This window comes from Collinsella sp. SGI.184, assembly GCF_050313415.1.
Classification (GTDB): Bacteria; Actinomycetota; Coriobacteriia; order Coriobacteriales; family Coriobacteriaceae; genus Collinsella.
Window position 1 is genome coordinate 1 of the sequence record NZ_JBNPLJ010000010.1, and the last position, 55,499, is coordinate 55,499.

Annotated in this window: 61 protein-coding genes and 1 riboswitch (1 of these 62 running past the window's edge); of the genes, 13 read left to right on the plus strand and 48 right to left on the minus strand. The window is 58.8% G+C overall.

Features of this window, described 5'->3' with window-relative positions; all coding sequences use genetic code 11:
* Together ACQRAJ_RS04650 and ACQRAJ_RS04655 are read left to right on the plus strand one after the other, a co-directional pair.
* A partial coding sequence (locus ACQRAJ_RS04650) for an ISL3 family transposase (protein WP_427747846.1) occupies positions 1 to 419 on the plus strand: 419 nt, incomplete at its 5' end.
* A 9-nt stretch (positions 420 to 428) separates the two neighbouring features.
* On the plus strand, positions 429 to 1,292 hold the full coding sequence (locus tag ACQRAJ_RS04655; protein WP_427747847.1) for a Cof-type HAD-IIB family hydrolase: 864 nt from the start codon (positions 429 to 431) through the stop codon (positions 1,290 to 1,292).
* A 118-nt stretch (positions 1,293 to 1,410) separates the two neighbouring features.
* Here ACQRAJ_RS04655 and ACQRAJ_RS04660 read toward each other — a convergent pair whose 3' ends face one another.
* From ACQRAJ_RS04660 to ACQRAJ_RS04675, 4 genes are all read right to left on the minus strand, one after another.
* Positions 1,411 to 2,205: a Cof-type HAD-IIB family hydrolase gene (locus tag ACQRAJ_RS04660; protein ID WP_427727183.1), complete on the minus strand. Its 795-nt coding sequence runs from the start codon at positions 2,203 to 2,205 to the stop codon at positions 1,411 to 1,413.
* Positions 2,206 to 2,411: 206 nt separating this feature from the next.
* Entirely contained in the window at positions 2,412 to 4,232 is a 1,821-nt protein-coding gene (locus ACQRAJ_RS04665; protein ID WP_427727180.1) for an adenine deaminase, read from the minus strand.
* Between the two features lie 402 nt (positions 4,233 to 4,634).
* Positions 4,635 to 5,846 carry a tyrosine--tRNA ligase gene (gene tyrS / locus ACQRAJ_RS04670; RefSeq protein WP_427717719.1) on the minus strand — a complete coding sequence of 404 codons (1,212 nt, stop codon included), beginning with the start codon at positions 5,844 to 5,846 and terminating at the stop codon, positions 4,635 to 4,637.
* A 96-nt stretch (positions 5,847 to 5,942) separates the two neighbouring features.
* Positions 5,943 to 7,901, minus strand: a complete 1,959-nt coding sequence (locus ACQRAJ_RS04675) for a U32 family peptidase (RefSeq protein WP_427727175.1) — start codon at positions 7,899 to 7,901, stop codon at positions 5,943 to 5,945.
* Positions 7,902 to 8,061: 160 nt separating this feature from the next.
* Between ACQRAJ_RS04675 and ACQRAJ_RS04680 the strand changes: the two genes are divergently transcribed.
* The gene (locus ACQRAJ_RS04680) at positions 8,062 to 10,254 is read left to right on the plus strand and encodes a transglycosylase domain-containing protein (RefSeq protein ID WP_427727173.1); all 2,193 of its coding nucleotides are present in this window, start codon (positions 8,062 to 8,064) and stop codon (positions 10,252 to 10,254) included.
* 172 nt (positions 10,255 to 10,426) lie between these two features.
* On the opposite strand, the gene ACQRAJ_RS04685 is transcribed toward ACQRAJ_RS04680, so the two are convergent.
* From ACQRAJ_RS04685 to yqeB, 23 genes are all read right to left on the minus strand, one after another.
* The gene (locus ACQRAJ_RS04685; RefSeq protein ID WP_154516043.1) at positions 10,427 to 10,864 is read right to left on the minus strand and encodes an arginine repressor; all 438 of its coding nucleotides are present in this window, start codon (positions 10,862 to 10,864) and stop codon (positions 10,427 to 10,429) included.
* 132 nt (positions 10,865 to 10,996) lie between these two features.
* The gene (locus ACQRAJ_RS04690) at positions 10,997 to 12,157 is read right to left on the minus strand and encodes a glycosyltransferase (protein WP_427727171.1); all 1,161 of its coding nucleotides are present in this window, start codon (positions 12,155 to 12,157) and stop codon (positions 10,997 to 10,999) included.
* A gap of 35 nt (positions 12,158 to 12,192) precedes the next feature.
* The gene (truA, locus tag ACQRAJ_RS04695; RefSeq protein ID WP_427747848.1) at positions 12,193 to 13,017 is read right to left on the minus strand and encodes a tRNA pseudouridine(38-40) synthase TruA; all 825 of its coding nucleotides are present in this window, start codon (positions 13,015 to 13,017) and stop codon (positions 12,193 to 12,195) included.
* A gap of 92 nt (positions 13,018 to 13,109) precedes the next feature.
* Entirely contained in the window at positions 13,110 to 13,592 is a 483-nt protein-coding gene (gene rplQ, locus ACQRAJ_RS04700; protein ID WP_427727167.1) for a 50S ribosomal protein L17, read from the minus strand.
* A gap of 30 nt (positions 13,593 to 13,622) precedes the next feature.
* Entirely contained in the window at positions 13,623 to 14,564 is a 942-nt protein-coding gene (locus ACQRAJ_RS04705; protein WP_154516055.1) for a DNA-directed RNA polymerase subunit alpha, read from the minus strand.
* Positions 14,565 to 14,596: 32 nt separating this feature from the next.
* Positions 14,597 to 15,193 (minus strand): 30S ribosomal protein S4, encoded by a 597-nt coding sequence (gene rpsD, locus ACQRAJ_RS04710; protein WP_006235275.1) that lies wholly within the window; start codon positions 15,191 to 15,193, stop codon positions 14,597 to 14,599.
* A 19-nt stretch (positions 15,194 to 15,212) separates the two neighbouring features.
* Entirely contained in the window at positions 15,213 to 15,617 is a 405-nt protein-coding gene (gene rpsK, locus ACQRAJ_RS04715) for a 30S ribosomal protein S11 (RefSeq protein WP_006235274.1), read from the minus strand.
* A gap of 14 nt (positions 15,618 to 15,631) precedes the next feature.
* Entirely contained in the window at positions 15,632 to 16,006 is a 375-nt protein-coding gene (rpsM, locus tag ACQRAJ_RS04720) for a 30S ribosomal protein S13 (RefSeq protein ID WP_154516058.1), read from the minus strand.
* 14 nt (positions 16,007 to 16,020) lie between these two features.
* Positions 16,021 to 16,134, minus strand: a complete 114-nt coding sequence (gene rpmJ / locus ACQRAJ_RS04725) for a 50S ribosomal protein L36 (RefSeq protein ID WP_006363204.1) — start codon at positions 16,132 to 16,134, stop codon at positions 16,021 to 16,023.
* Positions 16,135 to 16,284: 150 nt separating this feature from the next.
* Positions 16,285 to 16,503: a translation initiation factor IF-1 gene (gene infA, locus ACQRAJ_RS04730; protein WP_035137443.1), complete on the minus strand. Its 219-nt coding sequence runs from the start codon at positions 16,501 to 16,503 to the stop codon at positions 16,285 to 16,287.
* Between the two features lie 232 nt (positions 16,504 to 16,735).
* Positions 16,736 to 17,524: a type I methionyl aminopeptidase gene (gene map / locus ACQRAJ_RS04735; protein ID WP_329738298.1), complete on the minus strand. Its 789-nt coding sequence runs from the start codon at positions 17,522 to 17,524 to the stop codon at positions 16,736 to 16,738.
* Entirely contained in the window at positions 17,521 to 18,147 is a 627-nt protein-coding gene (locus ACQRAJ_RS04740) for an adenylate kinase (RefSeq protein WP_347486596.1), read from the minus strand. Before ACQRAJ_RS04740 ends, map begins: the two co-directional genes overlap by 4 nt.
* 18 nt (positions 18,148 to 18,165) lie before the next feature.
* Positions 18,166 to 19,452 carry a preprotein translocase subunit SecY gene (secY, locus tag ACQRAJ_RS04745; RefSeq protein WP_370450586.1) on the minus strand — a complete coding sequence of 429 codons (1,287 nt, stop codon included), beginning with the start codon at positions 19,450 to 19,452 and terminating at the stop codon, positions 18,166 to 18,168.
* Positions 19,446 to 19,895: a 50S ribosomal protein L15 gene (gene rplO / locus ACQRAJ_RS04750; RefSeq protein WP_006235267.1), complete on the minus strand. Its 450-nt coding sequence runs from the start codon at positions 19,893 to 19,895 to the stop codon at positions 19,446 to 19,448. The genes secY and rplO overlap by 7 nt, the downstream gene beginning before the upstream one ends.
* 3 nt (positions 19,896 to 19,898) lie before the next feature.
* A complete protein-coding gene (rpmD, locus tag ACQRAJ_RS04755; protein WP_154516067.1) occupies positions 19,899 to 20,081 on the minus strand; it encodes a 50S ribosomal protein L30 in 183 nt (60 codons plus the stop codon).
* 2 nt (positions 20,082 to 20,083) lie between these two features.
* Positions 20,084 to 20,608: a 30S ribosomal protein S5 gene (rpsE, locus tag ACQRAJ_RS04760; RefSeq protein WP_154516070.1), complete on the minus strand. Its 525-nt coding sequence runs from the start codon at positions 20,606 to 20,608 to the stop codon at positions 20,084 to 20,086.
* Positions 20,609 to 20,622: 14 nt separating this feature from the next.
* On the minus strand, positions 20,623 to 20,991 hold the full coding sequence (gene rplR / locus ACQRAJ_RS04765; protein ID WP_118270231.1) for a 50S ribosomal protein L18: 369 nt from the start codon (positions 20,989 to 20,991) through the stop codon (positions 20,623 to 20,625).
* Between the two features lie 75 nt (positions 20,992 to 21,066).
* On the minus strand, positions 21,067 to 21,603 hold the full coding sequence (gene rplF, locus ACQRAJ_RS04770; RefSeq protein ID WP_370450587.1) for a 50S ribosomal protein L6: 537 nt from the start codon (positions 21,601 to 21,603) through the stop codon (positions 21,067 to 21,069).
* Positions 21,604 to 21,636: 33 nt separating this feature from the next.
* Positions 21,637 to 22,035: a 30S ribosomal protein S8 gene (rpsH, locus tag ACQRAJ_RS04775; protein ID WP_006235262.1), complete on the minus strand. Its 399-nt coding sequence runs from the start codon at positions 22,033 to 22,035 to the stop codon at positions 21,637 to 21,639.
* Between the two features lie 119 nt (positions 22,036 to 22,154).
* Positions 22,155 to 22,340: a type Z 30S ribosomal protein S14 gene (locus ACQRAJ_RS04780; protein ID WP_022094280.1), complete on the minus strand. Its 186-nt coding sequence runs from the start codon at positions 22,338 to 22,340 to the stop codon at positions 22,155 to 22,157.
* A gap of 79 nt (positions 22,341 to 22,419) precedes the next feature.
* A complete protein-coding gene (gene rplE / locus ACQRAJ_RS04785) occupies positions 22,420 to 22,977 on the minus strand; it encodes a 50S ribosomal protein L5 (RefSeq protein ID WP_154516073.1) in 558 nt (185 codons plus the stop codon).
* A gap of 586 nt (positions 22,978 to 23,563) precedes the next feature.
* The gene (locus ACQRAJ_RS04790) at positions 23,564 to 24,607 is read right to left on the minus strand and encodes an XdhC family protein (RefSeq protein ID WP_427747849.1); all 1,044 of its coding nucleotides are present in this window, start codon (positions 24,605 to 24,607) and stop codon (positions 23,564 to 23,566) included.
* A 9-nt stretch (positions 24,608 to 24,616) separates the two neighbouring features.
* The gene (gene yqeB / locus ACQRAJ_RS04795; protein ID WP_427747850.1) at positions 24,617 to 25,411 is read right to left on the minus strand and encodes a selenium-dependent molybdenum cofactor biosynthesis protein YqeB; all 795 of its coding nucleotides are present in this window, start codon (positions 25,409 to 25,411) and stop codon (positions 24,617 to 24,619) included.
* A 102-nt stretch (positions 25,412 to 25,513) separates the two neighbouring features.
* Here yqeB and yqeC point away from each other — a divergent pair, with 102 nt between their 5' ends.
* Positions 25,514 to 26,251: a selenium cofactor biosynthesis protein YqeC gene (gene yqeC / locus ACQRAJ_RS04800; RefSeq protein ID WP_427747851.1), complete on the plus strand. Its 738-nt coding sequence runs from the start codon at positions 25,514 to 25,516 to the stop codon at positions 26,249 to 26,251.
* A gap of 112 nt (positions 26,252 to 26,363) precedes the next feature.
* Here the strand turns inward: yqeC and ACQRAJ_RS04805 are convergent, their stop codons facing one another.
* Positions 26,364 to 26,954: a nucleotidyltransferase family protein gene (locus ACQRAJ_RS04805; protein ID WP_427747852.1), complete on the minus strand. Its 591-nt coding sequence runs from the start codon at positions 26,952 to 26,954 to the stop codon at positions 26,364 to 26,366.
* A gap of 240 nt (positions 26,955 to 27,194) precedes the next feature.
* On the opposite strand from ACQRAJ_RS04805, the gene ACQRAJ_RS04810 reads away from it, so the two are divergent.
* From ACQRAJ_RS04810 to ACQRAJ_RS04820, 3 genes are all read left to right on the plus strand, one after another.
* Positions 27,195 to 27,848, plus strand: a complete 654-nt coding sequence (locus ACQRAJ_RS04810; RefSeq protein ID WP_427747853.1) for a helix-turn-helix transcriptional regulator — start codon at positions 27,195 to 27,197, stop codon at positions 27,846 to 27,848.
* Between the two features lie 123 nt (positions 27,849 to 27,971).
* Positions 27,972 to 28,661, plus strand: coding sequence for a hypothetical protein (locus tag ACQRAJ_RS04815; protein ID WP_427747854.1), 690 nt, complete (start codon positions 27,972 to 27,974; stop codon positions 28,659 to 28,661).
* Positions 28,662 to 28,959: 298 nt separating this feature from the next.
* Positions 28,960 to 29,050, plus strand: a riboswitch (SAM riboswitch).
* A gap of 8 nt (positions 29,051 to 29,058) precedes the next feature.
* Complete coding sequence (locus ACQRAJ_RS04820) at positions 29,059 to 29,481, plus strand: hypothetical protein (protein WP_427747855.1); 423 nt, start codon at positions 29,059 to 29,061, stop codon at positions 29,479 to 29,481.
* A gap of 67 nt (positions 29,482 to 29,548) precedes the next feature.
* Here the strand turns inward: ACQRAJ_RS04820 and ACQRAJ_RS04825 are convergent, their stop codons facing one another.
* Positions 29,549 to 31,672 (minus strand): DUF262 domain-containing protein, encoded by a 2,124-nt coding sequence (locus ACQRAJ_RS04825; protein WP_427747856.1) that lies wholly within the window; start codon positions 31,670 to 31,672, stop codon positions 29,549 to 29,551.
* A 100-nt stretch (positions 31,673 to 31,772) separates the two neighbouring features.
* Here ACQRAJ_RS04825 and ACQRAJ_RS04830 point away from each other — a divergent pair, with 100 nt between their 5' ends.
* A complete protein-coding gene (locus ACQRAJ_RS04830; protein WP_427747875.1) occupies positions 31,773 to 33,218 on the plus strand; it encodes a restriction endonuclease subunit S in 1,446 nt (481 codons plus the stop codon).
* Here ACQRAJ_RS04830 and ACQRAJ_RS04835 read toward each other — a convergent pair.
* Genes ACQRAJ_RS04835 through hsdR form a run of 4 tightly spaced genes read right to left on the minus strand, consistent with a single transcriptional unit; the run spans position 33,208 to position 39,433 of the window.
* Positions 33,208 to 34,002 carry a tyrosine-type recombinase/integrase gene (locus ACQRAJ_RS04835; RefSeq protein WP_427747857.1) on the minus strand — a complete coding sequence of 265 codons (795 nt, stop codon included), beginning with the start codon at positions 34,000 to 34,002 and terminating at the stop codon, positions 33,208 to 33,210. The two genes, ACQRAJ_RS04830 and ACQRAJ_RS04835, sit on opposite strands and share 11 nt — an antisense overlap.
* Positions 34,003 to 34,035: 33 nt before the next feature.
* Entirely contained in the window at positions 34,036 to 35,604 is a 1,569-nt protein-coding gene (locus tag ACQRAJ_RS04840; RefSeq protein WP_427747858.1) for a restriction endonuclease subunit S, read from the minus strand.
* On the minus strand, positions 35,605 to 37,083 hold the full coding sequence (locus tag ACQRAJ_RS04845) for an N-6 DNA methylase (protein WP_427747859.1): 1,479 nt from the start codon (positions 37,081 to 37,083) through the stop codon (positions 35,605 to 35,607).
* Between the two features lie 19 nt (positions 37,084 to 37,102).
* Entirely contained in the window at positions 37,103 to 39,433 is a 2,331-nt protein-coding gene (gene hsdR, locus ACQRAJ_RS04850) for an EcoAI/FtnUII family type I restriction enzme subunit R (RefSeq protein ID WP_427747860.1), read from the minus strand.
* A 369-nt stretch (positions 39,434 to 39,802) separates the two neighbouring features.
* Here hsdR and ACQRAJ_RS04855 point away from each other — a divergent pair, with 369 nt between their 5' ends.
* Complete coding sequence (locus tag ACQRAJ_RS04855; protein ID WP_427747861.1) at positions 39,803 to 41,038, plus strand: hypothetical protein; 1,236 nt, start codon at positions 39,803 to 39,805, stop codon at positions 41,036 to 41,038.
* Between the two features lie 41 nt (positions 41,039 to 41,079).
* Here ACQRAJ_RS04855 and ACQRAJ_RS04860 read toward each other — a convergent pair whose 3' ends face one another.
* Positions 41,080 to 41,814, minus strand: coding sequence for an exonuclease domain-containing protein (locus tag ACQRAJ_RS04860; protein WP_427747862.1), 735 nt, complete (start codon positions 41,812 to 41,814; stop codon positions 41,080 to 41,082).
* Positions 41,815 to 42,072: 258 nt separating this feature from the next.
* On the opposite strand from ACQRAJ_RS04860, the gene ACQRAJ_RS04865 reads away from it, so the two are divergent.
* Positions 42,073 to 42,198, plus strand: coding sequence for a hypothetical protein (locus tag ACQRAJ_RS04865; RefSeq protein WP_427747863.1), 126 nt, complete (start codon positions 42,073 to 42,075; stop codon positions 42,196 to 42,198).
* A gap of 646 nt (positions 42,199 to 42,844) precedes the next feature.
* Here ACQRAJ_RS04865 and ACQRAJ_RS04870 read toward each other — a convergent pair.
* Positions 42,845 to 43,438, minus strand: a complete 594-nt coding sequence (locus tag ACQRAJ_RS04870) for a solute carrier family 23 protein (protein WP_229770606.1) — start codon at positions 43,436 to 43,438, stop codon at positions 42,845 to 42,847.
* Between the two features lie 241 nt (positions 43,439 to 43,679).
* Between ACQRAJ_RS04870 and ACQRAJ_RS04875 the strand changes: the two genes are divergently transcribed.
* Positions 43,680 to 44,336 (plus strand): helix-turn-helix transcriptional regulator, encoded by a 657-nt coding sequence (locus ACQRAJ_RS04875; protein WP_427747864.1) that lies wholly within the window; start codon positions 43,680 to 43,682, stop codon positions 44,334 to 44,336.
* Positions 44,337 to 44,581: 245 nt separating this feature from the next.
* Here the strand turns inward: ACQRAJ_RS04875 and ACQRAJ_RS04880 are convergent, their stop codons facing one another.
* Positions 44,582 to 44,959 (minus strand): RidA family protein, encoded by a 378-nt coding sequence (locus ACQRAJ_RS04880; RefSeq protein WP_154514683.1) that lies wholly within the window; start codon positions 44,957 to 44,959, stop codon positions 44,582 to 44,584.
* A 299-nt stretch (positions 44,960 to 45,258) separates the two neighbouring features.
* Between ACQRAJ_RS04880 and ACQRAJ_RS04885 the strand changes: the two genes are divergently transcribed.
* Both ACQRAJ_RS04885 and ACQRAJ_RS04890 read left to right on the plus strand, forming a co-directional pair.
* Positions 45,259 to 47,754, plus strand: a complete 2,496-nt coding sequence (locus ACQRAJ_RS04885) for a DUF3656 domain-containing U32 family peptidase (protein WP_427747865.1) — start codon at positions 45,259 to 45,261, stop codon at positions 47,752 to 47,754.
* A gap of 15 nt (positions 47,755 to 47,769) precedes the next feature.
* Positions 47,770 to 48,429 (plus strand): RluA family pseudouridine synthase, encoded by a 660-nt coding sequence (locus ACQRAJ_RS04890; protein WP_427747866.1) that lies wholly within the window; start codon positions 47,770 to 47,772, stop codon positions 48,427 to 48,429.
* Positions 48,430 to 48,873: 444 nt separating this feature from the next.
* On the opposite strand, the gene ACQRAJ_RS04895 is transcribed toward ACQRAJ_RS04890, so the two are convergent.
* From ACQRAJ_RS04895 to rplW, 12 genes are all read right to left on the minus strand, one after another.
* Positions 48,874 to 49,620: a DeoR/GlpR family DNA-binding transcription regulator gene (locus tag ACQRAJ_RS04895; protein ID WP_427717633.1), complete on the minus strand. Its 747-nt coding sequence runs from the start codon at positions 49,618 to 49,620 to the stop codon at positions 48,874 to 48,876.
* 3 nt (positions 49,621 to 49,623) lie between these two features.
* A complete protein-coding gene (locus tag ACQRAJ_RS04900) occupies positions 49,624 to 50,703 on the minus strand; it encodes a Gfo/Idh/MocA family protein (RefSeq protein WP_427747868.1) in 1,080 nt (359 codons plus the stop codon).
* Between the two features lie 585 nt (positions 50,704 to 51,288).
* Complete coding sequence (gene rplX / locus ACQRAJ_RS04905) at positions 51,289 to 51,594, minus strand: 50S ribosomal protein L24 (RefSeq protein ID WP_006235043.1); 306 nt, start codon at positions 51,592 to 51,594, stop codon at positions 51,289 to 51,291.
* A gap of 13 nt (positions 51,595 to 51,607) precedes the next feature.
* A complete protein-coding gene (rplN, locus tag ACQRAJ_RS04910; protein ID WP_117734331.1) occupies positions 51,608 to 51,976 on the minus strand; it encodes a 50S ribosomal protein L14 in 369 nt (122 codons plus the stop codon).
* Positions 51,977 to 52,094: 118 nt separating this feature from the next.
* Positions 52,095 to 52,355: a 30S ribosomal protein S17 gene (rpsQ, locus tag ACQRAJ_RS04915; protein WP_006235040.1), complete on the minus strand. Its 261-nt coding sequence runs from the start codon at positions 52,353 to 52,355 to the stop codon at positions 52,095 to 52,097.
* Between the two features lie 16 nt (positions 52,356 to 52,371).
* Positions 52,372 to 52,587, minus strand: a complete 216-nt coding sequence (gene rpmC / locus ACQRAJ_RS04920; RefSeq protein ID WP_006235039.1) for a 50S ribosomal protein L29 — start codon at positions 52,585 to 52,587, stop codon at positions 52,372 to 52,374.
* Entirely contained in the window at positions 52,587 to 53,024 is a 438-nt protein-coding gene (gene rplP, locus ACQRAJ_RS04925) for a 50S ribosomal protein L16 (RefSeq protein WP_427727118.1), read from the minus strand. Before rplP ends, rpmC begins: the two co-directional genes overlap by 1 nt.
* On the minus strand, positions 53,024 to 53,734 hold the full coding sequence (rpsC, locus tag ACQRAJ_RS04930; RefSeq protein ID WP_154514689.1) for a 30S ribosomal protein S3: 711 nt from the start codon (positions 53,732 to 53,734) through the stop codon (positions 53,024 to 53,026). The genes rplP and rpsC overlap by 1 nt, the downstream gene beginning before the upstream one ends.
* A gap of 6 nt (positions 53,735 to 53,740) precedes the next feature.
* Positions 53,741 to 54,112, minus strand: coding sequence for a 50S ribosomal protein L22 (gene rplV, locus ACQRAJ_RS04935; protein WP_006235036.1), 372 nt, complete (start codon positions 54,110 to 54,112; stop codon positions 53,741 to 53,743).
* A gap of 14 nt (positions 54,113 to 54,126) precedes the next feature.
* Positions 54,127 to 54,387: a 30S ribosomal protein S19 gene (gene rpsS / locus ACQRAJ_RS04940; protein WP_006235035.1), complete on the minus strand. Its 261-nt coding sequence runs from the start codon at positions 54,385 to 54,387 to the stop codon at positions 54,127 to 54,129.
* Between the two features lie 32 nt (positions 54,388 to 54,419).
* Positions 54,420 to 55,250, minus strand: a complete 831-nt coding sequence (rplB, locus tag ACQRAJ_RS04945; protein WP_117583062.1) for a 50S ribosomal protein L2 — start codon at positions 55,248 to 55,250, stop codon at positions 54,420 to 54,422.
* 179 nt (positions 55,251 to 55,429) lie between these two features.
* A protein-coding gene (gene rplW, locus ACQRAJ_RS04950; RefSeq protein ID WP_006235033.1) for a 50S ribosomal protein L23 crosses the window boundary here: on the minus strand, positions 55,430 to 55,499 show its 3' portion. Its footprint extends 218 nt past the window's final position; 70 of the gene's 288 nt are visible here — the last part of the coding sequence; its start codon lies beyond the right edge, outside the window — the gene reads right to left on this strand; its stop codon occupies positions 55,430 to 55,432.

A 55,499-nucleotide genomic window follows, 5' to 3' on the forward strand; every position in this document is an offset into this window, starting at 1 on the left:
GGCTCGAGGCGCTCAAGAAGAGGGCCGGCTCGCGGCTGGTCAGGGCCTGGGAGCTCAAGGAGGACCTGCGGGCCGTCTTCCGGGCAGCCGACGGCTCCGAGGCCGCCGAGCTGCTCGACGACTGGATGCACAGGGCCGCCTACTGCAAGATCGCCAAGGTCTTCGCCGTGGAGAAGAAGGTGCGCCGCCGGCGCGACGACATCATCGCCGCAGTCGAGCTCGGCATCAGCAACGGGCGCGTAGAGGCCATCAACAACAAGATCAAGGTGACGGTGAGGATGGGCTACGGCTTCCGCAACACCGACAACCTCGTGGCCCTGCTCATGCTCAGGTGCGGCGACTGCCAGCCCCAGCTCCCGGGTCGCCCGGTGAAGGCGAGGAAGAAGGGCGTGAAGGGAGCGAAGAGCGTTGCTGCCTAGGCTAGCCCCTTGTCACACAAACTACCGAAGCCTCTTGTTTTTTCCGATATGGATGGAACACTGTTGACGAGTGACAAGCAGATGAGCGACGCCACCTGGACGATGCTCGACGAGCTCGCACGTCGCGGCATTGAGTTTGTACCGTGCACGGGGCGTCCGCTGTCGGGCGTCTTTGAGGCCATCCTCGCCCATCCTGCCGTGCACTACGCAGTCTGCGCCAATGGCGCTAGCGTCTGGCAGCTCGACGAGGATGTGCCCACCGATGCCTCACGCGCCACGCGCATATTGAGCCGACCGCTCGACCGCGCCATCGCCCACCGCGTCCATAGCATTGCCGCCGGCCACGATGTGACCTTCGATATCTTCGCGGACGGGCGGTGCTTCCTCCCCCGCTCGCTCTACACGCGCCTGGACGAATTCTGCGGCGGAGATCCTCACATCGCGGCTTCGCTCAAGCGCACGCGAACGCCGATCGACATGGATATCGACAGCAAAATCGACGAGGCCGAGGTGCTCGAACGCATCGCCATGTACTGGCACGACTCAGCCGACCGCGATGCTATCGTGGCGGCGCTCGACACGCTCGAAGGCATTGAGGTCACGCGTTCGTACGCCATGAATATCGAGGTCATGGCCGGGGGCGCCACCAAGGGAACGGCATTGGCTTGGCTATGTGGGCATCTGGGCGAGCCTCTCGCCGACGCCTGGGCGTTCGGCGACAACATCAACGACATCCCCATGCTGCAGGTAGCGGGCCACGGTACGGCGATGATCAATGCCGAGCCCGAGGACCGCGAAGCCGCCGGCGCCATCACCGAATACGACAACGACCACGACGGCGTCGCCCGCGCCATCATGGCCGCCCTCGCCTAGCAGCAGCAACCCGGCAGGGTAGCTAATTTGGGACGGGGCTTTTTTAGCTACCCTGGTCACAGTAGTCGTTGGGGGCACTCTTCGCGGGGCGCTGCAAGGACTGTCCCCATCTGCCGAATTAGGCGAGACTCTCCAGCACGCGACGGAGCTCCTGCTGAACGGCGTGGTCGCTGTTGCAGCCTACGACGCGATCAGCAACCGCCTTGAGCGCGGGGCGCGCGTTTTCCATCGCGCAGCCCGTGCCGACAAAGCGAATGATCTCGTAGTCGTTCATCGAATCGCCAAATGCCATGATCTCATCGCGCCCAATGCCGTAATGCTCCGCGAGCTGCGCGATGCCAGAGGCCTTCGACACGCCGGGCTGCACGGCATCGATCCACGCGTTGCCCGAAGGCGCAAAGGTAAAGAACTGGCCGAGCTCGCGCTGCAGTACGTAAGCGCTGTCCATAACGGCACCATCATCGCAAAAGATACTCGCCTTGATGATATTTACGCTGGGATCGGGCAGCTCCCAAATGCGCTCGGCATTGGGAAGGTCCTTATCCACCTCGCGCACGAACTTACTCTCGTCATCGAGCAAGAAGGACTTGGTTCGGTCAAAGAGTGCAAGATGCAGATTGGGAAACGTCGCGACGGCCTGGGCTAGCTTTCGAATCGCCAGGTGCGAATACACCTCACGGCCTACCATTTTGCCGTCGGCGTAGACCTGGGCACCGTTAGCTGCGACAAAGTCCATTTTGTCGCGAACGGGCGCAAAGAACTCGCACAGGCGATCGTAGCGGCGGCCTGACGACGCGGCAAAATGCACGCCATGCTCGCGTAGTGCCAGGATCAGTTCGTAGGTCTCGGGCGGTACCTGGCTATTCTCATCAAGCAACGTGCCGTCCATATCGGATGCAATCAGCTTAAACATAGAAAAGCTCCCCTCGGGCTTGCTGGAATCGAACGTGTATCCGATTCCAACGTACCCAAAGGGAGCTCAAATAAGACCCCGCAGTCATAAACGTTACATAGACCTGGCAAATAGCTCACGCGCGCCAGAGAGCCCACGGTCGCGGCGTCAGGCGACACGCCAAAGAGTGTCCCCAGCGACTAGTCGTTTAAGAACGTCCCCGATGATTAGTCGGCGTAGGTGAAGGTGGTGACGTCGAACATGCCCTCGGGGCGGATGCGGAGCGTCGGGATGACCGGCAGGGGCAGGAAGATGATGCCCATGATGGGGTCGAGCGGCGGCTCAATACCCATGGCGCGCGCCTTGACCATAAAGTCGTCGTGCTGCGCTGCGACATCCTCGGCCGTGCCCTCGCTCATCAGGCCGCCGAGCGCCAGTGGAATGCGCGCCACGACCTCGCCGTTGCGCACCAGCACGTGACCGCCCTGGCCCACGGCCTCAACAGCAGCCATCATATCGGCGGCGTTGTCGCCCACCACGCACACGTTGTGCGAGTCGTGGCCGATCGTGGAGGCAATGGCACCACCGGTGATGGTGAAACCGCGCACCCAGCCGCGACCGATATGCTTGCCGACCAGGCCCAGGCCAGCGGGGCCGTCGCCGTCGACGCCCTCGGCTTGCAGCGACACGCCGCGGCCATGGCGCTCAATCAGCATAATGCGGCGCAGGCCCTCGGCGCTCTCGGGGCGAGCCATACCCGTGATGGCCTTACCCGGCACCACGTCAATCACAGCCTCGCCCGGCTTAAAGGCATAGTCGAACACGTCGAGCGAAAGCTTCGGCAGCTTAACAGAGGCGCGCAGCTCGTCGGCAAGGGCTGCAACCTCAGCCATCTCGGGTGCGATCTCGCCCACAAAGGTGCCATCCTGCGCCACCAGAGCACCGGCGGCATATACGCGATGCGGGGCCGTGGCAAACGTCAGATCGTTGAGCACCAGCAGGTCGGCACGCTTGCCCGGAGCGATGGCGCCGCGGAGCTCATGCGGGTCACGACAGCCGTGGTCCAGGCCAAAGGCCTCGGCCGTGGAAAGGGACGCCATAGAGATGGCGACCACCGGGTCGATGCCGGCCTCGATGGCCACGCGGCAGGCGTTGTCGATCATGCCGGTCGAAAGCGCGTCGGAGGGGGCGCGGTCGTCGGTCGCAAAGCAGCAGCGGCGAGCACGGGCGGGGTTTTCCAGCAGCATAGGCGACAGGTTGGCAAGATCATGGCTGCAGGTGCCCTCGCGCAGCATGACATACATGCCGCGGGATAGCTTGTCGAGCGCTTCCTCGGGAATCGTCGACTCGTGGTCGGCGATAATACCCGCCGCGGCATAGGCGTTGAGATCCTTGCCGGCAACAAGCGGAGCATGACCGTCAACCTGCTTGGACGGTGTCTGGTTGGCAGCATCGATGCGAGCGCAGGTCTCGGGGTCGGCCATAAAGACACCCGGCAGGTTCATCATTTCGCCCAGACCAAAGACGTCGCCCGGATGCTCGGCAAAAAACGCCTGCATATCGGCAGCGGTGATGACGGCACCGGCCTGCTCGTCGGGCAGTGCGGGCACGCACGAAGGCATCATGTACTTGATGGAGATGGGTGCGCGACAACCGTCCTCGATCATAAAGCGCAGGCCGTCTAGGCCGGAAACGTTAGCGATCTCGTGGCTGTCGGCAATAGCGGTGGTGGTACCACGCGTCGCCGCCATGCGCGCATACTCGGCGGGACGGATGTTCGAAGACTCGATATGCAAGTGTCCGTCAATAAAACCGGGTGCGAGATAGCGACCCTGACAGTCGATAACCTCAGCTGCCTCGTACGTGCCAGCAGCTTCATCTCGACCATCGTAGAGAACACCGACGATCACGCCGTCCTTGACGGCGACGTTACCGGGCGCCACGCGCTGACCGTACACATCAACGATCTGTGCGTTGGCAAACAGCGTGTCGACGGGCACGCGGCCCTCGGCGGCATCGATCACAGACCTCATGACCTCAACGGACATACATACTCCTTTAACCGTAGAAAAAAGCTGCGGAGCGGACAGACCTTCACCGCAGCAAGCCAATAGCCATTGTATGCCCAAACGATGGGCCAGCAATACGCCCCTCTGCTTAACGGCACACACCACTTGGCGCAATGGGGACAGGCTGCTTTGCACCAAAAAGAAACGTCCCTAAGTGCCAACCAGGACAACGCCGTAGGTGGAGGACGGACAGCGAGCGGACTCCAGAGCGAACAAATTGGCATGAAAAGAGGACGGCATAGACCTTCTGGTCATGCCGTCCTCTTTGAATGACAAGTTGTCGCTCTGGAGCCCGCGCAGCGTCGACCGGTCCGCCGTTCGTTAGAACGGCGGAACTGAGGGCAGCGTCGAGCTGTTACGCGGTTTGGTAAAACCGCGTAACTAAATCAGCTTAAAGCCCTTGCGCTTGCCCACGGAGAGGGTGTCGCCCAGCTTGAGGGCACTGGGGTCGATGTTGTAGCTCTTGGGAGCCACGGCCTTGCCGTTGATCTTGACACCGCCGCCATCGATGTCGCGACGAGCCTGGCCGGCGCTGGCCGAAAGACCCAGGTCCTTGAGCAGGCCGGCAAGGTAAATCTGGCCCTCGTCGTTTACGGTCAGCTCAATATGCTTCTCGGGGAAGTCGGCGAGCTGGCCCTCCTTGAACACGCGGTCGAACTCGGCCTGAGCCTCGTCGCCGGCACCGGCGCCGTGGTAGGTGTCGCACAGGTCGCGGCCCAGAGCGCGCTTGAGCTCATAGGGATCGGCAGAGCCATCGGCCAGGGCAGCGTCGATCTTGTCGACCTCGGCCGGGGTGAGCGAGCTCGCCAGGCGGTAGTACTTGCCGATCATCTCGTCGGGGATGGACATGGTCTTGCCGAACATATCCTTAGGCGCGTCGGTCAGACCGATGTAGTTGCCATAGGACTTGGACATCTTACGGACGCCATCGGTGCCCTCGAGCAGCGGCATGGTGAGCGCGATCTGCGGCTCCATGCCCATCTTCTCCATGAGCTCACGGCCGGCGAGCAGGTTGAAAAGCTGGTCGGTGCCGCCCATCTCCACGTCAGCCTTGATCATGACCGAATCGTATGCTTGCATCACGGGATACAGGAACTCGTGCAGGGCGATCGGCGTCTGGGACTGATAGCGCTTGGTAAAGTCATCGCGCTCAAGAATGCGGGCGACGGTGAACTTGGAGCACACCTGCAGCAGACCGGCCAGGTCCATCGACAAGATCCAGTCGCCGTTGTGCACGATGGTGGTCTTCTCGGGGTCCAAGATCTTCATGGCCTGGCTCACGTAAGTCTCGGCGTTGGCCTCGATCTGCTCCTGAGAAAGCTGCGGGCGGGTGGAGTTCTTGCCCGAAGGATCACCAATCAGCGCGGTACCGTTGCCGATGATCAGGGTGACGTTATGGCCCAGGTCCTGGAACTGGCGCATCTTGCGCAGGGGCACGGCGTGGCCCAGGTGCAGGTCGGGGCTGGTGGGATCGACGCCGAGCTTGATGTTGAGGGGCTCACCCTTCTCAAGCTTCTTACGAAGGTCGGCCTCGGGGACGATCTTCGCGGCGCCCGAGGTGATGATACGCATTTGCTCGTCAACAGACAGCATTGGGTATCCTCCTTTTGCTATAGCACCCTCGCCGAAAACGGCGGTGCTGGAAGTCCATAAACTCTCATATGATAACAAACTGACGCGACGCGGCACCTACGACAGGAAAATCCTCGTCCTGCCGCATGCGTCGATGGCAACTGGCAGACGTGTACCGTCACGCTCAACCAGATAGCGCGTCTGCCGGCGACGCAAGCAGTCGCGGCAACAGGCCTGTCCCGTCGCATCGGTGGCACAGACGCCCTCTGCGGTCAGCAGGCAGTGCTCGCACACCATAAGCTCGGGACGGTCGGTATCGACGGGGCCCAGGACGCCAGGACAGGCGGCAAGCTCGGCAACGCGTTTCGCATCGTGAGCGACAAGTTCGGCAGGCAAAAACACGCGCTGCGCCCCAAGCCCTCGCAACCAGGCGAGCGTTGCCCGGTTCGCACAGAACACCGGCGCTGCCACGTCAAAGACGACGCGCAGTTCGCGAGCTATCGCCACTTGTCCCAGATTACGACAGACGATGCGGCCGGCGCGCTGCATGAGCGACCGAGTGCGCTCGATATCGCCCACACGGCAGACCTCGTCGAGCACAACAGTCGCATCGGACAGGTCGAGCTCTTCGTTCGGGTCCTGGTCCATCAGCTGCCAGGCAAAGACCAAGCGAGCGGCGACAGACTCTTCAGGTTCTTCCGGCTGCGCGCCACCATCCATCAGAACGCCCGCAAACGGCAGTGTCTCGACAGCGCGTTTCGCAAGCACGACCGCATCGGCCTCGGCCCGCATGCGCTCCAGCGCCGCCGCCGTTTGCTCAAGCACGCCAGCGCTGCGAATCAGATACACTTCGCAGCCCGCGTCGACCTTGCGCTTGCAATGGACAACGATGCGCTCCCCCGCCTCGGCATCCACCGGGCAGGGAACTTGCGGCCAGCGTTTAGGTACATCGGGGCGCGCGTCGGCGCCCGGGTAAAACCTGATCTCGAGCGTATCGCCCGCCGCCACGGCGGCATCGAGCTCGACGGTCACCTCCTCGTGTCCCACGGCAACCAAACGGCCCACACGCACGCCCTGGTTGATCGCGCGTTCAAAACTCATAAGCTCCGCGCCCGAGCGGCCTCGCAGATACGCGTCGGTAAACCCGCGGTTAAACGACCTTCCCAGCTCACGTTCGAGCGCCCGCACGGCATCGGGATCCCACGCGCCATCACGCAGCATATCGAGCGCCCGGCGCCACGCCCGCACCACGTTGTAGACGTAGTCGGGGTTCTTCATACGCCCCTCGATCTTGAGCGACGCCACCCCAGCAGCAACAAGCTCGGGTAAATGAGCAATGCCCAGATAGTCACGCGGGCAGAGCAGACGATCGCCTTCGACGGCAACGACGCTCTCCCCAGCCTCATCCACCAAATCGTATGCCAGGCGGCACGGCTGCGTGCAGTCGCCACGCATCGCCGACCGTCCGCGCCGCAGGGCCGAAAACTCGCACGCGCCCGAATAGCCAATGCATATGGCGCCATGGCAGAACACCTCGATGGGCACACCGGTAGCGCAGAGCGTCGCAATCTCTGCCACGGTCAGCTCACGCGCCGTCGTCACGCGCTCGACCCCCAACTCGTCAGCCGCCAAACGCACGGCCCCCTTGCTATGGACGCCCGCTTGGGTGGACAGATGAATCTCGACCCCCGGAATTGCCGCATGCAGCGCGCGGGCTAGGCCCGCATCTGCCACGATCAGTGCATCGGCGCCTAGCGCATGCGCATGTGCCCCCAGTGCCACGGCTTCGGACAGCTCGTCGTCGAACACGAATACGTTGAGCGTCACGTACACGCGCACACCATGGGCGTGCGCCACGGCACACCCGCGCGCAAATTCGTCGTCACTAAACCCGTGCGCACTCACGCGGGCGTTAAATCCGCTCAACCCGGCATAAATGGCATCGGCACCTGCCGCGATCGCGGCGAGCATCTGATTGAGCCCGCCAGCCGGAGCCAACAGCTCGGGCAGTGCCAGACCCGATGTTGGCGTCCCATTCCCGCATTGTCTGCTAGGCTCCGTCGCCCAAATCGCCATCGGCAAACTCCTTACCAAGGTATGCAATCGCTCTGTTAATTGCCGTCAACCAGCATACACGAGGCTTCGCGCGGCTCGATTGGTTTATCGTGTAATAACTTATGTCCATCCTGCCCGACGCACACCCGCCGCCTGGCACGACATACTTGGAGGTCAACATATGGGTCCTCGCCAACGACAGGGACACGGTCGCTCTAAGACGCACGTCCTGCCCGTCATCCTGCTTTCGCTTTTGGGCTTTTTGCTCATCGCGGGCGTAGCATTTGGCATCGGCATGATCGGCAACGTCAACCGCTGGCTGTCCGACCTGCCCGACTACACCGACGCCAACGCCTATCTGGTCAGCGAGCCCACCGAGATTGTTGACTGCAACGGCAACAAGATCGCCAGCTTCTATACCCAAAACCGCAAGTCCATCACCAAGGACCAGGTCTCCCCGTACGTCCTGCAGGGCACGATCGACGTCGAGGACGAGCGTTTCTACGAGCACGGCGGCATCGACCTCTTGGGCATCGCGCGTGCCTCGGTGGCAACCCTTGCCGGCGGCCACGAAGGAGCCTCGACCATCACCCAGCAGCTGGTGCGCAACACCATCCTGCAGGAGGAGCAGTTCGACTCGACCATCGAGCGTAAGGTGCGCGAGGCCTATATCGCCATCAAGATGGAGGACATGTACTCCAAAGACGAGATCCTCATGATGTACCTCAACACCATTTACTATGGCCACGGCGCCTATGGCATCGAGGCCGCCGCCGAGACCTACCTCTCCAAGAGTGCTTCCGACCTCACCCTGAGCGAGGCCGCGCTGCTCATCGGTCTGCCCAACTCGCCTTCACAGTACGACCCCACGGTCAATCCCGACCTGGCGCTTTCCCGCCGCAATAAGGTGCTCGACAACATGCTGCGCCTGGGCCACATCACGCAGGAAGAGCACGATGCCGCGCAGGCTGAGCCCATCACCCTCAACGTGACCGAGATCTCGGGCAGCGGCGTCGATGTGTACTCACAGCCCTACTTTGTCTCCTATGTCAAGCAGCTGCTCGAGCAGGAGTTCTCCACCGACGTGCTCTTTAAGGGTGGCCTGACTGTTAAGACCACCATCGACCCCACCATGCAGCAGGTAGCCGAGGAGGCTGTGCGCTCACAGCTCGACACGCTTTCGCTCGATGGCCTGGACATGGGCATGGTTGTCGTTGACCCCAAGACCGGCTACATCAAGTGCATGGTGGGCGGCTACGACTACAACGCCGACGAGAATCACGTGAACCACGCTACGGCAAAGCGCCCCGTGGGCTCCACGTTTAAGGCCTTTACGCTGGCAACTGCCATCCAAAACGGCATGAACCCCAACGTCAGTCTCAACTGCAACTCGCCACTCAAGGCCAAGGGCACCACGACCGAGGTGCAAAACTATGGCAACCAGAGCTATGGCAACATCACGCTTAAGCAGGCAACGGCATACTCATCCAACACCGGCTACATTCAGGTGGCCGAAGCCATCGGCAATGACAAGATCATGTCGCTCGTCAAAAAGCTCGGCATCGATCCCGCCAAGGACAATATCGAGGACGTTCCCGTCATGACGCTCGGCACCGGGTCCATCTCACCGCTCGAGATGGCATCGGCCTACGCCGCTTTTGCCAACGGCGGCTATTATCGCCAGCCGATCGCCATCACCGAGATCGACTCGCGTACCGGCTCGGTTCTGTACCAGCACACCGACAATCCCACGCGGGTGCTCACCGAAGGCGAGGCTGCCGCGGTTACCGACGTTCTATCCGGCGTCATGCAGGGCAGCGGCACGGGTGCCGCCGGCGCGCTGAGCGTCAACCAGCCCTATGCCGGCAAAACGGGCACCACTGACAACACCACCAACCTGTGGTTCTGCGGCTATACGCCGCAACTGGCATGCGCCCTGTGGACCGGTTATTCCGCAGGCGAGATTCCCATCCAAAAGTACGGTTCGGACCTGCTGGGCGACAGCACCAACCTGCCTGTCTTTAAGAAGTTCATGAACACCGTTCTTGCGGGCGCCGAGCGCGAGGAGTTCCCGACCGGAACGGCTCCCACGTACAAGAACAATAACGTCTGGAAGTTCTACGGCACAAACAACAAGAAGAAGGAAGAGGGCGAGGATAAGGACGAAGACGAGGAAGAAGAGGAGGAGACCACCGGCGGGAGCGGCAGCGAGGGCGGTAACACCGGCGGCGAAGGCGATGGCGGCGGTACCACCCCTACTCCCAACCCCGACCCCAGCCCCAGCCCCGACCCTGGCCCGACCCCCGATCCCAGCCCTAGCCCGACCCCCGATCCCAGCCCTAGCCCGACCCCCGATCCTTCCACAGGTCAGTAGATAGCAAAGCGCCCGAGCAGCTCAAATGCTCGGGCGCTTTTTGTTGGGACATACATGGCATATCGCGCGCAATCGAGATGCCAAGACAGGACCGCCACAAAAAGGGCGTCGGCTCAAAACCGACGCCCCTGTATTTCTGCCGTCTTAGCTGGCGTTGTTTACGCGCGTAAAGCTATTTACGCGCGGCACTGAGCTTGTTAATCAGCGCTTCGAGGCGTTCGCCATCCTCGGCAGTCTGAGCGATAACCAAAATCGTGTCATTGCCGGCAAGCGATCCGAGCACATCGGGCAGCTCGGCCGCATCGACAGCCGCGGCAATGCCCGAGGCGGTGCCGGGCTGAGCCTTAATCATAACCAGGTTGTCGGTGCGCAACACACCGGTAACCAACTCGGAGACCATGCGCTGCAGGTGCAGGTCCTCAGCCAGAACATAGATGCCCTCGGGCAGTTTGCGCAGCCCCATATCGGCGATGTCACGCGAAACCGTCGCCTGCGTGCAATCAAAGCCCATGGCGCGGAGTTCGTCCACCAGCACGCGCTGCGTACGCACGTCTTTATTGCGCACGATATCTCTGATGGCATCCTGGCGCCCGTTGCGTTTTTTAGCCATATAAAACCTCACTCCATAGATGGCGAAGACAATCTATCAGTGATTGAATAGTTTAGCGCTATTTGAGGCTATTTGTGAATAAGAACGCATTTCGAAACAATTCTATGCAAATTATTTGCGAATATGACACAGCTAGGCTATCCTTGCGCCCGTTCTGTTCAAAAAAGCAGCCAGATGCGCATACATAACGCAGCGCATAGGCTTAACGTTGGCAATCGGCCCAAACAAAAGCCCAAGGCCTCGGCGCTCTCCCTTAAGGGCCACCGCCATCTGGCGGGTCCGCACGTCGTTGAGCATATCACGCAATCGTGCCGTGCGCTCAATTGAAGACACCCCATGGGGGCTCAGGCACAAATTCTCGATACAAGCAACCAAGCGGCCATAGTAAAACCGTTGGCAGGCCAGCTTTAGATGGTTATCGTCATCTATTGCGTCAAATGGCACGCAAAGCTCTTCAAGCGCCTTGGCGTCGTCGGAAAGTCGCGAGAACATGGTGGGGTCGAATGAATCCGCAACCGATGGCGCGGCCGTATGGAAACAAGCTTCGGCGCACCCAAATACGCGTTCCGCATGCGAAAGGGCAGGCGCCAAAAAGGCGATCGCACGATACGACTCGGCATGCTGCAGAGACAACTCAAACAGGGAGCGTTCATACATCACGCCGGAATGTTGACAAACCAGACCGCTCTCGACCAGCTTGGCCAGGCCTAAAGCCCGGTCTCCATCGTCGGCAAGGGCAATGGATTGCGCGTCCAACATACGAGAATGGCGTTCCCGATGCGTATCGTAGCGATCGAGCGACACCGATGGAAATACGATATCTGCCGAGGTCTCACAAGCGACATCGAGCATTGCCAAAAACGCGTGCGGCGCAAACCACTCATCGGCGCTCATTGCGATAATGTGGGCCCCGCGCGAAGCGGCAAAACCCTCGCGAAGGCAAGCTCCGCTCGACGGATCGTCAACGTCTATCAAATCGATGTGAATATCTCTGCCCGCGGCAACATCGAGCGAATGACGAACGCCCGGCGCAGCGTTGCGACATGCAACGACAATCTGCATATCGTAGAGGTCTTGGTTTTGGACGCTTTCGAGTGCGCGCATCGCGTAGCTGGGCGAACCCTCCACAACAAGGATCACCGAAAGTCGCGGAAGCGAGCCACGTCGAAGCAAGTTATCCATCCTCTCGACAGCAATAATCAACTGCCGTTCATGGTACACCCCGGCAATAAACGCAATGAGTCGCCTGATGCGCTGCACGCCAAGAACAGATGTTGCACACGGCTCGCCCACACGAGCAGCATACTTAGATGGCTCTCGCTTCTCCCCTATTCGAGCGCGACGAGCTCGCCGGGGTCATAATCTACGCCCATAAAGGTAAGGCCGCACGCCGGCGCCGTGGGACCCGCAGCAGTACGATCGCAAGCGTCAATCACCTCGCGCATCCACTCGGGATCGCGGCGATGCATGCCGATCTCGACGAGCGTTCCCACGATGGTGCGCACCATCGAATGCAAAAACGCATTGCCCTCGATGGTAAACGTGAGGATATCCTCGCCAAAGGCGACCTCGTGGCCAAACTCGGCACGCATCACGCAACGATGCGTTGGCTTGCCCACGGCAGAAGCGACCTTACAAAAGCTCTTAAAGTCCTGTTCGCCCAAAAGCGCTGGGCAGGCGGCTGCCATCGCATCCACGTCCAAAGGATAACGATGCCACCATACCGCACCACGCGATAGCACCGGACGCGCATCGCGATCGGCAATGCGGTAGGTATAGGTCCGAGAACGTGCGTCAAAACGCGCAGAAAAGCCCTTACGGGCCTTGTAGACCTCATTAACGGCGATATCTTTGGGCAGCAGCGCATCCATAGCTCGCAGCCACCTGCGGCGCGTTAAAGCGAGCTCTGCGTCCGTAACGGGCACGCTGATGTATTGGGCCACCGCATGCACCCCTGCATCGGTGCGCCCGGCACACGTCAAATCGACTGAGCGGCGCAAGAGCGTCTCTATGGCAAGACGCAGCTCTCCGGCAACCGTCGTCTGCCCTGGCTGCTCGGCAAATCCGCTATAGGACGAGCCGTCATAGGCAACACGAAACACCAACGTGGCATCGAGCTCTGGAGTCAAATTGAAATCAGACGGCGCGGTCATGGGCGCTCCCAACAAACAAACAACGATATCGCGACAAAAAAAGAGGGGTACGCGAACGTACCCCTCGAATATAGCCTATGCAGACGAATTGTCTACTCAGCGGTCTCCTCAGCAGGAGCCTCCTCGGCAGCGGTCTCCTCGACAGCCTCGACCTTCTTGGGAGCAGCGGCCTTCTTGGGGGCCGGAGCAGCCTTCTTGGCCTTGGGCGTGCAAGGCTCGGTGACGAGCTCCATGATAACGATGGGAGCGTTGTCGCCCTTACGGGTACCGAGCTTCATGATGCGGGTGTAACCGCCGTTGCGATCCTGCCACATGCCCTGAGCAGCCTTGTCGAAGATCTCGGCAACGAGCTGCTTATCGCCGAGCTTGGCGATAGCCAGACGACGAGAGTGCAGGTCGCCCTTCTTGGCCCAGGTGATGATCGGCTCGACAACCGAACGCAGCGCCTTAGCGCGGGTCTCGGTGGTCTTGATGCGGTCGTTCTCGAAGAGGGCCTTGGCCAGGCTCTTCTTCATGGCCTTGGTGTGGCTCGCATCGGTGCCGAGCTTCAGGCCCTTCTTAACGTTGTGACGCATGGTCTAGTTTCTCCTCAAATATGCGAAGCATTAAGCCTTCAGGCTCAGGCCCATGGACTCAAGCTTGTCCTTCACTTCCTCGATCGACTTAACACCGAAGTTGCGGATGTTCAGAAGATCGTTCTCCGAGAACTCAACGAGCTGACGGACCGAGTGAATGCTGGCACGCTTAAGGCAGTTGTAGGAACGGACAGAAAGGTCCAGATCCTCGATCTGCTTGTCCAGCTCGGCGTTGTCGTTGGTGACCTCGGGAGCGAAGATCGAAACCTCCTCCTCGACCTCGGGGGTCTCGGCAAGGTTCATAAAGGCAGCCATATGCTGGTTGATGATATTGGCAGCCTGGACCACGGCGTCGCGCGGGGCGATGGAGCCGTTGGTCTCGATCTCGAGGACAAGGCGGTCGTAGTCGGTGTGCTGACCGACACGGCAAGCCTCAACGAGCTTGGCGCAACGGGATACCGGCGAGTACAGCGAGTCGACGTGGATCACACCGATGGGATCGTTGTCGCGCTTGTTGGCCTCGCCAGAGACATAGCCGCGGCCATAGCCGATGCGCATGCTCATGGTGAGATGGCCACCCTCGGTGAGCGTAGCGATGTGCTGCTCGGGGTTGACCAACTCAAACTCGGACGGAATAAAGAAGTCCGCACCGGTGACCTCGCAGGGGCCGTCAACCGAGATGGTGGCGGTCGCCTCGTCGGTCGTGCCGAGAGCCCTGAAGACAAGACCCTTGACATTCAGGACGATGTCAGTGACATCCTCGACCATGTTAGGGATGGTCATGAACTCGTGCTGCGCACCATCGATCTGAATAGCCTCGACGGCGGCACCCTCGAGCGAGGACAGAAGAACGCGACGCAGGGAGTTGCCCAGCGTATCACCGTAACCGCGCTCGAGCGGCTCGACGGAGACACGAGCAGACGTCTCGTTGATCTCTTCGACCTGAACCTGAGGCCTAATGAATTCTGACATGTATTACCTCCAGCCTCAGCAGCCCGGATGGACTACTTAGAGTAGAGCTCGACGATGAGCTGCTCGTTGATATCACCGCTGATCTGCTCACGCGTCGGCAGAGCGAGCACGTTACCAGACAGCTTCTCGATATCGACCTCAAGCCAGCCAGGGACCTCAAAGCGCTCGGAGGAAATCAGAGCCTCCTTGATGGGGAGGAGGTCACGGAACTTCTCGCCGACAGCGACGACGTCGCCGGCCTTGACGCGGTAGGACGGGATGTCCACGCGCTTGCCGTTCACGGTGAAGTGACCGTGGCGGACGGACTGACGAGCCTCTTTACGGGTGCGAGCGAAGCCAAGACGGAAAACAACGTTGTCGAGGCGAGACTCAAGGATGATCATGAGGTTCTCACCGGTGACGCCGTTCATCTTACGGGCCTTGTTGAAGTAGCCGTGGAACTGCTTCTCCAGAACGCCATAGATGAACTTGACCTTCTGCTTCTCGCGCAGCTGCATGCCGTACTCAGATTCCTTGCGACGGCGCTTGGGCTGACGGATAGATTCCTTCTTGCTGCTGTAACCGAGCTCAGCGGGATCGATCCCGAGCTGACGGCAGCGCTTAAGAACAGGAGTCCTGTCGATTGCCATATTGATACGATCCTTTCAGTTACACGCGGCGACGCTTCTTGGGGCGGCAGCCGTTGTGCGGGATGGGGGTCTTGTCCTGAATGCTCGAGACCTCGAGGCCAGCAGCCTGGAGGGAGCGGATGGCGGTCTCACGACCGGAGCCGGGGCCCTTGACGAAGACGGAAACCTTCTTCATACCGTGCTCCATGGCCTGCTTGGCAGCAGCCTCGGCAGCCATCTGGGCAGCGAACGGCGTGGACTTACGGGAGCCCTTGAAGCCCACCTGGCCAGCCGACTTCCAGGAAATGACGTTGCCCTGGGGATCGGTGATCGAAACGATCGTGTTATTGAACGTAGAACGGATGTGAGCCTGGCCCACGGAAATGTTCTTACGGTCCGCGCGCTTCAGACGGGCAGCGCGAACGTTCTTCTTAGCAGTAGCCATCTATCTAGCGCTCCTTATTTCTTCTTCTTAGCACCGATCTGACGCTTCGGGCCCTTGCGGGTACGAGCGTTAGTGTGGGTGCGCTGGCCGCGGACCGGGAGGCCCTTGCGGTGACGAAGGCCGCGGTTGCAGCCGATGTCCATAAGGCGCTTGACGTTCTGGTTGCGCTCACGGCGGAGGTCGCCCTCAACCATGATCTGGTTCTTGTCGATATACTCGCGGATGGCGTTAACCTCATCCTCGGTGAGGTCCTTAACGCGCGTATCCACGTTAACGTTGCACTCGACGCAAATCTTCGTCGCAGTGGTGCGGCCGATGCCGTAAATGTAGGTCAGACCGATCTCAACGCGCTTCTCACGCGGGAGGTCGACACCATTAATACGGGCCAACGTAGTCTCCTCTCTTAACCCTGACGCTGCTTATGACGGGGGTTCTCGCAAATGACGAGGACCTTGCCATGGCGCCTAATGATTTTGCACTTATCGCACATCTTCTTGACCGAAGGACGTACCTTCATCGTTCTTCCTTTCGGTAGCGCTCAAACTACTTCCCTACTATCTACTCGCCCAGCCGCAGGCGTTTAAAACTATGGCTGGTCTTCACACACAATCCGACCGTAGGTTGAGCTAAGCCTGCAGTCGGAAATAGAGTGCGTGTATGCGTGCCGCTATTTGTAGCGATAGGTGATGCGGCCGCGGGTCAGGTCGTACGGGGAAAGCTCCACGACAACCCTGTCACCGGGGAGAATACGGATGTAATTCATTCGAATCTTGCCAGAAATGTTGCACAGAACCGAATGACCGTTCTCGAGCTCGACCTTAAACATGGCATTAGGCAACGGTTCCTTTACCGTACCCTCGAGCTCAATTGCGTCTTCCTTCTTCACAAGCAATCATCTTTCTCTAGAAAACGACAGCGATTGAGTATTCTACAACACGTATACACGCATCGTAATAACTTCGTAATGGCTCCACAACTACGTGGAACTTGTTACATTTGAAATGTAAAACAAAGCCGTTCCCTGATGCCCAAGATCGCCTTGAAATGAGAAGGCATAGACCTTGGGGTCATGCCTTCGAAATTGAAAGGCGAGGTTGGGCATCAGGGGGCGGCGACTTTTACATTTCTCCGCCTTGGAGCGAACACCAGGATCCTTGCGCATCCGTGGTGAGAATCACCGGACCGTCATTGGTGATGGCGACGGTGTTCTCGTAGTGCGCGGCGGGCAGGTGGTCGTTGGTGGTGACGATCCAACCGTCGGAGCCCGTGCTCACATGGTTGGAACCCATCGTTACCATCGGCTCGATGGCAATGACCATACCGGCCTGGAGGCGAACGCCCCTCCCCTTCTTTCCATAGTTAGGAACGTTGGGGTCCTCGTGCATCACGCGGCCAATGCCATGACCCACATAGTCACGAAGCACGCCATAACCGTGAGACTCGGCGAGGGACTGGACGGCATAACCAACATCCCCGATATGGTTACCGGGAACAGCCTGCTCAATGGCAGCCTTAAGGCAATCGCGCGTAACCTCGCACAGGGCCTTGGCCTCGGGCGTAGGGGTGCCGACGAAAAACGTCCATGCGTTATCGCCAACCCAACCGTCGACAACGGCTCCCGTATCGATGGAGATGATATCGCCATCGCGCAGGATCATATCGGGGTTGGGAATACCGTGGACCACGGCATCGTTGATCGATGCGCAAATGGTCCCCGGGAACCCGCCGTAACCCTTAAAGGCCGGGGTGCCGCCATGCATGCGGATAATCTGCTCCGCGAGCTGATCGAGCTCAAAAGTCGAAACGCCGGGGCGCACCATGGCTCCAACGTGGCGGAGCGCCATCTTAGATAGCGCTCCTGCCTTCTTCATCTGCTCGATTTGCGTTGCAGACTTAATCTTAATCATAGACCGAGGGCCTCTTTGACATCCCCGTATACGGTCTCGCGAGCCTGGTCACCGTTGACCGACTTGAGCAGACCCTGGCCACGATAGTAATCGACAAGCGGGCTCGTGGACTTCTCGTAGACGTCGAGACGGTTCTTGATGGTCTCGGGCTTATCGTCGTCGCGCTGATACATCTCGCCGCCGCATTTGGGGCAGGTAACATCGGCAGCAGTGCCGGTGTAACCGCAGGCGCGGCAGGTGCGACGCGAAGACAGACGATCGATGATGACCTCGGGGGCCACGTCGACCAGAAGGGCACAGTCGATCTCGCGACCCATGGCGGAGAGCTCGGAATCGAGCGTCACAGCCTGGGCGGTGTTGCGCGGGAAGCCGTCGAGGATGAAGCCCTGCTGGGCGTCATCGGCGGCAAGGCGCTCCTTGACAAGGTCGATCACGAGCTGGTCGGGAACGAGCTCGCCAGCGTCCATGTACTTCTTAGCCTGAATACCAAGCTCGGTGCCACCCTTGACGGCAGCACGCAGCAGGTCGCCCGTGGAGATGTGGGCGACGCCAAACTCGGCGACGAGCTCCTGTGCAACGGTGCCCTTACCGGCACCCGGAGCTCCGAGCAATACGAGGTTCATGAGCAATCCTCCTCTAGCCTATTTAAAGAATCCATCGTAATCATACATCTTGATCTGGCCTTCGAGCTTGTCGACCGTGTCGAGCACGACGCCGACCATGATGAGGATGGACGTGCCGCCAAATGCCTGGATCAGCTGATTGCCCGTGAAGGAGAAGATGATCGAAGGCACGATGGCGATGAGCGCCAAAAAGACAGCGCTGGGAAGCGTAATCTTGTTGAGCGCGTTCTTGATGTAGGCCGCGGTAGCCCTACCCGGACGAACGCCCGGAATAAAGCCGCCCTGCTTCTTAAGGTTGTCGGCCGTGTCATCGGGATTGAACACCATGGAGGTGTAGAAGTACGCGAAGAACACGATGAGGACAACGTTAAGCACCCAGTTGAGCCAACCGGTCGAAAGCGCAGAGGCAACTGCCTGAATCCAGCCGATGCCGGGGAAGAACACGGCAACCTGAGCCGGGAAGTACAGCAGCGCCGAAGCGAAGATGATCGGCACGACACCCGCGGTGTTGACCTTGATGGGCAGGTAAGTGGTCTGGCCACCCATCATGCGACGGCCCACGACGCGCTTAGCGTAGGAGACCGGAATGCGGCGCTGGCCGCGCTCAAGGAAAACAATCAGCGGGATAACCAGCAGGATGATGGCGCAGATGATCACCATAGTGATGATGCCACCGCCATTGCCCTCGGTGCTGGAGAAGATCGCCTGCGGCAGACCGGCCATGATGTTCGCAAAGATGATCAGCGACATGCCATTGCCGATACCGCGCTGGGTAATGAGCTCACCAATCCACATGATCAGCATGGCGCCCGCGGTGAGCGTGCCGACGATCATGAGGTCGAAGATGATCTCGGGAGCGGCGGCGCCATTAAAGCTGATGCCGAAGCTCTTAAAGAGGAAGAGGTAACCCACGGAGTTGAGGATTGCCAGAGCCAGGGTGAGGTAACGCGAATACTGCGTAATCTTGGTCTGACCGACCTCGCCCTCGCGGGCAAGCTCATGCAGGGAAGGCACAACGGCCTGGAGCATCTGGAGGATGATCGAGCTGGTGATGTAAGGCATGATGCCCAGCGAAAACACCGACACATAGCTTAACGCGCCGCCAGAGAAAAGATTCAGGAGGGCCATAGCACCTGCGGCGACCGAATTGTTATCGGTCGAGAAAAGGCCCAGCATCCCCTGGAAGGGAATGCCGGGCACAGGAACGTGCGCACCAATGCGGTACACGACGAGCATAGCTATGGTAAAAAGAATCTTTTCGCGCAGTTCTTTGATGCGGAAAGCATTCTTAAGACCATTTAGCACGGCAGCTCGACCTTTCCGCCGGCGGCCTCGATCTTGGCCTGCGCAGAAGCGCTGACCTTGTCGACCTTGACCGTGAACTTCTTGGTAAGCTCACCATTGCCGAGCACCTTGACGGGCTCGAACTCGCTCTTGGTGATGCGAGCGGCCTTAAGAGCGGCACCGTCGATCACAGCGCCATCCTCGAACTTACGCTCGAGACGCTCAACGTTAACAGCGGTGTACTCGATACGACGGGGGTTGCGGAAGCCCGGAAGCTTGGGCAGGCGCATAGCCAGCGGAGTCTGGCCACCCTCGAAGCCGGCACCCTTGGTGCCGCCAGAGCGAGAGCCCTGGCCCTTCTGGCCGCGGCCAGAAGTGGTGCCGTGACCCGAAGAATTGCCACGGCCAACGCGCTTGCGGTTCTTGGTGGAACCGGGCGCGGGAGTAAGATCGTGAAGCTGCATTTGCTACTCCTCTACAATCTCGACAAGGTGCTTGACCTTGAAGATCATGCCGCGGACGGACTCGTTGTCAGTAATCTCGCGAACCTCGCGGATCCTGTGGAGACCGAGGGCACGGACAGTACGGACCTGGTCCTGCTTGCAACCGTTGGTGCTGCGGACCTGCTTGATCTTGATGGTGTCAGCCATGCTTAGTTCTCCTTACCGACGAACATCTCGGAGACCGTCAGGCCACGGCGAGCCGCGACGTCCTCAGGGCTGGAGAGCTCCTTGAGGCCCTCGACGGCAGCCTTGATGATGTTGAGGCCGTTGTCGGTACCGAGGGACTTGGACAGGACGTTCTTGATGCCAGCAAGCTCAAAGAGGGGACGCACAGCGCCGCCGGCGATAACGCCGGTACCCTCGACAGCGGGCTTGATGATGATGCGGCCGGCACCAAAGTGGCCGATAACCTCGTGCGGAATGGTGCCCTCTTCGGTCACCGGCACGTGGAACATGTTCTTCTTGGCATCGAGAGACGCCTTGGAGATGGCCATGGGCACCTCAGCGGACTTGCCCATGCCAACGCCGACGTTGCCCTTGCCATCGCCAACGACGACGAGAGCGACGAGGCTCATGCGACGACCGCCCTTGACGGTCTTCGACACGCGGTTGATGTAAACGACGCGCTCCTCGAACTCGGAGGCCTCGCGCTGCTGCTTCTGATTACGAGCCATGTGCTACATACCTCCTAGAACTCGAGACCGGCGGCACGAGCACCGTCGGCGAGGGCCTTGACGCGGCCATGGTAGATACGGCCACCGCGATCGAAGGCGACCTTGGTGATGCCGGCCTCGATGGCACGCTTGCCAACGAGCTGACCGACCTTCTCCGCAGCCTCCTTGTTCGAGGTGTGGGTGCCCTTGAACTCGGCCTCGAGGGTCGAGGCGGAGACGAGCGTCAGGCTGGAGCCCTTGCTGTCGTCGATGATCTGGGCATAGATGTTGGCGTTAGTACGGGTCACGCGAAGACGCGGACGCTCGGCGGTACCCGAGATCTTGCCGCGAACACGACGCTGACGACGCTTGAGGCCTTCCAGCTTCGCCTTATGCTTGTTCATACGTAAACTCCTAAAAAGGTTGATCTTGCCAGCACCTAACGGGGTGCTGGTCTTATGCGAGTGAGTCGGTTACGACTACTTGGCGGCCTTACCCAGCTTGCGGCGGATGTGCTCGCCAACGTAGTGGATACCCTTGCCCTTGTAAGGCTCGGGAGGACGATGGCCGCGGATCTCAGCGGCGATCTGACCGACCTGCTGCTTGTTGATACCCTTGACGTTCACGTGGGTGTTGTCGGGAACCTCGAAGGTGATACCCTCGGGAGCCTCGACGATCACGGGGTGCGAGAAGCCCAGGGAGAACTCGAGGTTCTTGCCCTTCTGCTGCACGCGGTAACCGACGCCGGCGAGCTCGAGCTTCTTCTCGAAGCCCTCGGAAACGCCAACAACCATGTTGTGGATGAGGGCGCGGGTGAGGCCGTGGCGGGCACGGGTCTCACGCTCGTCGTCGGGACGGGAAACGGTGAGGACGTTGTCCTCGATATTGATAGCGAGCTTCTCATAGACATCGAGCTCGAGCTGGCCCTTGGGGCCCTTGACGACAACGTTGTTGCCGTTGACTGCCACTTCGACTCCGGCGGGAATCTGGACAGGCTTATTACCGATACGAGACACGGTGATCTCCTTTCCTTCTACCTACCGAGCGAATTACCAGACGTAAGCGATGATCTCGCCGCCGACGTTGTGCTTGCGAGCATCGCGGTCGGTCATGACGCCATGGCTGGTGGAAATAATGGCGGTACCAAGGCCACCGCGGACGCGGGGCATGTCGGCAACGCCGGTGTACTTACGCAGGCCCGGCTTGGAAATGCGGCGGATGCCGTTGATGACCTTAGCCTTCTTGGGACCATACTTAAGCGTGATGTGCAGAGTCTTCTGGGGGACGGTGTCCTCGACATCGTAGCCCTCGATGTAGCCCTCCTCGTGCAGAACACGAGCGATCTCGACGAGCTTCTTGCTGCTCGGCATGGAGACCGTGGCCTTGTTCACAGAGTTAGCGTTACGAATGCGCGTAAGCATATCTGCGATCGGGTCTGTAAGGTTCATACAGATTCTCCTTCGTTCTTGATGAACACGTGCTCTTGGTTCTTCGCCGCCCTTAACGGCAAAGCCTAACTAGCACGTTTTCCCTGTTCCAAACGGATGCTTGAAACGCTGGTAGTGACTTACCAGCTGGCCTTCTTAACGCCGGGAAGCTCGCCCTTGAGTGCAAGCTCGCGGAAGCAGACACGGCACAGGCCGAACTTGCGGTACACAGAGTGCGGACGGCCGCAGCGCTGGCAGCGCGTGTACTCACGAGTAGAGAACTTCTGCTTGCGATTGCACTTGACGATCATCGATGTCTTAGCCACTTATATCCTCCTCACATAGAGTATTGTTCGCCCCAAGCGCCGCCCCCTTGTGGGAACGGCGCTTATAGGGCAGGTGAACCTATTTCTTGAACGGGAAACCAAAGGCGTCCAGAAGGGCCTTGGCCTCCTCATCGGTGTTGGCGGTGGTCACGAAAGTGATGTCCATACCACGCTGGTGATCGACGGAGTCAAAGTCGATCTCGGGGAAGATGAGCTGCTCGGTGACGCCCATGGAGAAGTTACCACGGCCGTCGAAGCTCTTGGCGGAGATGCCGCGGAAGTCGCGGATACGGGGGATAGCGACGGAGGTCAGACGATCGAAGAACTCCCACATACGGTCGCCACGCAGGGTAACCTTGCAGCCGATCGGCATACCAGCGCGCAGGCGGAAGGTAGCGATGGACTTGCGGGCACGGGTGATCATCGGCTGCTGGCCGGTGATGGCGCGCAGGTCGCGCACGGCACCGTCGATGGCCTTGGAATCGGTAGCGGCCTCGCCGACACCCATGTTCACGACGATCTTCTCAAACTTGGGGATCATCATGACGTTCTCGTACTGGAACTTGTCCTGAAGCTGCTGCTTGACCTCGTTGTTGTACTTGGCCTTCAGACGCGGCACATACTTCTCTTCTGCCATTGTTCACTCCTTCTTGGGGTTTTAAGCACGGGGCGTGGCCACGGTGGGTTGTCCTCGTGCCTCCTGACTGCATCCGCGCCGCTCATGGCATTTCGCGGTTTGGACTCGACGCAGCAGGAGCCGACAAAACAATCGGTACTATACGCGCATTGGGTGCGTATTTCCAGAAAAACATCGTCTGCCTGCACAACTCCACAACTCCCCCGCACAAATGGGTCCCAAAAAGCCGTTGCGGTGAAATAGGGACTGTTTGACGGCTTAACCGGCTTAAACAATCCGTATTTCACCGCAACTCATATATGGGGCGTTATTTTTGGCGAGGCAGGACCAGGTTGAGGACGACGGCGACAAGTGCGGCGACGGCAATGGAGGATCCGCCAAACCTAGGCAGCGGCCCTATGCCGCCCAACGGGCGGACATTATAGGGCATATGGCACAGGTAGCATTTTGACCCGCATGCGGCAGAGGGCTGGGGTAGCTAATTTGGGACGGGGCTCTTTTAGCTACCCAACAGCGAGCGAAAATCATCGAGCAGGCAGGGTAGCTAAAAGAGCCCCGTCCCAAATTAGCTACCTCTGGGATGCGACTAGCGCTTGCGGGGGACGAGCTTGGTGCGACGCAGATGGATCATCTCGGCGGCGATGGAGATGGCGATCTCTTCGGGGTCCTCGGCCTGAATGGCAACGCCGATCGGCAGGTGCAGCTCGTCGATCTGGTCCTGCGTAAAGCCCTCCTGCTCCAAGCGAGCCCGCACAAAGGCCGTCTTGCGGCGCGAACCCAGGCAACCCAAATAGGCGGGCTTGGCGCGCAAGGCCTGAATCACCACATCGATATCGGACTTGTGGCCCGCCGTGGCGACGACTACCAGATCGCGCGGACCGATGGGGCATAACTCGTCCAGGTTCTTGTAGTCGACCAGACGACGGTCGTAGACGCCGGGTACCCATTCGGGCGTCAGCGTGCCGGGGCGGTCATCGCACGCCACGACGGCAAAGCCCGCCGCCGTGAGCACGCGCGCCGTCGCGGCGCCCACGTGACCGCAGCCAAAGATGTAGGTCAGGCCCTCGGGGCAAAGCGTCTCGATGTGCGCCGGGGGAATCTCGGAGGCGGCGTTGGTGTAGGTGACCTTACTCCCCTCTTCCGTCAGCGAAAGCCCGGGGCAACCCACAATGGTGCGGCGCGACTCCTCGCCATGGTATTCGGCAGCGTCGCTTTCGAGCGCGCTTGCGATAAACGGTTCAAAGTCGATGACGAAGTCGCCGATGCGTCGATACGCCAAGACGTCGGCAACCGACTGGAACAACGGCGCCTGCGATGCATCCAGGTGCAGATAACACAGGCAGATGGCTCCGCCGCAGATCATGCCGGTATCGGAGTTCTCGCCGCCCATGGTGTAGCGGACCAGGCGCGACTGCCCTGCGGCCAACAGCTCGCGCGCCTCGTCCAGCGCAAGGAGCTCGATCTTACCGCCACCGATGGTGCCCGCTTGGCTGCCACCGGCAAAGACGGCCATCCAGGCGCCCACGCCGCGCGGCGATGACCCTGCCGTGCCGGCAACTACCACCAGCTCGCACGTCTTACCGGCCTTCAGAGCGCCAAGCGCAGCATTCACCACATCGAGCTTTTCCATCGTCGCTTCCTATCCCCTAAAAACGTCGGTGAACATGGCGAGCGCCTCGAGCACGCCGCCGCCGACCGACGTCGCCTTGTCCGAAATATAGTTGATATAGCTGGCATCGCCGCGTGGATCGACATCGGCACATTTAAAGCCCTCGGTCACCAGAACGCCGTCGGCCAAAAGCCCGCGCAAGCAGCCGTCAATCTGCGTGACCATGGGAGTGTCGCCCGCATACCCGATCACATCGCCGGCACTCACGATGTCGCCGATCACGCGGTCGGACCTAAACACACCGGCGGCGAGGCTGTGGATAACGCGCTCCTTGCCATACCCGGCGATGACACCCGGCACGCCCGTATTGGGCTGGGGCGAGCCCTGGGTGATGACGCGGCCGAGAAAATGACCGCGCATGGTCTCGACCACGGCATCGCAATCGACCGGCGCGGTAAAGCCCGGCCCCACGGCGATGACGACAGGCGCCATATCGCGCGTGGTGCTCAAGTTGCGCTTGGCCAGGATCGCGTCGACCACAGCCGAGGGCTTAAGTTCGTCGAGCATCTTGGCCTGGGGATCCACCACAACGGCAACATCGCCGGCCTGGGTAATTGCAAGCGCCTCTGCCGGCGTCTGCGCCAAGCGGGCACGAATGCCCTCGACCTGAACCTCGCCCAGGCGAATGGCCTCGCAAAAACTGATCGTGCGACGGATACACGTGGGAACCGCGATATCGGCCATGACAACCGACACGCCGGCGCGCACCAAACGGGCGGCGACGCCCGTGGCGATATCGCCGGCGCCGCGAACATAAACGAGCATTTCCGGGGCACCTCCCTGTGCTACGGTTTGAGCAGAGCAAAAGCGGTTCGACCGCTACTCTGATGATTATTTATTATCACAGTATTATACGGCGGTGAACAGATGGAAACGGTTAGCGGCAATCTCGCCTCGGCGCTCAGGATCGAGCCGGGCATTACCGCGATTATCGGCAGCGGTGGCAAGTCGACCTTGCTAAAGGCGCTCGGCCTTGAGCTTATGCGCGCGGGCGGCCGCGTGCTCCTCTGCACCACCACGCATATGTTTCCCGTCGCCGGCGTGCCATGGGACGGGACGGGTCGTCGCCTGGACGCCGCACCTTGGAAGCCGGGCGCCTCGCATGCCCCCGGCTGCACCTGCGAGGCCTGCGCGGGCCTTGCGCGCGGAAGCATCTGCCAAGCAGGTATCTTGGACCCCGAAACGGGCAAGCTCTCCGCCCCCGCCGAGCCGCTCGGCAAGCTGGCACAGCGCTTTAACCACGTCTTGGCCGAGGCGGACGGCAGCAAGCGGCTCCCGCTCAAGGCCCACGCCGCCTGGGAGCCGGTGATTCCCTCTGGCACGGCCAACATCGTCTGGATCGTTGGCGCCTCGGGGCTCGGCAAGCCCATCAACGAAGCCGTCCACCGCCCCGAGCTCTTTTGCGAGCGTTGCGGCTGCGAGCTCACCGATACCGCCACGCCCGAGCGCGTCGCCCAGGTGCTCAATGCCGAGATGCAGGCGCTGAGGCTCGACGCCGCGCACGTCATACTCAACCAAGTCGCCGCGCTCAGCGACCCCACGATGGCCGACCGCTTCGAGGCTGCCCTCGGCCGCCCCGTCGTCGCTACCAGCCTCCAGGGGTAGCTAATTTGGGACGGGGCTCTTTTAGCTACCCCATGTTGAGAGAAAAATCATCAGGTAGGCAGGGTAGCTAAAAGAGCCCCGTCCCAAATTAGCTACCCTGGCGCCCTTTCTGCTAGCGAGGCGCGTAGCAGGCCGCAACGTGTTCTGAGACGCGGCGCTGGCCCTTGGCGGTGTCGACATCCCACAGCTCGTAGGCACGTGCCTCGACCAACTGGATATCGGCACGGCCGCGCAGCAGCGACGATCCGCCGTCCTTGCCCTTAAGCCCCATAAGGTTAGGAAAGAAGCTCGCGGGGAACAGCACCGGAGAGGCCGGCTCGCCGTTCAGGGCAAGACGCACGGGCGCGACACCGCCGTTGGCCTTAAAAGCACCGGCGAGTGCCTCAAAGGAATCAGAACTCACGAGCGGCTGGTCGCCCGGCAAAAAGAGGCAGCCCCTCCAATCGCGATCGGCTCCCCAAGTAAGGCCGGCGCGCACGCTCTCGCTCCTGAGCGCGCCATCGTGCCGTACGCACGCGCAGCGCAGCTCACGGCAGATCTCGGCAACCTGGGGCCAGCGCGTCGTAACAACAACGTCAAATCCCCTGGGCACCGATTCAATCGTCCGCTGAATCAGCGGCTTTCCACAGATGTCGGCAAGCATCTTGTTAGAGCCAAACCGCTTGCCCTCGCCCGAAGCCATAATGACGCATCCAAGTTTCATGGCGATACCTCCCCTGAAGCCATCGTACCCATAACGCGCGCCGCTACCTCGACCACGATGCAAAAAGAGGGCACCCCGCCGGTTGGCAGAGCGCCCCCTTTACATGGTTTACCTCAACCCGGCTTTAGGCCTGGAACCAACGGGCGGTGTTTCGCTCATAACGCAGCGACACTTTCGTTATTTGCGAACAAGTGGGGTTTATGGCAAAGTGTGCCCAAACTAATTTTTAGGAAGGCACCCATGACCCCCGCACAGATTGAGTTTTATAACCGCCTTGCACACGGCCTGGCGCTCCAGTTTGGCCCCAACTGCGAAGTCGTCGTCCACGACCTGGAGACCGAGGACGTGGACCACTCCATCGTGGTAATCGAAAACGGCCATGTAAGCGGGCGCAAACTGGGTGACGGTCCCAGCCATATTGTGTTTGAGTCCATGCACGAGGACACCACCGACGTACACGACCGCGAGCCATACCTCACCAAAACCGCCGATGGCAAGCTGCTTAAGTCCTCGACCATCTTTATCCGCAACGACGAGGGCAAGCCTGTCGGCATTTTGGGCATTAACTTTGACATTACGCTCATGAAAGCTTTTGAGCGCTCGCTCGATGCCTTTACCGGCACCGACGGCACGGGCTACACCGAGCCCGAGCCCATTACCAAAACCATCGGCGACTTGCTCGAAGATCTGCTGCGCGAGTGCGAGCAATACGTGGGCAAGCCCGCAGCCCTTATGACCAAGGATGAGCGCATTCGCGCCATTGGCTACCTCGACCGTCGCGGCGCCTTCCTCATTTCCAAGTCGAGCGAGCGTGCCTGCGAGTTCTTTGGCATCTCTAAGTACAGCTTCTATAGCTACCTCAACGAGGCAAAGGCGGCGGCCGGCGACAAGTAGGCAACTCGGCCGGATCGCCCTCCCCTTTTGGGCGTGAGTTCTGGAATGCACGAATCCGAGACTCGGCCGCAAGGCAAGTTCCATATAATCGAAGGACGAGACAGTTCGAAAGGATGGAACAAGATGGGGTCGAGCAACGCATCGCGCAACGGCCACGGAGGCTTCGCTTCTGCCGCCAGGCATGCGAAACGCGCGTTTGACGAGGGCGAAGACGATCTGTTTGCGTTGAGCCTCGACGACGTGATGAGCGATCGCCCCTGGACCGCCGACGAGCTCATGGGCGACGGAACCCATTCGGCAGGCGATCCTTCCGAGACGGCATCGTTTATCGCCGCGGCGCAGCATCTTGCGCCCGAACCGCCCGTTGCAGATCTCGACGACTTTGCGACCCGTCAGTTTGCCTTCGATTCCTGGGCTGATGCCGATCTGGACGAAACATCTGCCGGCGCGCCGACGCTCGGCGAGCCGGTAAATCCACTTGTCGCCGCGTCCGCTTCCGAATACGAGCCGGACGACCACGCGCAAGCTATGCCCACATCCTCATACACCGATAGCCACACTGACAACGACGATTATTATGGCGACTACTACGCCGCGGAAGAGGCGCCGCGCTTTTTGGATTTCAATCCAGTAGCAAAGATTATCTTTATAGCGATTGTCGTAGTACTGCTTGGCGTCATTGCGTTTGAGGGATTCCAGCTGTTCCGCAGCCCCGTCGAGTCCGAATCGGCAACGCAGCAAAAAGAGGACGAGAGCAACGACTACCTCGACGTCAACAACCTCAAGGGCGACCCCAACGACGGGGACGAGTAGCGGGGGCTGAGGGCGGCTGAAGCGTCCATATGTAGCACCAGCTTCTACGTGCTGTTTTGTCATCCGGTTACACTTTTCCAGATGTTGAGACCGTCAGATTCGACACTTTTCCGTACTTTTGAGGTGCCGATTCCGACACTTTTCCGTACTTTTATAAGGCATATTTCGACACTTTTCCGAATGTTGGCCGAATAATTGCCGCGTAATCAAGCGCCGTCTGCACATCATTTCGCAGGCGACGCTTGATTTGTGTCCGCGCGTGCTGATAGACTCCATCGTGCCCGAAAGGAGCGGGCGCGTTTTATCCAGAGTCGGGGTAGAGAGTTGGCTCCACGATCCCGACGCCAACCGGCCAAGAGGCACGGTGGCCCTGCCAACATCGATGAAAGGAGTCCGTATGGACAATTTCTCTGTGCGCAACGAGTGCAATTTCCACAACCTGGCAGCCAAGCCAAAACGAATACATCTTCTGGACAAGCCGAACGGCTATGCCTCGGCCATGGTCAAGAGCAGTCTCTCCCACCAGATGCGCTTTACGGCACAGAAGCTCGAGGAAGAGCTCTGCGCTGCCGACAATCCGCATGTGTTGCAGATCAAGCTGCTAGGAAACGACTCGCGTGAGCCGTCGAGTTGGAAGCTGCTTGCAGACGGCACGTGCGTCGCGGACGGGTCTGGCGCCTTTGCCCGCGAGTGCTTCTACGAGGGAGCCGAGGTATTCCTGGACCTGTGCCGCAACGCCGTGCGCGCGGCCGAACTGCACCAGTGGAGCCAGAGGGAGTATGAGCTGCTGAGTGCTGCCCGCGGGGTTGCGGGAGTGTAGACAAGCGGATGAGCCATCGATGATTTTGAGCTGGCAAGGGCCGGGAATTAGATTCCCGGCCTTCAACCTAGCACTGCTTTATGAGATCGAGCACCGCGGGGATATCGTCAGCGCTACGGAGTGCAACATAGGTCGGCATACCCGGCCCAAATCCGCCCTGCGTGCGTTTGTCCTGGCACATATCCTCCGGGTCAATCAGCTCGTCCACACTCTTTGCCAAGCCAACGGCAATCCAGCCGCCGTTGCTAGTCCTGCCTTCTAACACGGCATGCAGTTTTCGCTTGCCCGACCTGAAGCCTACATAGTACTTGGCTATATAGGACTCCCACGAAGGGTTACCACTCAGAACAGACTCGCACACCTCATCGAAAAGCTTCTGGTTGAGTCCGCCTTCAGCAAAAGTAGGGTGATTCTCCTGCAGAGTCCAGACAGGAGCCTCGTCGGACTCCCCGCGAGAGGGGCGATACTTATCGACGACATCTGCCGGAAGATCGGGGTACTTCCATATCTCGCACGCCTCCTTCGCCAGCTCGTCCGCACGCTGCCTAATCTCCTCCTCGCCCCATTTTTCATGCGAGGCAATCGACTTGTTCAGGTGAAGCGGACTGCACTTAAGCCCCACGCCAGGAAGATTGAGCTTGTCCGAAAACGACCGGTTTGAGTACTCCTGGTTGTAACCCGTCAGCGTTAGATTTCCCAAGTTGTTGCACAGCCTGTCGTGGATGTCTTCCCAGTTCTCGCCAAGCGATTCCTTCCAGCCGTGCACATCATCGATCGTCTGAGGCATGACATGCTCGATTTGGTAATTGTCAGCCGAGATGGGCTCCTTCGGGTGGTGCCAGTTCTCCATGCGTTCCAGGTAATAGCGCTTTTTGGAGAAGCGGTTATAGCAGTCACGCGTCTTAAACTCCTCGACAAAATGCTCGTCCGTCGGGAAGTACGCAGTCATGCCACTGCCATGGATAAGGAGCATCGCCGTAACGTACTCCTCTATATCGTCCTGCTGCTCGAGATTGCGATACATGCCGGCAAAGAAATTATTTAGGCCCGTGGTAAGTCGGCCGCAAACCGCTCGCCTGAACAGAAACGACTCGATAGTCTCGCAGATACGTAAAAACGCATTGCGGCTTAGCCCATTCCCCTCGTAAACCGAGTAAAGCAACATTAAGAGGGGCCTTATCTGCTTCACGTCGAGGCTTACGATTCTGCCGAACACTCGGCGCAGTCCGTCGTCCTTCTCCTTACCAAGGAACAGGCTGGCGTATCTATGTGCATACCCGCGCAGCTCCTTAAGCAGGCCCTCGGTGTCACCATCGTAGTCGTCGGTGAAATAGCGCTTAAACTCGTAGTAGGCCTCGTCCTCCTTCGGCATCCTATTGGGAACTTTAAGCCACAGCCAGTACCAGATAAATGCATTGAACTCGTCCTCGCCGCCTTTTCCGAACAAGTGCTCGAGTGGATGCCAGTAACCCTCGTAAAGCTTGGTCTGTTCGTCGTTGGGAAGCGACATTAGAACGTAGTTACGGATGAGGTCAATGGGCGTGAGCGGCTTGCCCTTGGAGTTCATGGACTCAAATATGAGCTGGGCATTATCAACGCCAGCGGTGAGCTTAGTGTCGATGACCTGTACACGGTTTAGCCCTGCCCAAAGCCTTGCAGGGTCAAATGATTTACCACGCATCTTCTCGCGGAAGAACGCATGGTTCTCGACAATGCGATCCGATTTTTCATCTGGCACGGGAGACCCAGACACGATGGAGAACAGCGTCTCTTTATCGTCCTGCGAGAGCACCAGCTTGTAGCGTGCCAGACCGTTGTAGTCGTCATCGTTAAAGAGGTAGTTCTTCCGAAGCGCTGAGATCTTGAGGTCGCCAAGGAAGCCGGCCTTGTCGGGGTTGTTCTCCAAATAGTCAGCCAAGGCAGCGATCATCAACGAAAACGTCGTCATGCGCTGCTGCCCGTCAATTAGAAGCACGCGCGAAATGCTCGTGGCAGAACTCTCGGACTCGGGGATATAGAGCATCGACCCCACGAAGTGCGATACGCCATCACGACCCGCTCGCATGACGTCATCCCAAAGCACCTCGCACTCTTTTACACTCCACGAGTAAACTCGCTGGTACACGGGAATGACGAACTGCATCTTCGCCACGCCCATAAGGTCGAGTAGATTTGCCTCGGTTGCTTTCATTTACGCTTGCTCCCCCTTCTTGTTTACGTCATTTACCGTCAATCCCCCACTGAGTGGAGGGCGCTAAAGACGAGAGCATCAAAGCACAGAAGCAACCGTGATGCTCATATCACTAGATTCTACAACGCTTGTTGCGAACACAATTGAACGTCTGATCGGTTCCGATGGCTCCCCCTATGAGAAGAGGGTGGATGCTAAGGGTCGCGTGCTGAGCAATGAGTGCATTGCGGACAATCTGCCGTTTGAGGAGTTGCCTAAGGGGTGGTGCTGGACGAGACTTTCATCCTTTTTCACCAAGATGGGCTCCGGAAGCACACCTGTGGGCGGCCGAAAGGTTTACCAAGACGAAGGCCCAATGCTAATCAGATCCCAGAATGTTCACAACGAGGGGCTCAGGCTTGACGACGTTGCACATTTCTCGCGCTCGTTGTTTGGTAGGCGCGGAAGCCACGTGCTGCCAAATGACATGCTACTCAACATCACGGGGGCATCGATCGGCCGTTGCGCAATCGTCCCCGATACATTCGGAGATGCCGATGTAAATCAGCATGTGCTAGTTATGAGACCTGTGCTTCAAATCGTCAGCGGATACCTGCACGCGGCAATCATTTCACCTCTAGTACAGTCGGAAATAATGGTTGGCCAAGTTGGGGCGACTAAGGAGGGGCTAAGTGCTACCAAGGCAGCGGGCCTGCTTATCCCCCTCCCGCCCCTCGCCGAACAGCGCCGCATCGTCGAGCGGGTCGGCGAGCTCATGCCCCTGGTCGAGGAGTACGGCGAGCTCGAGGACGCCCGCGAGGCGCTCGACGCCGCCCTGCCCGGCCGCCTGCGGAAGTCGGTGCTGCAGCTGGCGGTGCAGGGAGGGCTGGTGCCGCAGGACTCGACTGACGAGCCCGCCGCCGTCCTGCTCGAGCGCATCCGCGGGCAGCGCCGGCAGCTCGTGGCCGAGGGGAAGATGAGGGCCCCGAAGGGCGGCGAGTCGATCATCTTCGCCGGTTCCGATGGCCGCCGCTATGAGAAGAGGGTGGACGCAAAGGGCCGCGAGTCCGAGCCCGTCTGCATCGAGGACGAGATCCCGTTCGAGATACCCGAGGGCTGGGAGTGGGCGAGGCTGGGGTCGGTTTTCTCCATGCAAGCTGGCAAAAATATCAAGGCATCACTTTTATCTGATATCCAGACCGAAAAGACGCCGTATCCTTGTTTTGGAGGAAATGGAATCCGCGGCTTCGTTGCTAAGCCTAACGCAAGCGGCGATTTTCCAATAATCGGACGCCAAGGTGCCCTTTGTGGAAATGTCAAACGAGCGACTGGTGACTTCTATGCGACGGAACATGCGGTCATAGTCAGCTGTTTTCTTAACGTAGATATTGCTTGGGCATGTTTGTTTTTAAGTGCACTTAATCTGAATCAATATGCAACTGCAACAGCACAGCCAGGATTGGCCGTATCTAAGATATCAGAAGTCTTAATCCCTATGCCACCTCTAGCCGAGCAGCATCGAATTGTCGAGCGCTTCGATATACTCGAACCGCTCACTACCAATTAATAGCCCTATCAACTGCGGCGCGCTGTTCATTTGCAGTGCGCCGCAGATAGATCCGCGTCGTTTCAATGCTCTCGTGTCCCATTAAATCGGCAAGCAGCGAAATGTCTGGATTGCGATTGATAAAGTTTTTTGCGAATAGGTGTCTAAACGAATGTGGGTAAACGACGTCTTGGTCGACGCCATAACGTAGAGCCGCTCGTTTCAACCCCATGGATATTCCACGCGAAGTGATCGCATTGTCGTTTTTGCCCGGAAAAAGAAGACCTTTCATCGGCTCGGCTTTCCATGCAATACTTTCTTGGCGCAAAGAGTCAGGAATCCAAATTCTCCTGAGCTTTTGCCCTTTTGAAACGATGTCCATATATCCAGCGATTACGTGCTCTACCTTAAACTGTCTTAACTCGCTTACCCGTGCGCCAGTACACACAAGAAAGCGAACAATGAAATACCAAAACCAATCACCGTCTTGCTTCAGACCTTCAATTAGCTGGACGTACTGTTCGTTACTGATGACATTGTCGAGAAACGGCTTCTGCTGAATTCGCACTCCTTTGAGTCGGATTCCATCAAAAGCGATGAAATCAAGGTAGGCGTTAATTGCACCGATGCGGTTGTTGGCTGTTTTCGGAGCGAATGAAGAAACCAGCCACTCTTTGTGCGCAAGAAGTGACTGATTTGTTAGAGACTGAGTTTTATCGATAAGCTGACAAATTGCAAAAGAATACGAGTCGATCGTATTCTCCGCATAACCATTTTCCCGTAAGTATTGATCAAACGCTCTCATGACATCATCCTTTCGACAATGTCATGAAACCAGTTAAACAGCCATATTAAGCAGTTCTGCAAGCTTTTCAGCTATTCGACTTTCTTCTGCCAAAGGCGGAACGGGGACCAATCGCGCTAGAAGGGTGTTGCGCTCAATTCCAGGAATAACTCCTTTAGCGTGTGATTTGATATCTTCGACCATGGCATTCAGAAACAGCGTTATATAGGGAAGCATGCCGTATTCATTTGGCGTAATTGACATAATTTGACGCGCAATGTGCGCGGCATCAAATTGATTGATGGCCATTTCACCGACTGTTCCTTTACATGTAAACAACAATTCCCCCTTTCTTGAAATGCGCGACGGTTCAACGGTCCAGCGGTTTTCAATTAGTTTGCCATCAGCAAAATTGGAAGCCCCGGTTAGATATGGGATTCCTTCGTGTCGGTCGTTGTACTGAGAAGAATTGAGGTCTGTTCCTGACAATAGAACGATGACGCTCTCGAGCCTCGCCCATCCCCAACCCTCGGGTATCTCGAACGGGATCTCGTCGTCGATGCAGACGGGCTCGGACTCGCGGCCCCTGGCGTCCACCCTCTTCTCATAGCGGCGGCCATCGGAACCGGCGAAGATGATCGACTCGCCGCCCTTCGGGGCCTTCATCTTCCCCTCGGCCACGAGCTGCCGGCGCTGCCCGCGGATGCGCTCGAGCAGGACGGCGGCGGGCTCGTCAGTCGAGTCCTGCGGCACCAGCCCGCCCTGCACCGCCAGCTGCAGCACCGACTTCCGCAGGCGGCCGGGCAGCGCGGCGTCGAGCTCCTCGCGGGCGTCCTCGAGCCCGCCGTACTCCTCGACCAGGGGCGTGAGCTCGCCGACGCGCTCGACGATGCGGCGCTGCTCGGCGAGGGGCGGGAGGGGAATCAGCGTTGATTCGAATGTCCCTTTTGTAACGTGTTGAAGGCCTGCGCTGCCATGGGCAAGACCAATGAGCGATAGAACGCTTCGGTTAATAGACAGTTTTAGATAATTGATATCAAGGTTTTGTTCCGAAAACTTGACATTGAAGATATGTTGGTTAAGCAGAGCCTTGCCGCCGCTCCAAACGTGAGCACCAAAGGACGTTCCGGGTGTGCCCGACCAAGCAAAAAGAAGTTCACCGCCATAGAGCAAGAACTTGCTGTCGCAATCCCCGTCATATCGATTATAGGGTGAATTGGGATCGTTAAGATTTTGGATTCTCACTATAGGGAGTCCGGTTGACGTCCAGTCGCTTGGTTTAAAAGCTTTGCCATTCACCAATTCTGTAATGGTGCCAATTCTTGCCCAGGCCCATCCCTCAGGTAACTCCTCAAACGGTATCTCATCCGCAATGCATTTATCGCTCAACACGCGGCCCTTGGCGTCCACCCTCTTCTCATAGGGGGAGCCATCGGAACCGATATAGATAATGCTCTCCCCGCCCTTCGGGAATTTGGCCTTACCTTCAGCAATAAGCTTATGCTTTTCTTCACGAATACGTTCGAGAAGGGCGCTGGCAGGCTCGTCGTTCGGATCCTGCGTTACAAGCTTGCCCTTAATTGCCATTTGAAGGATTGAGTTCTTCAGGTCTTTTGCCTTCATCTACGCCTCAATCCCAAGAATCTCGCAAATACGAGCAAGCTTCTGGTCAATCTCGGCATCGAGCTTAGCACGCTCCTCTTTGTAGTTCCTGATCAGTTCGTCAGGCGGTAAGATCTCCTCCTCCTCGTGAGGATAGCCGCATACGTCAAAGTTAAAGCCGCCGTCTCGCAGCTCGTCAACCGTATAGAACTTGGCCTTGGGATTGCCGTCTTCCTCGATATCTCGACGGTTCTCCCACCATTCCTTTACAGGTGCAAAATGTTCAATCCTAATGGGCTTAGTCTTAGAGAAGTGCTTATACCCCTCGGGCATGTCCATGCGATAGAACCAAACGCCCTCAGAGGCCCCCGTATTATCGAAGAACAGAACGTTAGTAGTGATGGGCGTGTACGGAGCGAAGACACTCTGTGGAAGGCGCAAAACAGTATGCAGGTTCATGTCCTCAAGCAGGCGACGCTTGATCTCCGTCTTTGCACCATCCTGGCCAAAGAGAAAACCATCCGGAATGATAACAGCAGCGCGGCCGCCTCGCTTAAGACGATAAAGAATGAGTCCAAGGAATAGATCTGCGGTCTCAGAGCTACGGAGTGCAACAGGAAAGTTGTTTTGCACCGATGCGCTCTCGGACCCGCCATAGGGCGGGTTCATAAGTACAACGTCAAACTGGCCGTCAGGCTTGTGCTTCCACTCGCGAGCGTCCTTCTCGAGAGAGTTATCGTGAAAAACTTCAGGATTATCGATATCGTGCAGCAGCATGTTGGTCACGCACAGCAGGTAAGGAAGCTGCTTCTTCTCGACACCGTAGACCGATCTTGCATAGAGTTCACGATCGGCTGGAGTCTGAACCTGGGAGTCGAGAATCTTGAGGGCGCTCGTCAAAAAGCCACCCGTGCCACACGCGAAGTCAGCCACAGTCTCGCCGAGCTTGGGAGCAAGCGCCTGGGCCATAAAGTCAGTCACCGCTCGGGGTGTGTAAAACTCGCCGGCATTACCTGCGGACTGCAGGTCTTTCAGGATGGTCTCGTAAATTTCACCGAAGGCGTGGCGCTCTTTGTACTCGGTAAAGTCAACCGACCCGTCAATCTCGTTGATGACTTGACGAAGCAGAATCCCATCCTTCATGTAGTTGTTGGCGTCAGTAAAAGCAGCCTTGACGACGACGTGTCGCAAAGGCGCGTCAGGTGCAAGTTCAAGACTCTCAAGAGTCTTGAATAGATCATTGTTTACAAAGTCGAGAAGCTCATCGCCAGTAAGCGCTTTACCGTCCTTCGCGTCATGCGCCCAGCTGTGCCAGCGCAGGCGCTCGGGGATGATGGACCGATAGGAGTCATCGTGAAACTCCCACTCCTGTTCCTTGGCATCGTAAATCTTAAGGAAGAAAAGCCAGGTCATCTGCTCGATGCGCTGCGCATCGCCATTGATGCCGGCGTCTTTACGCATGATGTTCTGCAGGGTCTTTACAAGAGATCCCAGTGCCATTTGCTATCGTTACCTTTCTCTATGCGATGTAAAGCTCGTCCTCGAGCATCTGCGCTGCCTGAATGTACTGCTGTTTGCCGCCGAATGCGGCGACGATCTTCATTGGGCTGCCAAACCGACGGAATTCCTCGAGATCGAGGACGTGGGTGTCGTCCAAGTCTACGAGGTTCGACGTCGCATATTTGTCGAGAAGCGCTTCAAGGACCTCGCGCGCGACGCCGGCATACTCATAAATCACGCCCTTTTTCTTGACGCTATTGGCTCTCTCGCTGCGCGTAAGAGGTCTCTGGTCGTAAGCAATATGGCAAATGAGGTCAAAGTCGCTCATTTGCTCCTGCCCAGTCTCGAGCCGCAGCTCATCCAGGAATACGCCACGTGCGCGCAGCTCATCGATAATCGCTTGCTTCTTATGTTCAGAGTTCCACGCCGCTAGGAAGTGGTCAAGAGTGTCGTATTCGCCAAGAATGTTCTTCCGCGTATAGTCCTTAAGGCTCTCAGTTACAAGAAGGCCATCGGAAGAGTAGTACTGCACCATCTCCGACACTACATAGACGTCGGCCCCATGAACGTGATATTTCACATGGGAGGATGGACCGTCCGGCGGCAATACGGGTGGGTCTACGATCGGAGACGGAGGCGGAACGGGGCTGCCGCCATTTCCGCCGGGACCCGGATCCGCAATGGGATCACCCGGATTAGGCTCAAACACAACAACAGGTTCGCCATCAAACTCGGGATCTGCAAACAAACGCGATGCGTCACGAAAATCGAGGATGGTGAAATAGAGTTTGTCGTAGTCCTCACAGATACGGGTTCCGCGGCCGATAATCTGCTTGAACTCCGTCATTCCATGCTCACCGAACTTGTTGTCGAGCGCAACTACCTTACACGTCTTGCAATTAACGCCAGTGGTGAGAAGCTTCGAAGTCGTAACGATGGTCGGGTATTTCTCGTCGGGGTCGATGAAGTTATCTAGCTGAGCCTTACCTTCCCTGTCGTCACCCGTAATCTTCATGATGTAGGTGGGGTGATCTCTTACGATATCGGCGTTCTCGTTTACAAGGGCACGTCGCATATTTTCGGCATGCTCGATGTCAACGCAAAAGACTATGGTCTTGGAGTATCGGTCTGTCTCCTTGAGAAATTGAGTTATTCGCTTGGCAACTTCCTCGCAGCGCTCCTTGATGACAATCTCGCTGTCGAAGTCTTGCTTCTCGAAAACACGTTTGGGCAGAGCTTCGCCGCGATCATCTACGGTGCCTTCCTCAGTACGATATCCGTAAACGTCGACGTTCAGCTTAGGGCGAATAACCTTATACGGAGCAAGAAAGCCGTCCTCGATTCCCTGTTTAAGGGAGTAGGTGTAGACAGGCTCGCCGAAGTAGGTAATGTTTGAAACCTCTTCAGTCTCCTTTGGCGTGGCCGTCATTCCGATTTGAATTGCGCAATTGAAATACTCGAGCACCTTACGCCATGCGGAGTCCGCCGCGGCGCTTCCGCGATGGCACTCGTCGACGATAATCAAATCGAAGAATTCCGAGTCGAACTCGCGGAATATTTCCTCACCGTTTTCTCCAACAAGCTGCTGGTAGAGCGAGAAATAGACCTCGTAAGCAGAATCGAGCTTTCGACCTACGACCTTGGTTGTAACCCTCTTGAGAGGCTTGAAATCACCGTCTATGGTCTGATCGACGAGAATATTGCGGTCCGCCAGATAGAGAACCTTACGAACCTCGGTAGTCTGCCGCAAGCGATGAACGATTTGAAAAGCCGTAAAAGTCTTTCCCGTTCCCGTTGCCATAACGAGCAAGATGCGATTCTTGCCTCGCGCAATAGCTTCAAGCGTGCGGTTGATGGCGATGCACTGATAGTAGCGAGGATGATTGCCGCCGTACTCCTGGTAATACGGAGCGGTCACAATCTCCTGGCTATATGGATGCTCAAGCCCCTTAGCTTTTGAGTATCGTGTCCAGAGTTCCGTCGGGGTAGGAAACTCGTCCATGGCGAGAGCGCGCTCTTTCCCGGTAAAAAAATCGTGCTCAACAAAACCCTTTCCGTTTGAGCTATACGCAAACGGAATATCGAGCAGCTGGGCGTATCCCATCCCCTGTTGGAGACCGGCATCAACGGTGTGCTCCGTATCCTTGGCTTCGACAATTGCGATTGGGATACCGGGAGCGTACATAAGAAGGTAGTCCGCCTTCTTCTTGTCTTTGCGGGAGACCATGCCTCCGCGCACGACGATCTCGCCACTGGTAAAGAAATACTCAGTGAAGACTTGGGTGTTGCGATCCCACGACTTCATAATCGCAGGATCGATGAGCTTAAGCCGTGTATCAGACTCGTTCATACGTCTCGGAACTCCTCATTGCGCAAGGCGGCAACTGTTGGTGTTGAACTGATTAATTTTATCATCACCATATAATCTAGCAGCTGCTTTATACGAAATGAGACGGAGTAAAGTCGGCCCCGTGAGAAAGCTCCGAAGAAAGCAAAATGAGCCCCGATGACTTGTATCAGAGATCATTCCCGGGGCCATTGACTTATTGCTTATCCACATACGGCAGATTTGTCACATGAGCGTTCGCAGGAAAGCCCTTAAGGTCGATGTGCCTCGACCGTCAATCGGCCTCGTGCTACCGCTAATCCATCCCGTCCCAGCAGGTCACGCAACGGTGAGATAATGCCCGCGACTATTAACGTAAGCAAGGAGCACGCTATGGCAGACAACGAGATCAAATCCTCGACGGACGGCGATCGAGAGGAACTCGTGGCAAAACAGCTCGCATCCACCAAAATCCACCTCGCGCTCACTCAGGAGCGGGCGGACGTCTCCGGCGCCATCAAGCTCCCGCTCGAACGAGTCCCCCAGCTCGGCATAGCGCTCGCCTCACTTCCCTCGACATTCCGCACCGTCACCAATACGGTGAGTGTGCCTATGCTGCTCCGGCCAACCGACAAGTTTGGCAATCCGCTTGACCCATCGATACTCCAATCGTTCAAGGACGGCAGCGGCCTCATGGGGTCCTACCGCGATGCGGCCAAGGGTTTCGGGCAGGCGCGCCTCCACGTAGTCGAGGGCGACATCGCCACAAGCGTCACGCAGGTGCCTTACGATCCAACGTCGTTGTTCATGGCAGCCGCAATCGCGCAGATAAACCAAAAGCTCGACTCCATCCAGGAGTCCGTTGACGAAATGTTCGAGTATATGCGCCAGCGTGACAAGGCCAACATGCGCGGCGATCTCAAGACGCTCGCAGATATCCTCAACGGTTACAGCTTCAACTGCGGCGACGCCACCTACATGGCCAACGCCCATATGAAGGTGCTCGACATCGAGCACGCGTCCACGCGTGACATGGAACTCTTCCGCTCGCAGGCGCAGGCGGACCTGAAAAAGAAAGGGTTCATCGAGGTGCGAGACGACGTGAAAAGGCGCCTCGACAAGGTTCTCGACTATCTCAAGGACTACCAGCTCGCCACCTATATCCACGCGTTCTCGCTGTTCCTCGAGCCCATGCTCACCCAGAACTTCAAACCTGCAAAGCTCGCAGACGCTGCCGCAAAAATCGAAGCGGACTCGCTTGCGTACCGCGAGCTCTACACCGAGTGTTACGACGTACTCGAGGCGAGCGCTGCCGACACTATCGACGTGGCACTTCTGGGCGGCATCGCCTCCGCGGGCAAGATGCTCGGTCGCGCCATCGCGGCGACGCCCATCGGCGAGTTCACGCCCATAGACGAGGCGCTTGAGGGTGCAGGAGAGGACATCGGCAGGTTCAACGACGAGCAATCCGAGAAACTCATCGAGAAGCTCCACCAGGCAAAGACGCCCGACGTCGCGCCGTTCAGGCAGAGCATAATGGAGATCGACACCCTCTACAACCGTCCCACGCAGATTGCCGTGGACACCGAGAACGTCTACATCTTACCTGCCAAGCAGCAGGAAGAGTAGCGATACGCGACAGGCACGCGCCATGCAGACAGCTAACGCCCCTACCTCCCCTCCGCCTTCAGCTTCAGCAGCAGGTCGCCCAGCTCGGGGCACTTGCTGGAAAGGCGCGTCTGAGCTCGCTCGCCCATTCCCCACCGCTGACGGACCTCCTGAGCGTGCGGACTCACGTGGTAGTCCCCGTCCATCACCTGCTTGAGCAGCTTGGCGGTCACGCGCGCATCGGCCAGGGCGCTGTGGGCGTGGCCCGTAGACTCGTCGAACTCGATGCCAAACCACGTCGCCACGTCACTCAAAGAGACGCACCCGTGGCTGCCCACGTCCATGATCGAAGTGTAAAACGCCTGCAGGTCGGCCCAGTCCGTAGGAAAGGCGGCGAGGTCGATATGCTTTGCCTGGCACTCGGCCAACAGCTGTCGACGGTCCGTCCCGCTCCAGCAAACCACCTGGGCGGAGTAGCGACCAATCCAATCGCTGAGCCTTTTGATCACCACATAGAGCGGATCGGCCATCGCGGTGTCCACGGCCGATATCCCTGTGAGCTCGCGGACGGGAAACGCAACGCCTTCGGTAAATTCCGTCTGCACAAACTGCGAGAACTCGCCCATAACGTTGCCGTGGTAATCGAGCTTAACGGCGCCGACCTCGATAATCTCGTTGCGCAGTCCACGGCGCTGGCGTTGCTTTGGCACCGGCGCAAACTCAAAGTCCAGCACGATCTGGCGCGCAAAGTTCGTCGTATCGATAGCCGAGATACACGGCGTCTTTTCAGCTGACACGGTTAGGGCCTTTCTCCGTTGCCTGCCGCTTGCTACATAGGCGGCTACATTGCCGTAAGGGTAGGCGCTCGTGCGGACATGAAAGCGCCCAGCGCGGCCACCCGGCACCCTTGCGTAAAGCCGCGTTTTGAGATGGTCAGATCGCTGTTATTATCGAACATATATTCGTATTTATGGCTGCAGTTTGATAGACTGGTTATTGTTGACGGCAGTTCCATGTGCCGGGCAGTGCCCTCCATGCGACGGGAGGTGATGCCCATGACCGATCTGATTGATTTCGTGAAGCTCCTGACCTCTTTGGTCTCGCTCCTCACGGCGCTTATCGGACTTACCGAGGCACTCAAGCAGCGCTCGAAGCACAAAAAGAGGGGTCGACGCCGTTAAGGCATTGACCCCTTGATCAAAGCAACGGCGCTGCCCAGCTCTCCACCACTTGGGCTGCCGTCGACCTTATTCTACCCACGGTTGCCAGGTTTAACAAATGAATTTTCAGTAACGAGGCCTCGGCGCCCGCTCCTGCGTTCGCTCAACTCGTCGCTCTACTCCAGCCACCACTCAACATCCACGGAGCACTCAACCGCAAATGCTAAAGACCACGCGATCGGGCAAAGCCCCGTCACCAACAACACAGGACGGACCCTCAGCTTCCTTTACGTTATAGCTAGCTATATTATACTTTCCGATAATATAGCTAGCTATAACGTAATTCGACAAGCGGCGCACGCAAAAGGGGCGGTACACCACCGCACACGGACCGTTCCGGAAGCTCCTGACCGCTCTGGTCTCGCTCCTCACAGCGCTCATCGGACTTTCCGAGGCACTCAAGCAGCTTCCGAAGCATAAAAAGAGGGGTCGACGCCGTTAAGGCATCGACCCCTTAATCTAAACAACGACACTGCCCAGCTCTTCACCACTTGGGCTGCCGTCAGCCTTATTTTACCCACGGGACAAGCCCTTTGAAGTGCGGCTTGGCGCCGCATGACGTCGGCGGACGAGGCGATACGTCCGCCGACGAATAGCACCGAATTGGTTACTTCTTGCTCTCGGGCAAGACCAGATCCACGGCAGCATCCTTGGCGGCATCGATGTGCTGAGCCACGACCGGCGTCTGCGGAAGGATCAGGTTGAGCACGATGGCCATGATGGCGGTGGGGGTTACGGCATTGGAGCCGATGACGGTGGACACCCAGGTGGGCATGCCCTCGCCGGCAAGGCAACCGCTGGCCATCCAGATACCCAGGCCAAAGACGACGGAGGTACCGACGATGGTGGTGGTGCGCTGCGTGAGGCCCTCGCGGGTGAACATGCGCACGCCGTTCATGGTGATGGTGCCAAAGACGCCGACGGTCGCGCCGCCGATGACGGGCTGCGGGATAGCGGAAAGGACGGCAGAAAGCTGCGGGAACAGGCCGGCGATGGCAAAGACGGACGCGATGATCACAAAGACCCACTTGTTGACGACCTTGTTGGAGCAGATGATGCCCACGTTCTGGCCAAGGGCGCTGGTGGGAAGACCGCCCAGCAGGCCGCCGCCGATGCGGCGGAAGGGAGCGAAGGCCTGAAGGGCCGTGTCGATTGCCGAAAGAATGAGCGCCACCTGAATGATGTCGGTGCTCTTTCTCATTCTCAATAATAATTTTTTGTTATCAGACTATTTTTCAGCTGAGACAACGCATTTCCGCAGGTCAGGAAAGTGTCTGGTCAAAATAACATCTAACTTTTCTTTTGGTCGACCGCTTACCGCCAAAATCCTACCGTTCGTCTGTATTACGCAATGTACCTGCGAATATACGAGTCAATAGACACCGTGTTACCATGAGAAAAAATTGTTATGAAACTTCCGATTTCATCCAAAGGAGTTGCCCGTGAACGAGACTGTACGTCGCTTTTTGCCGATGGTCGATTTCCTGGAGCAGATACTCGGCAAAAACAGCGAAATCGTGCTGCACGATTTCTCGGATCCCGACCACGCCATCGTCGATATCCGCAACGGCATCGTGAGCGGCCGCAAGGTCGGCGGTCCCGCCACCGATCTGGCACTCAAGATCATGCACGATCCCAAGTATCGCGACCTGCCGTTTATTACGGGCTACGAGGGGCGCGGTGCCGGTGGCAAGACGTTGGAATCCGCAACGTACTTTATTCGCGAGGATAACGAGATCGTCGGCATGCTCTGCGTCAACACCGATCTTTCCACGGTACGCTCCATCAACGCCATGGCTCAGCAGCTCATGGCCTGCTTCGACGCCGCGCCGGTCCGCACGGAGCCCTCCCCCATCGAGATCGAAAGCCTTTCGGAGTCCACGCAGGAGCTCATCGACCGCAGCATTTCCGAGTTGCTCGAAAGCCGCGGCCAGGATGTCGCCTCACTTGGGCAGGCCGATCGCGTGGACGTTATTCGCCACCTTAACGGCAACGGCGTATTTATGCTCAAGGGCGCTGTTGCCTGCGCTGCCACCTCGCTGGGCATCTCGGAGCCCAGCGTCTACCGCTACCTGCAAAAAGTTCGCAAGGAGGGCTAACGAGCAAAATGGAGCGCGGGCAGTCTTTTTGGGACGGGGCTATTTTAGCTACCCTCCCTCTGCCCACGATTTCGATGAGCCGCAAGTAAAATCAATCCTGCATATAGGGGTAGCTAAAATGGCCCCGTCCCAAAAAGACTGCCCTTGGTGGCTCCGCAAGCGATCCGTCACGTGATAAAAGAACCCTGCAGCTCACACGCGCTGCAGGGTCTTTTTGCATGTCATGTTTAGTTGTTGCCAACGCCTTAGAGAGCGGCGACGACCTCGATCTCGACCAGACCGCCAGCCGGAAGAGCGGCAACCTGGAAAGCGCTGCGCGCGGGGAACGGGGCCTCAAACTTGGAGGCATAAATCTCGTTCACGGCGGCAAAGTCGGCGATGTCAGCCAGGTAGACCGTGGTCTTGACGACATCGGCAAACGTAGCGCCGGCAGCGGTCAGCAGGGCTTCGACGTTGGCGAGGGACTGCTTGGCCTGGGCCTCGATGCCCTCGGGCAGCTTGCCGGTCGCGGGATCGATGCCCAGCTGGCCGGACAGGAACACCATGTTGCCGGACTGGATACCGGGGGAATACGGGCCGATGGCTGCGGGCGCGTTATCGGAAGACACGACGGTCTTGCTCATGTTTTTCTCCTTACGATCAAATAGAGAGCGTGAGCGCGGCGTTCGCACCGGGAGGCACAGTTCGGTCTGAACACCGCGCTTGATTGGGATAGTAGGGGATGATTTCGCCCGCTGCAAGATAATTATCAGAATGCGAGAATATTTTATCTCCCAACGGTTTCCCCGAACCGCTGAACGGTTCTCCACGGGGTCAGCCAGCCCAGGCTGCTGAAGACTTTGTCCTGCTTAGGCTGCGGGCATCGCCCATCGCGACGGCGCCACTATACTTTTGTGTATCTGAGCATTTTGAAAGGCAGGATATGACCGCAACCGCCAGCCGAACCACCAACCGCAGGCCCGAGCTTCTGGCCCCCGCCGGAGGCCCGGAGCCCTTTGCCGCCGCGCTCGCCGCCGGGGCAGACGCCATCTACTGCGGCATGGGCAGCTTCAACGCCCGCCGCAAGGCCACCAACTTTACCGATGAGGCCTTTGAGCAGGCCTGCCGCGCTGCGCACCTGGCCGGCTCGCGCGTCTACGTCACGGTCAACATCGTCATCAAGCAGTCCGAGATGAGCGATGCGCTGCAGCTCATCCACCGTTGCTCCACGCTGGGCGCCGACGCCTTCATTATCCAGGACTGGGGCCTGTTCTTTGAGGTCAAGCGCACCATGCCCGGCATCGAGACCCATATCTCGACCCAGGCGAACATCCACGATGACCGCGGAACCATCTGGTGCCGCGAGCAGGGCGCCGACCGCGTGACCCTCTCGCGCGAGCTTTCCATCGACGAGATCGCCGCCATCCACGACGCCGCGCCCGACGTTGACCTGGAGGTCTTTAGCCACGGCGCCATCTGCTTTTGCTACTCGGGCCTGTGCCTGCTCTCGAGCTTTGCCATGGCGGGCCGCTCGGCCAACCGCGGCATGTGCGCTCAGCCCTGCCGTCTGCCCTACGAGCTGATCGACGAGAACGGCCACTCGCTCTCCCCTGCCGGTCGCGAGCGCGCGCTATGCCCGCGCGACACCAACACTTCACAGCTTGTTCGCCGCCTGTATGACGCCGGCGCCGCATCGCTCAAGCTCGAGGGCCGTATGAAGGCGCCCGATTACGTGTACTCCATCGTCGATGTGTATCGTCATCAGATCGATGACATGCTGGCCGGGGCCGTCGTAGATAAGGACGAGGACGCCGCTCGCCAGCGCCAACTCAAGCGCTGCTTTAACCGCGACTTTACGCACGCCTATCAGGACGGCACCTCGGGCGACGAGATGATGAGCTACGAGCGCTCCAACAACCGCGGCCAGATTGTGGGCACGGTGCTGGGCAGCCGTCTGGCCAACCGCGACGTGCGCGGGCTCAAACCCGACGACCGTCGTCGCCGCGCCGCCATCGCCCGCATTGAGCTGTTTGAGCCCGTGGGCAAGGGCGACTTGTTGGAGCTTCGTCACGACGATGAGTTCGACCAATTCCTGACCACCATCGCTATCGATGATGCCGCCGCCGGCGACATCATCGAGTGCCGCGTTCCCCGCAGCATGCCCGAGGGCTGCCGCGTGCGTGTGATTCGCAGCCAGCGCGCCATTGACGCTGCCGGCGCTGCGCTCAAGCGCGACGTGCTACGCCGCCGCGCCGTAGACGTGTCCGTCGCGGCGCGCCTAGGCGAGCCGTTTACCGTCACGCTCACCTGCTGCGACGACCCCACGCTCACCGCCACCGCCACCGGCTTTACCGTCGAGGCCGCCAAGACCCGCGCCGTCGAGGCATCCGATCTGGTGGAGCATGTGGGCCGCATGGGCTCCTCGCCCTTTGAGGCCGCGAGCTTTGACGTGGCGCTCGGTGAGGGCTGCGGCATGGGCTTCTCCGCTGTGCACAAGGTTCGCGCCGCCGCTTGCAAGGCGCTCGAGGAGGCCATTCTGGCGCCTTACGAGGAGCGCGCGAAAACGCTCGAGCTGCCGGCGATTGTCACCAGTGATTCCCGCCCCGCGCCCGAGCACTACCGCGATGAGCCGCAGATCTGCGCCACCGTCACCTCGCTCGACGCCGCCGAGGCAGCGCGCGCGGAGGGAGCAACGCGCATCTACATGACCACCGACGCGCTCGATGCGGCCGAGCTCTCCCCCGCCGATGCGTTTGAGCAGGGTATTGTCCCCGTGCTCGATGAGGTCTGCCGCGCCGTCGACCACGCGCGCGTCGACCCGTGGGTTGTTGCCGGTGCCACGGTCGCTATTGGCAACATCTCTGAGCTTGCCCTGGCCGCCCAGGTTGGCGCCACGGCCGAGATTCGCTCTTGCCTGCCCGTGCACAACACGCCTTGCATGGAGGCACTCGCCGAGCGCGGAGCCGGGGCGTTTTGGCTCTCGCCCGAGATCACGCTCGACGAGATTATCTCGCTTGGTACCTCCGCGCCCGCGGCCCTGGGCATCACCGTTTTCGGCCGCCCGCGCGTTATGACGAGCGAGCACTGCATCCTGCAGGTGGCCAATGGCTGCATCCACGACTGCGCCCACTGCCGCTTGCGCGCCCGCAAGCTGTCGCTCAAGAATATCGACGGCAAGGTCATGCCGGTGCGCACCGACATCCACGGCCGCTCGCGCCTGTACGACGCCTACCCCATCGACCTCACACCGCAGGTTCCACAGCTGCTCGACGCCGGCGTGCGCCGTCTCATGGTCGACGGAACCCTGCTCGAGGCCGATGAGATTGGCCGCGCCGTCGCACGCGTCCGTCGCGCCGTCGAGGCCGCGCAGGCCGGCCGTAAGCCCGCCGCCCGCCTGCGCGGCGCCACTTCGGGCTGCATGTTTGTGGGAATTAGCTAACCGAAAGGCTTACACGTGAACGAAGAACCCCAAGTCCTCTATTGCGACGCCTGGCTCATGGCCATCGATAAGCCCGCCGGCTTGATCGTCCACGGCGACGGCACCGGCGAGCGCACGCTTACCGACTATGCCAGCGACCTTTTGCTGGCGATGGGCGACGGCTTTGCCGCGACCGACATGCAGCCGCTCAACCGCTTGGACCGCGACACCACCGGCGTGGTGTTGTTCTCGCTCGACAAGCAGACGCAGCCCGCCTTTGACCAGATGGTGATCGACCACGCCTTCGAAAAGCACTATCTGGCGCTCGCCGAGGGCAAGATCGACTGGAACGAAAAACTCATCGACAAGCCCATCGCCCGCGACCGCCACGATAGCCGCAAGATGCGCGTCGGCGCCAGCGGCAAGCCGTCGCAGACACGCGTCAAGGTGCTCAAGCGCCTTAAGAGCCGTCGAGGCCTGCCCACCCGTTCGTATATCGATGTTGAGCTGCTCACGGGCCGCAAACACCAGATTCGCGTGCACCTGGCAAGCGAGCGCCATCCCCTGGTTGGCGACGGCCTGTACGGAACGCCGCGCCCCTGTGGCCTCATGCTCCACGCCCACAGCGTATCCTTTACCCATCCCGTAACCGGCGAGCGCATCCACATCGAAGCCCCCTGCCCCTGGGAGCCCTAAAACCTGCCAAAAAGGGACAGGTTTATTTTGGCAGGTTTTATCTGGGCAAACGTCAAGCCGCCACCATGGCTCAGCCGCGGCGCCAAAACGTCTCGATCTGTAACAGTTAGAACCCATTTTCCGGTCTATCTGTTACAGATCGAGACATTCAAATCCCCCTCAAGGGAAAATCTCGATCTGTAACAATAACTCGGCAAAATCGGTCCCAGATGTTACAGATTGAGACAAAGGGATGGTGCGGTTCGGAAGTATCTCAATCTGTAACATCTAACCCACTTTTAACGGTCCAGTTGTTACAGACTTAGACAAACCGGCGGACAACGAAAGCGGCAACGCCTGTGATGGACGTTGCCGCTTTTCTATTGAGAAAACTACTCGGTTTTCGTTACGAACCACCACAATGGGGACAGGCACCTTTGTGATGGTTTTGGCCTTGTCCCGTCGCTAGACCGTGATGACGTTGTCCATTGCCCGATACTTGGCGGGCACCTCGCCCGCGGTAATAATCGTTGCGTCGCGAAAATCTGCGAACTTGACGGGCGCCACCATGCCAAATTTACTGGCATCCGAGATTACAAAGCGCTTGGCCGTATGGCGCATCGAGATGCGCTTTACTTGCGCTTCCTCGATATCGGGCGCCGTGAAGCCCTGCTCGGCGGCAATGCCGTTAGAACCCCAAAAGCCACAGTTGAAGTTGTAGCGGTCTAAGGTTGCCAAGGCATCGGGGCCAACGAGTGCTTCGGTCTCGGGCTTGAGCTCGCCGCCCAGCACCACGGTACGCATGCCGCGCAAAGCGAGGTGCTGAGCATGGAGCACGGAATCGGTCACATAGGTGACATCTTCAAGGTGTGGAAGATGCTCGATGAGCTTGAGCGTCGTCGAGCCCGAGTCGATGTATACAAAGCTCTCGGGCTCCACCAGCGCCGCGGCGCGGGCGCAGATACGCTCCTTATCGTCGTTATGGAGGTCGCTGCGCTCATTGAGCGTTAGGTCGCGCGTCACGTGCGCGCGCTCAAGACTCGTCGCTCCGCCGTGGACCTTGGCGATACGGTGTGCTCGATCGAGCGTCTGCAGGTCGCGCCGAATGGTAGACGCCGTTACGCCCAGGGTATCGGCAAGCTCTTGCACAGTAACCGAGCCAGCCTGCTGGACCATCGACACGATCGCGTTGAGCCTATCCTCCGCAAGCATCGCTTACTCCTCCTCGGGGTACACGACTCCCCAGTCGGCGCGGAGCTTGGTCATAAGCTCCATAACATCAGAAGCATAATCCAGAAGCTCGCGCTTCGAATCATCGCCGGCAACGGCCTTCTCCAGGTCGGCCATCTCGTAGCACAGAGCGTATGCCTCTGTGCCGGTGTGGACCTCCTCACGGTGCCCGTCCGCAGTCCACACGATGGTCGCGTGATCGGCGCGGGGATACTCGTTGACCTCGATATAGCACTTATCGAAGCTGATGACCGAGCGCTTGGGCTGCTTGGAGTGAAGTGTAAGGCTCACCACGCCCAGCTGCTGCTCGGCATTACGGCAGACGATGCCGCCCGCAACGTCAACGCCGGTCTCGCAGGTGTTGCCGAGCGAAACGACCTCAACAGGCTGGCTTGCCATAAAGAGGCGCATGACGGACAGGGCATACACGCCAATATCGAGCATGGCACCGCCAGCAAGGTTGCGATTGTAGAAACGGTTGGTCAGGTCGCCGTATTCCTTGTAGCTGCCAAAGTTGAGCTGAGCGAGGTTCATGCGGCCAAACTCGCCGGCATCCATGCGGCGGCGCAGCTCCCGATACAAGGGCATGTGGAGCACCGTGGTGGCGTCCATAAGGACCACGTTATGCTCGTCGGCAATGGCACGCGCTTCGTCGAGCTCGGCGGAGTTGAGGGTGATGGCCTTTTCGCAAAGCACGTGCTTGCCAGCTGCCAGAGCGGCGCGCAGGTAGGTGATATGCGTGTTATGCGGCGTGGTGATATAAACGGCGTCGATGTCGGGATCGGCGTAGAGGTCCTCAACCGTCTCGTACACCTTCTCGACGCCATACTGCTCGGCAAAAGCCTGGGCCTTGGACAGCGTGCGGTTGGCGACGCCCGCAAGCTTGCGACCGGCAAGGGCGAGAGACTGGGCCATCTGGTTGGCGATAACGCCGCACCCGATCACAGCCCAACGAAGCTCGGGAGCCGTAAAGATGTCGTTAGGGAACGGCTTGTCCTGGACCGAGGCAAACGCCGCCTTAGCGGCTGCTTCGGCGTCGAGCGGAGCCTGTTTGGAATCTGTCATCATGTGCCTCCTGAGTCACCGGAAGTTCTTCATTTCCAACAGCCTTATATTCGCACAAATTTGCGCGCATTTGCTTGTATTTGCGTGTTTATTTGTTTATCGGTTATTATTAAACCATAATTAGCAGATATTTGTGCGGCTATGCGCATTATCGCGCAAGACTCTGTGCGTAAATACGCATGCATCGATCGTTATGATGCAGAAAAAGGCGGAACACCAAAACCCCTAAAGGCAAAGCAGGCTGTCTTACTCTGCCCCCTAGGGGCATCAGACATCAAAAGATCATCCCTAACTGCCGGCACATAAGGACTGTCCCAGGCTGCCGAAACCTGGGGGCGTTCCCCGTACGACGCTTTCGTGGCAAGACTGTCCCCATCAACTAGCCGTTTAAGAACGTCCCCAACGACTAGTCATTTATGTCTGTCCCCAATGAGTATAGCCACTCATTTATGTCTGTCCCCAATGAGTATAGCCACTCATTTATGTCTGTCCCCAATGAGTCTATCCCCAATGAGTAGGGATAGAAAAAGGCCCGGGTGCCGTGGCATCCGGGCCTTTGCTAGCAACTTAGATGTTGCGGGCAGCTTAGAACTTGTGGCCGCACTTCTTGCAGACGCGCAGCTTGTTCTTGCCGTCCTTCTCGTGACCGACGCGGGTAACCTTACCGCACTCGGGGCAAACGAGATTGACGTTGGAGGCATCGATGGGAGCCTCCTGCGAAACGATGCCGCCCTGCTGGTTGGCAGCGTTGGGCTTGACGGCCTTCTTGACGACCGAAACGCCCTCGACAACGACCTTGTTCTCGGCAGGGAGAGCACGCAGGACAACGCCCTGCTTGCCGCGATCCTTACCAGAGAGAACCTGGACCTTATCGCCCTTCTTGATATACATATATCTCCCCTAACTACAGGGTCTCGGGAGCGAGCGAGACGATCTTCATGTACTTCTTGTCACGAAGCTCGCGAGCGACGGGCCCGAAGATACGGGTGCCGACGGGCGAACCATCGTTGTTGATGACAACGCAGGCGTTATCATCAAAGCGAATGTAGGAGCCATCCTTGCGGCGGATCTCCTTAACGGTGCGAACGACGACGCAACGGACAACGTCCTTCTTCTTGACGTTGGCGCCAGGGGTAGCCTCCTGGACAGCACCGATGAACACATCGCCGATGCCTGCATAACGACGCTTGGAACCGCCAAGCACCTTGATGCAGCGAATCTTGCGAGCGCCGGAGTTGTCGGCGACGTTCAGCATGGTTTGCATCTGAATCATGGTAGATGTTCCTCCGAACTAAGAACCGAAGAGAGGTGCGCAGCCTTTATGCGGCCCGTGGTATGCAAGCCAGGCATACGCACATCTTCGGAAACGTACAAGTCGTAAGAGCGACTGCTTATTTAGCGCGCTCGACGACCTCGATGAGGCGCCAACGCTTCATCTTGGACATAGGACGGGTCTCCATAACGCGGACGGTGTCGCCCACGCCAGCCGTGCACTCCTCGTCGTGAGCGTGCAGCTTCTTGGAGCTGGTCATCATCTTGCCGTACTTGGGGTGACGCTTGCGCTCGGTGATGGTGACAACGATGGTCTTGGCACCGGAGACGGAGGTAACGACACCCGTACGGACCTTACGCGAGTTACGCGAATCAGTCATGTTCTCTCCTTAGGTCCTACTCGGCGACAGCGGACTTCTCCGCTGCGATCTCGCGGGCGCGCTGCTCCGTGAGGACGCGAGCGATGTCCTTCTTCACGGTGTTGACGCGAGCGGTGTTGTCCAGCTGGCTGGTGGCCATCTGGAAACGAAGGTTAAAGAGCTCGGCGCGCATTTCCTTCAGCTTCTCAACGAGCTGAGCGTCCGAGAGCTCACGAATCTCTGCGGGCTTCATTAGTTCTCCTCCTCGGCCGTCTCTGTAGCGGCAGGCTTAGCGACGATCTTGGTCTTGATGGGGAGCTTGTGCTGCGCCAGACGCAGAGCCTCGCGAGCGACCTCCTCGGGCACGCCCTTGACCTCGAACATGATGCGGCCGGGCTTGACGACGGCCACCCACTCCTCGGGGTTACCCTTACCAGAACCCATGCGAGTCTCGGCAGGCTTCTTAGTGATGGGCTTATCGGGGAAGATCGTGATGTAGACACGACCACCACGCTTCATGTAGCGGGTCATGGCAACACGAGCGGCCTCGATCTGACGGTTGGTGATCCAATGGGCCTCGAGAGCCTGGATACCAAACTCGCCGAAATGCAGCTCGGTATTACCCTTGGCCTGGCCCTTCATGGAGCCACGCTGCACCTTGCGGTGAAGAATACGCTTAGGGGCAAGCACTACTGACCCCTCCTCTCGGAGTTACGACGACGAGGACGGGAAGAGCCCTCGAGTGCAGGGTTGGGAACAGGCTGGCCCGGGAGCTTCTCGCCCAGGTAGATCCAGACCTTCACGCCGCAGGCACCCATGGTGGTGCTGGCGACAGCCGTGCCGTAGTCGATCTTGGCACGGAGGGTGTGCAGAGGCACGCGACCCTCACGGTACCACTCACGACGGCCCATCTCGGCACCGCCGAGACGACCGGAGCACTGGATACGGATGCCCTTAGCGCCGGCCTTGCGGGCGGACTGGACAGCCTTGCGCATAGCGCGACGGAAGGCAACGCGGCCCTCGAGCTGCTCAGCGATAGACTGAGCAACGAGGTTGGCGTCGAGCTCGGGGCGCTTGATCTCGACAACGTCGACGGAGAGCTGGCCCTTGGAGACGCCAGCGACCTTCTCGAGCTCGGTGCGAAGGGTATCGATCTCGGCACCCTTCTTACCGATGACAACGCCGGGGCGAGCGGTGAAGATAATGACCTTCACCTTGTCGCCAGCGCGCTCGATCTCGACGCGGGAGACAGCTGCGCGGGAGAGACGCTTCTCGAGGTACTTGCGGATCTCGAGATCGTTACCGAGGGTCTTAGCGTAATCCTTCTCTGCGAACCAGCGGGAGCGCCAGTTCTCGGTGATGCCAAGACGGAAGCCGGTGGGGTAGACTTTCTGACCCATACAGCTTTACGCCTCCTTTCGAGGAGCAACGACGACGGTGATGTGGGAAGTACGCTTCAGAATGCGAGAAGCGGAACCCTTGGCGCGGGGACGGATGCGCTTAAGCGTCGGACCCTCGTCAACATAGGCAGCAGCGACAACCAGGTTGTCGGCACGCAGACCGTTGTTGTTCTCGGCGTTCGCAACGGCGGAACGGAGAACCTTCTCGACATCCACGGCGACGGCGCGGTCGCAGAAGTGGAGGATGTCGAAGGCCTGAGCGACAGGCTTGCGGCGGATCAGATCGACCACCAGGCGGGCCTTGCTGGGGGAAACACGCACGTACTTAGCGACGGCGCGAACCTCGGTGGCCTCAGTTTCAATAGACTTAGTTGCCATTTACGGTTAACCCCCTATTTGGCCTTGTGGCCACGGAACGTACGAGTCGGCGCAAACTCGCCGAGCTTGTGACCAACCATGGACTCGGTAACATACACGGGCACATGCTTGCGGCCGTCGTGGACGGCGATGGTGTGACCAACCATCTCGGGGAAGATGGTGGACGCGCGGGACCAAGTCTTCACGACGTCCTTCTTGCCAGCCTCGTTCATCGCGGTGATACGCGAGAGAAGGCGAGTCTCCACGAACGGGCCCTTTTTGAGACTTCTGCTCATAAGTGCTTTCTCCTAAAACTCGGTATCCGAAATTACTTCTTACGGCGACGAATGATGTGCTGGTTCGAGACCTTCTTCTTCTTGCGCGTACGAAGGCCCTTCGTCGGCTTACCCCAGGGGGTAACAGAGGGACGACCAGAGGTGTGGTTCTTGCCCTCGCCACCGCCGTGCGGGTGGTCGACAGGGTTCATAACGGTACCGCGGACGGTCGGGCGCACGTTCATGTGACGCTTACGGCCGGCCTTGCCGATGACGATGTTGGCGTGATCAGCGTTGCCGACCTCACCGACGGTGGCGCGGCAGGTAACGAGGATGCGGCGCATCTCAGAGGAAGGCATACGGACGATGGCGTACTTGCCCTCCTTACCCATCAGCTGGCAGGAGTTACCGGCGGAACGGGCGATAGCGGCGCCCTTGCCCGGCTGGAACTCGACGGCGTGGATGAGCGTACCGACGGGGATGTCGGCGAGGGGCAGAGCGTTGCCCGGCTTGATGTCGGCGTCAGAACCGGACATGACGGTCTGACCGACCTCGAGGCCCTTGGGGGCCAGGATGTAGCGCTTCTCACCGTCAGCATAGTGCAGCAGAGCGATGCGAGCGGAACGGTTCGGATCGTACTCGATCGTGGCAACCTTGGCGGGCACGCCGTCCTTGTTGCGCTTGAAGTCGATCACGCGGTAACGACGCTTCACGCCGCCGCCCTGGTGGCGGGTGGTGATGCGGCCGTTGTTGTTACGACCGGCCTTCTTGGGCAGGGGCTCGAGAAGAGACTTCTCGGGCTTGGTGCAGGTGATCTCGGAGAAGTCGGAGATCGTCTGCCAACGCCTGCCAGCGGAGGTCGGCTTAAGGTGCTTTACAGCCATTACAATCCCTTTCAATAGGTATCCGTTAGCCATCGCAGACAGGGATTCGAGGTTCTGCCTCGGGTGCGATGACACCGGACGTATACACGGTTCCGGGCGTGTCCATTTTATACGCCCAAAACCTTGAGCTCTCGCCTCCCCTATTTGGGAGGCATGAGCTCACTCAACAGCAGCGAGTCTTAGGCCTGGTTGCCAAAGACCTCGATGGTGTCGCCCTCGGCCAGCGTAACGATGGCCTTCTTCCAAGAA

Excerpts from the sequence above, each read along its gene's own strand:
- rplV (WP_006235036.1), bottom strand. The coding sequence starts at position 54,112 with ATGGCAACTAAGTCTATTGAAACTGAGGCCACCGAGGTTCGCGCCGTC.
- ACQRAJ_RS04895 (WP_427717633.1), bottom strand. The coding sequence starts at position 49,620 with ATGCTTGCGGAGGATAGGCTCAACGCGATCGTGTCGATGGTCCAGCAG.
- ACQRAJ_RS04830 (WP_427747875.1), top strand. The coding sequence starts at position 31,773 with ATGCTCATATCACTAGATTCTACAACGCTTGTTGCGAACACAATTGAA.
- rplX (WP_006235043.1), bottom strand. The coding sequence starts at position 51,594 with ATGTATATCAAGAAGGGCGATAAGGTCCAGGTTCTCTCTGGTAAGGAT.
- ACQRAJ_RS04675 (WP_427727175.1), bottom strand. The coding sequence starts at position 7,901 with ATGGCGATTTGGGCGACGGAGCCTAGCAGACAATGCGGGAATGGGACG.
- ACQRAJ_RS04870 (WP_229770606.1), bottom strand. The coding sequence starts at position 43,438 with ATGAGAAAGAGCACCGACATCATTCAGGTGGCGCTCATTCTTTCGGCA.
- ACQRAJ_RS04900 (WP_427747868.1), bottom strand. The coding sequence starts at position 50,703 with ATGACAGATTCCAAACAGGCTCCGCTCGACGCCGAAGCAGCCGCTAAG.
- ACQRAJ_RS04820 (WP_427747855.1), top strand. The coding sequence starts at position 29,059 with ATGGACAATTTCTCTGTGCGCAACGAGTGCAATTTCCACAACCTGGCA.
- ACQRAJ_RS04790 (WP_427747849.1), bottom strand. The coding sequence starts at position 24,607 with ATGGAAAAGCTCGATGTGGTGAATGCTGCGCTTGGCGCTCTGAAGGCC.
- ACQRAJ_RS04845 (WP_427747859.1), bottom strand. The coding sequence starts at position 37,083 with ATGGCACTGGGATCTCTTGTAAAGACCCTGCAGAACATCATGCGTAAA.
- rpsH (WP_006235262.1), bottom strand. The coding sequence starts at position 22,035 with ATGAACCTTACAGACCCGATCGCAGATATGCTTACGCGCATTCGTAAC.
- rpmC (WP_006235039.1), bottom strand. The coding sequence starts at position 52,587 with ATGAAGCCCGCAGAGATTCGTGAGCTCTCGGACGCTCAGCTCGTTGAG.
- rpsE (WP_154516070.1), bottom strand. The coding sequence starts at position 20,608 with ATGGCTCGTAATCAGAAGCAGCAGCGCGAGGCCTCCGAGTTCGAGGAG.
- rplN (WP_117734331.1), bottom strand. The coding sequence starts at position 51,976 with ATGATTCAGATGCAAACCATGCTGAACGTCGCCGACAACTCCGGCGCT.
- ACQRAJ_RS04740 (WP_347486596.1), bottom strand. The coding sequence starts at position 18,147 with ATGAACCTCGTATTGCTCGGAGCTCCGGGTGCCGGTAAGGGCACCGTT.
- ACQRAJ_RS04810 (WP_427747853.1), top strand. The coding sequence starts at position 27,195 with ATGACCCCCGCACAGATTGAGTTTTATAACCGCCTTGCACACGGCCTG.
- map (WP_329738298.1), bottom strand. The coding sequence starts at position 17,524 with ATGATTAAGATTAAGTCTGCAACGCAAATCGAGCAGATGAAGAAGGCA.
- truA (WP_427747848.1), bottom strand. The coding sequence starts at position 13,017 with ATGACCGCGCCGTCTGATTTCAATTTGACTCCAGAGCTCGATGCCACG.
- rplO (WP_006235267.1), bottom strand. The coding sequence starts at position 19,895 with ATGCAGCTTCACGATCTTACTCCCGCGCCCGGTTCCACCAAGAACCGC.
- ACQRAJ_RS04660 (WP_427727183.1), bottom strand. The coding sequence starts at position 2,205 with ATGTTTAAGCTGATTGCATCCGATATGGACGGCACGTTGCTTGATGAG.
- ACQRAJ_RS04840 (WP_427747858.1), bottom strand. The coding sequence starts at position 35,604 with ATGAAGGCAAAAGACCTGAAGAACTCAATCCTTCAAATGGCAATTAAG.
- ACQRAJ_RS04665 (WP_427727180.1), bottom strand. The coding sequence starts at position 4,232 with ATGTCCGTTGAGGTCATGAGGTCTGTGATCGATGCCGCCGAGGGCCGC.
- ACQRAJ_RS04685 (WP_154516043.1), bottom strand. The coding sequence starts at position 10,864 with ATGGCTAAAAAACGCAACGGGCGCCAGGATGCCATCAGAGATATCGTG.
- ACQRAJ_RS04885 (WP_427747865.1), top strand. The coding sequence starts at position 45,259 with ATGACCGCAACCGCCAGCCGAACCACCAACCGCAGGCCCGAGCTTCTG.
- yqeC (WP_427747851.1), top strand. The coding sequence starts at position 25,514 with ATGGAAACGGTTAGCGGCAATCTCGCCTCGGCGCTCAGGATCGAGCCG.
- rpsK (WP_006235274.1), bottom strand. The coding sequence starts at position 15,617 with ATGGCTACTGCTAAGAAGAACGTTCGCGCTGCCCGTCTGAAGCGCGCG.
- rplE (WP_154516073.1), bottom strand. The coding sequence starts at position 22,977 with ATGGCAGAAGAGAAGTATGTGCCGCGTCTGAAGGCCAAGTACAACAAC.
- rpsQ (WP_006235040.1), bottom strand. The coding sequence starts at position 52,355 with ATGACTGATTCGCGTAACTCGCGTAAGGTCCGTACGGGTGTCGTTACC.
- rpmD (WP_154516067.1), bottom strand. The coding sequence starts at position 20,081 with ATGGCTGACACCATCAAGATCAAGCAGGTCCGCAGCACCAACGGTTGC.
- rpsD (WP_006235275.1), bottom strand. The coding sequence starts at position 15,193 with ATGGCAATCGACAGGACTCCTGTTCTTAAGCGCTGCCGTCAGCTCGGG.
- ACQRAJ_RS04835 (WP_427747857.1), bottom strand. The coding sequence starts at position 34,002 with ATGAGAGCGTTTGATCAATACTTACGGGAAAATGGTTATGCGGAGAAT.
- rpmJ (WP_006363204.1), bottom strand. The coding sequence starts at position 16,134 with ATGAAGGTACGTCCTTCGGTCAAGAAGATGTGCGATAAGTGCAAAATC.
- rpsS (WP_006235035.1), bottom strand. The coding sequence starts at position 54,387 with ATGAGCAGAAGTCTCAAAAAGGGCCCGTTCGTGGAGACTCGCCTTCTC.
- ACQRAJ_RS04805 (WP_427747852.1), bottom strand. The coding sequence starts at position 26,954 with ATGAAACTTGGATGCGTCATTATGGCTTCGGGCGAGGGCAAGCGGTTT.
- ACQRAJ_RS04825 (WP_427747856.1), bottom strand. The coding sequence starts at position 31,672 with ATGAAAGCAACCGAGGCAAATCTACTCGACCTTATGGGCGTGGCGAAG.
- ACQRAJ_RS04865 (WP_427747863.1), top strand. The coding sequence starts at position 42,073 with ATGACCGATCTGATTGATTTCGTGAAGCTCCTGACCTCTTTGGTCTCG.
- ACQRAJ_RS04705 (WP_154516055.1), bottom strand. The coding sequence starts at position 14,564 with ATGTCAGAATTCATTAGGCCTCAGGTTCAGGTCGAAGAGATCAACGAG.
- tyrS (WP_427717719.1), bottom strand. The coding sequence starts at position 5,846 with ATGCTGTCTGTTGACGAGCAAATGCGTATCATCACCTCGGGCGCCGCG.
- rpsC (WP_154514689.1), bottom strand. The coding sequence starts at position 53,734 with ATGGGTCAGAAAGTCTACCCCACCGGCTTCCGTCTTGGCATCACCGAG.
- ACQRAJ_RS04815 (WP_427747854.1), top strand. The coding sequence starts at position 27,972 with ATGGGGTCGAGCAACGCATCGCGCAACGGCCACGGAGGCTTCGCTTCT.
- rplQ (WP_427727167.1), bottom strand. The coding sequence starts at position 13,592 with ATGCGTCACAACGTTAAGAAGGGCCTGAAGCTCGGCACCGATGCGAGC.
- ACQRAJ_RS04880 (WP_154514683.1), bottom strand. The coding sequence starts at position 44,959 with ATGAGCAAGACCGTCGTGTCTTCCGATAACGCGCCCGCAGCCATCGGC.
- rplR (WP_118270231.1), bottom strand. The coding sequence starts at position 20,991 with ATGAACAAGCATAAGGCGAAGCTGGAAGGCCTCAAGCGTCGTCAGCGT.
- ACQRAJ_RS04855 (WP_427747861.1), top strand. The coding sequence starts at position 39,803 with ATGGCAGACAACGAGATCAAATCCTCGACGGACGGCGATCGAGAGGAA.
- ACQRAJ_RS04680 (WP_427727173.1), top strand. The coding sequence starts at position 8,062 with ATGGGTCCTCGCCAACGACAGGGACACGGTCGCTCTAAGACGCACGTC.
- hsdR (WP_427747860.1), bottom strand. The coding sequence starts at position 39,433 with ATGAACGAGTCTGATACACGGCTTAAGCTCATCGATCCTGCGATTATG.
- yqeB (WP_427747850.1), bottom strand. The coding sequence starts at position 25,411 with ATGCTCGTTTATGTTCGCGGCGCCGGCGATATCGCCACGGGCGTCGCC.
- rplB (WP_117583062.1), bottom strand. The coding sequence starts at position 55,250 with ATGGCTGTAAAGCACCTTAAGCCGACCTCCGCTGGCAGGCGTTGGCAG.